Below are 55609 nucleotides of genomic sequence, written 5' to 3'. Positions count from 1 at the left end.
GGTGACGATGCGGTGCACGGTGCGCACTGAAAGTTTTCCACCCTCCTCACCCGGAAAGAGCGGCCCACACCGCTCCCCCGAAGGCGGGAGGGGCAATTCCAGAAGGGCATCCCGAGCAATGCGCCCCATGGGAACCATGCGCTCCTTGTCCCCCTTGCCGCGCACGCGAATCCACCGCTCCTCAAGCTGCACGTCCTCCCACTCGAGCGCGGCGAGTTCGGCCACGCGCAGGCCACAACCGTACAACAGTTCCAACACCGCCCGGTCGCGATGAAACTCCTCCCCGCGCGGCCCCTCTTCGACGAGACGCGCCGCGTCTTCCCGGGAGAGCGCCCGGGGAAGACGCTGAGGCAGCTTGGGACTCCGCACGGATGCCGCCGCGTTGGAAGCCACTCTTCCGTTCCGTTGGAGAAAGGCGAACCAGCTCCGCACGGCGGAGAGTTTCCTCGCCGCGCTGGTCTTCGCGTATCCGAATCCCATGATGTCCCGAAGAAAAGCACGGACATGGGAGGACGTGATCTCCTCCACGTCTTCAAGCCCCTGCTGGAGAAGAAACTCGCAGAACTGGGCGAGATCGACCGCGTAGTTGGTCACGGTATGATCCGAACGTCCCAGAGAGAAGCGCAGGTGCTCCAGATAGCGGTCCATTTCGACGGAGAGATTTTCACTCATGGCGCGTATTGTAGCACTTTTCCCTTGAAATTGGGAAATTTCTGGAGAAAGGGGTCATAAGTACTACGGAAAAAGCGCGCCCTGCTTCTCAAGAAAGAGTGCGATGGCTTCCCGTGCCCTGGTGGCTACCGCTCCGCACCGCTCGGTCCGCCCCCGGATCCGCTTCGGAAGAGGAGGGAAAATGCCGAGATTGCAGTTCATGGGTTGAAAGTTTCCGGGAAGGGCACTGCCAAGATAATGCAGCAGGGCTCCGATGGCGGTCTCCTCGGGCCAGTGCGGAAAGGGCGAACCTGCGAGGAAGGCCGCACAATTCACCGCCGCGACAAGCCCCATGGCGGTGCTCTCCACATAGCCTTCCACGCCGACGAGCTGCCCCGCCAGAAACAGTGCCTCCCGTCCACGAAGCCGGAGGGAGGAATCCAACGCCAGAGGAGCGTTGACGTAGATGTTCCGGTGCATGACGCCGAGGCGGACAAACTCCGCCTTCTCCAGTCCCGGAATGAGCCGGAAGACGCGCTCCTGCTCCCCCCAGCGCAGATTGGTCTGAAAGCCCACGAGATTGTAGAGTGTGCCTTCCCGGTTGTCCTGGCGAAGCTGCACCACCGCGTAGGGTTCTCTTCCCGTTCTCGGATCGGGAAGCCCCACAGGACGCATGGGACCGTAGCGGAGGGTGTCCGGCCCTCGCTCCGCGAGGACCTCCACGGGAAGACATCCCTCGAAATAGCGCGGATCCTGTTCGAAGTCCTTGCGAGGCGCCCGTTCCGCCGCCAGCAGGGCGGAAAGAAAACGCTCGTAGGCCTCTCGATCGAGGGGACAGTTCAGATAATCCTCCCCCTGCCCCCATCGGCTGGCCCGGTAGACCGTGTCCGCATCCACACTCTCCGCGGTCACCACGGGAGCGACCGCGTCGTAGAAGGCGAGAAAACCTCCCGCGGATTCCCTGAGACACGCCGCAAACGCCGGACTCGTGAGAGGTCCCGTGGCGATCACCGCGGGTTCTTCGGGCAACGTGGCAACCTCCTCCCGGAGGATCGTCACCAGGGGATGTGCGGCGAGACGCTCCGACACGAAACGGGCGAAGAGTTCCCGATCCACCGCCAGAGCCCGCCCCGCAGGAACGGCGCTCTCTTCGGCGGCTTCCATGACGAGGCTCTTCATGCGCCGGAGTTCTTCCTTGAGAAGTCCTCCCGGGCTTTCCGGCACGTCCGATCCGAGGGAATTGCTGCAGACCAGCTCCGCCAGCCACGCCGTTCTGTGGGCGGGAGTGCTGTTTACGGGGCGCATTTCGTGGAGACGGACCGTATGCCCCCGGCGGGCCAACTGCCACGCCGCCTCGCTCCCCGCGAGGCCACCTCCGATGACGGTGACGGATTGGGGCGGAACCGAGGCGCTACACATCCGAGGTGGTTTCCTTCGAAGAGTTGGGCGACGGAGCCGTTCCCTTCCGGGAGGCTCGCGACTTGGCGGCGTTCGGCTTTTTTTTCGGGCGCCCGGCCTTTTTCTTCGGTACGGGTTCCGTGGACTCGCTCTGGCCGGAACAGGCAGGACAGAAGGACGGCTTGTTCTTTCCCCGTACCATCAGAGGAGCGCCGCATTCGGGACATTTTTCTCCGCTTGGCTGGTTCCAGGAGACGAAGTCGCAGGCAGGATAGAGGGAACAGCCGTAGAAGAAACGCCCCTTCTTCGTACGTCGTCGCACCACCTCTCCCTTGCCGCAGGTGGGACAGGGGATACCGAGGGTCTTCAGGATGGGACGGGTGTAGGAACAGTTCGGATACCCCGAACAGGCGATGAACTCACCGAAGCGTCCCCGCTTGATCACGAGGGGTGCGCCGCACTCGGGGCAGGCTTCACCGATCTCCTTCACGGGAACGCGGACACGTTCCGCGTTTTTCTCCGCCGAGGCAAGCGTCTCGGAGAAAGGGCGCCAGAAATCGTCCACCACGTCCACCCAGGGGCGGTCCCCCTGCTCGACTTCGTCGAGTTCGCTCTCCATGCCCGCGGTAAAACCGACGTCCACGATGCCCGGGAAGTGAGCGACGAGAAAGTCGTTCACCACAAGCCCCAGGTCCGTTGGCTCCAGGCGCCGCTCGTCGTTGCGCTCCACATAGCCCCGGTCGTAGAGCGTCTGGATGATGGTGGCGTAGGTGGAGGGACGACCGATGCCCTTCTCTTCGAGAGCCTTCACGAGCCCGGATTCCGCGTACCGTGCGGGAGGTTTGGTGAAACGCTGCTCCCGGAGGACATCGTCCACAAAGAGCGTCTCTCCCTCCACGGCGGGAGCGATGAGCCCCTCCTTCAGGTCCAGGGGCCAGACCTTGCCCCATCCTTCGAAACAAAGGACCGCTCCGGCCTGGGCGAGGCCATAGACGCCACACTCGGCCTCGAGCGTGCTCCGGGCCACCACCGCAGCAGACATCTGCGATGCGGTGAACCGCTGCCAGATCATGTTGTAGAGTTTGAATTCATCCCCCGAGAGTTCCCCCTTCAGGCGTCCCGGAAGGAGTTCCGGATCAGTGGGACGAATGGCTTCATGCGCGTCCTGGGTCCGCCCTTTCGCGGCAAAGATATTGGGTTTTTCGGGAACGTACTCGGCCCCCCACTCCTTCCCGATGACCTCGCGCGCCCGGGCGACGGCGTCGGGGCTGAGACGGAGGCTGTCGGTGCGCATGTAGGTGATGAGCCCCACGGGGCCTTTCCCCGGAAGTTCCACACCCTCGTAGAGGGTCTGGGCGATCCGCATGGTCTTTCGCGGAGAAAACCCGAGGCGACGCGCCGCCTCCTGCTGGAGCGTGCTCGTCTTGAACGGAGGAAGAGGAGGCCGCTTGGTCTCCTTGACGCGAAAGGATGTCACGATGAGAGGATTTTTCCGAAGAACGGCCTCCACAGCCTCCGCTTCGGCAGCATCGGCGATGGTGACCGTCTTCTTGTTCCGTCGTTCCACTCTCAGCCGGTAGGCGCGGCCGTCCTCGGAGGAGGCCTCCACATCCACAAGCCAATACTCCTGTTCCGTGAAGTTCCGGATCTCCCGCTCCCGGTCCGCGATGAGACGGAGTGCCACGGACTGCACGCGCCCCGCGGAAAGGCGGGGCTGCACTTTTTTCCAGAGCAGAGGACTCAGGGTATAACCCATGACGCGGTCCAGAATGCGCCGCGCCTGCTGCGCCTCCACCTTGTTCATGTCGATGGGCGAAGGAGTTTTGACCGCTTCGCTCACCCCACGGGCCGTAATCTCGTACATGCGGATCCTGCACGGCGTGGCGGGATCGACCTCCAGCACATGAGCCAGGTGCCAGGCGATAGCCTCACCTTCGCGGTCGGGGTCGGAGGCAAGGAGGATCGCGTCGCTCCCTTTTGCGGCATTCTTTAGTTTCTTGATCAATTCGCCCTTGCCGCGGACGAGAATGTATTCGGGAGTAAAGCCGTTCTCCAGATCGACACCGAGCTTGCTCTTCGGAAGATCCCGAATGTGCCCCATGCTCGCCTGGATTTCGTATCCTTTTCCGAGAATTTTCTGAAGTGTTTTTGCTTTTGCGGGGGATTCAACAATGACCAGTGTTTTTTTCGCCATGAGAACGTTCCGTCCCGTCACACGAGCCAAGGGGTGTAGGGAACGTGTCGTACTGCGGCGACGGCATCGCGGTAGTCGATTTTCTCAGGAGCCGCCGCGGCGAGATCGAAGAGCATCCGGAAATCCTCCTCGTCGACGGGTCTGTTCCGGGAGCTTCCCAGGAGAACCGCGGACGTCAACGCTTCCTCGAGGACCGGATCCGATTCCCGCTGCAGTGAAAGGTAGTCCACAACGGCGCCGAGCGCCTCCTGCGTCAGATATCGTCGCTCCTGGGGATGAAAGACTCTGCATGCCATCTGGTGCAGCACCTCCAATGGAAGATCTCACCGGGGACCCGCACGCCACCGTCCCGGCCCGGACTCGTAGACGAGTCCGCGGGCGCAAAGGACGGCCAGGGCGGCGGAAATCCGAGCGGGGCTCATTGTACCCTCTGCAGCCATGTTGTCAATCGTTCGGTCCCCCCGCTCCCGAAGAAGGCGGAGCAGGCGTGTTTCATCGGCGGAGAGAGTGGAAAAAACGCCATCCTCCTCCTCGGGCATTCCGTCTCCGGCTCCGAAGAGAGAGAGTTGCCCATCCTCCGAAAAAGAGGGTCTCGGGCAAAGCAGATCGACGAATTGCTCCACCTGAACGAGCGGGAAGGCCCCGTCGGCGAGGAGGGCGTTGGAACCCCGGCACACCTTCTCGTCGATGCGCCCCGGTACGACCCAGAGTTCGCGCCCCATTTCCCCGGCGAGCCGGGCGGTGATGATTGCTCCGCTCCGCTCGGGAGCCTCGACGACGACCAGGTGAGACGACAGGGCGGCGATGATTCGATTCCGCCGTGGAAAAAGCCATCCCCGTCCCGGCGTTCCCAGGGGATATTCACTCACCAGGGCACCGTCTTTTGCGACCATGTTTCGGAAGAGGTCCTCGTGCTCACTCGGAAAGATCCGGTCCACTCCGGTTCCAAAGACTGCCACGGTGCTGCCCCCGCCATCCAGGGCGCCCCCGTGGGCGGCGCCGTCGATACCGAGAGCACCGCCGCTCACGACGACACATCCCCTGCGAGCCAACTCGCTTCCCAGAGCAAACGCCACGGCCCTTCCGTAGGAAGTGCACCGGCGTGTGCCCACCACGGCCACGAAAGACCCCGGGAGGGGAAAACGTCCCCGCACGTAGAGAAGAAGAGGACGCTCCTCCAGATCCTCAAGCCCCTTCGGGTAGTCCGGGTCGCCACACAACACGAGGCGAAGCCCCTCGTCGTCACATCGAGATTTCTCCTTCTCCGCCCACCCTCGCCGAAAGAGCTTTTTCAGCGCCTCGGAGGCTTTTTCCGAGATGCCGACCTCCCGATGGAGTGCGTCGCATCCCCGCTCCCAAAGCGCTTCCGGAGGAAGTCCACGATCGCGGAGAAGGTCCCAGACGCGCGAGGGCGCAAACACCGCGTTCAGGAGGAGAAGCGCCTTGATCCTGTCGTCCATGCGTTTCCTCCCTGTCTGTAGGCCAGCGCCTCCGCCAGATGGGCGGTCCCCACTGCATCCGCTCCCTCCAGATCCGCCACGGTGCGCGCCACCCGCAGAATGCGGGAGAGCCCCCGTCCGGAAAGCCGACATCGCCGGGCCGCGTCCTCGAGAAAACGCCGCTCCGCTCCTCCGAGCCGCAGCTCCTTCCGCAGCAGTTTCTCCGGAACTTCGGCGTTGCACCCGAAGCCGAACGGAGTCCAGCGTTCGCGCTGCCGTTCCCGGGCGGCGGTGACGCGCCGCCGGATGTCCGCGCTGGACTCGGCGCCGTGTCCCTCCACGGCAACCAGCTCCTCCGGCGTGAGCCTGGGAACACTGACGTAGAGATCGATCCTGTCGAGAATTGGACCGGAGAGACGCCTCGCGTAGCGCTCTCTCTCGGAGGCGGAACAGCGGCACGGCTCCGAAGGATCGCCGTCGTTGCCGCAGGGACAGGGATTGGCCGCCGCGACGAGAAGGACCCGGGACGGATAGGTGACGCTCCCCGAGGCACGACTCACCACGATCTCGCCATCCTCCAGGGGTTGGCGCAGCGCCTCCACGAGATCCCGAGGAAACTCCGGGAACTCGTCGAGAAAGAGCACCCCCCGATGGGCACGGCTGATCTCGCCGGGGCGCAGACCAGACCCGCCGCCACAGATGGCGGGGAGAGTCGCCGTGTGGTGAACCGCCCGGTAGGGTGGACGGCGCCCGTCCTCCACGGCCACACCCAGGGTGCTCCGGACGAGGAGCACCTCCATGAAGTCCTCCTTGGAGAGCGGCGGCAGAATTCCCCGAAGCGCCCGGGCGAGCATGGTCTTTCCGGAGCCGGGAGAGCCCACGAGAAAGATGTTGTGATGCCCCGCCGCGGCGATCTCCAGCCCCCGCTTGGCCTGAAACTGTCCCTTCACGTCCGCCATGTCGGGATCGGGCTCCGCTTCGTGCTCGGGAATCTCGCAGGAGACGACCGGGGAGAGTTCCGCCTCACCCCGGAGATGGGCGAAGAGTGCGGGCAGGTCGGGAACACCGTAGGCGATGATCCCCTCCACGAGAGCCACTTCGGGGACGTTCTCCAGAGGAACGAAGAGAGGAAGGCCCATGGTCCGGGCAAGCAGCGCCGCGGGAACCGCGCCGCGGACGCGGCGGAGCCGCCCGTCGAGTGCAAGTTCACCCATGAAGAGCGCCGGAGGAACCTCGTCTATGGCTCCCGTGCGACAGGCGAGGGCCACGGCGAGAGCAAGATCGAGCAACGCCCCCTCCTTGGGAATGTCCGCGGGAGCGAGATTGACGGTGACACGCCCGCGGAGAGGAATGTCCACGGTGCGCAGCGCCGCCCGAACTCTCTCCCGGGCCTCCCGGACGGAGGCATCGGGCAGTCCCACGATGGCGATGGCGAAAAGCCCTCCCGTGACCTCCGCCTCCACCTCGACGCAGAGCGCCCTCGTTCCGCGAAGGGTCAAGCCGAGAACCGTGCTCATTCGCAGACCATCCCCGCGGTGATGTCCCGGAGATGGCTCTCGTGCCACTCACCGTTCCGATCCACCGTGAATCCCACGAGATCGATCCGCCAGGGGCCCTTCCATCCTCTCGACACAACCCAGCTCCTCCCCGCCCGAACGAGACGGCGGAGCTTGACGGGACCGACGGTCTCCTCCGGAGGCTGGAGGACACCCACACTTCGGGTGCGGACCTCCACCACCACCACTTCGTCTCCGTGGCGACACACGAGATCCAGTTCGGCTCCTCCGATCCGCACGTTGCGCTCCAGCACGCGGTATCCCCGGGCCTCAAGACGGCGGCGGGCCTCCTCCTCGCCCTCGGCACCCAAAAGCGCCCTGGAAGCGCTCATGGGCGCCGCTCCTTGTCGAGCCTATACACGAAGGAGAGAATTTTCGCAACAGCCTCGTACAATTCCACGGGAACCTCCTCCCCCAGCTCCAGGACGAGAAGGGCGCTCACCAGCGCAGCATCCTCCACGATAGGGATCTTGGCTTCCCGGGCGATCTCCACGATGCGGTCCGCCACGAACCCCTTTCCGGAGGCGACGACCCGAGGCGCCCCGTCCTGCTTCCGGTCATACGTGAGTGCTGCCGCCTTGGAGCGCTTCTTTCCGTCCATGCCGGCACCTCAGGCCTGTACGTCCACGCCCCGGTAGGCCATGGGGTCCACCCCGTCTTTCCGGGGAAACACCCCCACGCGAGCCACCCGAAGAGGCAATGTCGCCAATTCTCCCATCAATTCAGGCAGACGCTCGCGAAACAACGCAGCGGTCTCTTCGTCGGAAGTCCCCAATCCCACGGCCAGAGCGTTTCCATCGGTGGTCACCTCACCGCCCACCAGCCCGAGAACAACTCCTTCTACTTCGAAAGCAACGCGCCAGATTTTCCGTCCTTCTCGTTCCTCCAGATGGGCCGCCACCTCGGCGAAGGCGGAGACATCCTCGTCCAGAGGCCAACGTGCCGGAGTCAAAAGCGCCGGGTCGATCCCCTGCCGGGCCGACTTGGACAGAAAACCATGGGCGCGGAGAAACCGGGAGAGTTCCTCGTCGTCCCCCGCCAGGGCCGCCGCGCCGGGAGGCTCCCCCTCTCGGGAGGAAAGCCGCTCGCCGCTTCGCAGATTCTCCCTGAGACGCTTCCACAGACTGGCAAGCTGTTTCTCCTGGAGTGCGGCATACCACGCGACGAGTTGGACGTTTGCGAAGGTCAGGGGCAGATCTCTCGCCCAGAGTTCCACCAGGGACCCGAGCATGTCCGCGCCACCACCGAGACGGAGCCAGACCGCCCGCAGTCCCTGAAGCACATCCTGCGAGGCCGGAAGCCCGCGGGAAAGAAGGGCCGCCGCCAGTTCCCTGTCCTGGAAGGGAACGCGGGCGAGCAGAGCCGAGTCCTTCTCTGAGAGGCGCAGGAGAGGAACATCGCCGCTCGCGTCCCAAAGCGCCCGAAAGCGCTGCCCCACCAACAGGGGAAGATTCGACAGCGCCCGCATCTGGCGCCCCGCCACGGAAACGAGATATTCTCCGTTCTCATCCGCCCGAAGCACGATTCCCTCCACAACCGAACCATGCGGAATGGGACGCTGCTCCCCCCGGGAAACGGGGGTCTGCTCCGTCGGAAGTCGCTCCAGCCCCTGAGAACGCGGGTCGATTCCGCCCCCGGGAAGCCCGCTCACACCCGTCATGGCAGCACTCTCCAGGAAAAACTTCGTCGGTGCGCCGGGGAGAGTCCCTTTTCCTCCAGAATCCGGCGATGTTCCGCCGTGGGATATCCCTTGTGCCTGGCAAACCCCCAGCCCGGATACACCTTGTCCAGCACGGTCAGCACGCGGTCCCGCAAAACCTTGGCCACCACCGACGCCGCCGCGACGGCGAGAACCCGCTCGTCCGCCTTCGGAAGCGTCCGCTGCGGGAGGCCGAGCCCGGGAATCCGCACAGTGCCGTCCACAACCACGAGATCAGGAGGAACGGGGAGTGCCCGCACGCTCCGTTCCATACACCAGAGGGATGCCTGGAGGATATTCATGTCGTCGATCCGCTCGGGGCTCGCCGCCTGGGCCTTCCAGAGCACGCCCAGGTCACGAAGAAGGGCGAAGAGCCGCTCCCGCTTGCGCGGGGAGAGTTTCTTGGAATCCGTAAGTCCGAACGCATGAAGAACTCGAATCTGAGAGGGCAGGAGAATTGCCGCCGCTGCGACGACCGGACCGGCGAGGGGCCCCCGGCCTGCTTCGTCCACTCCGGCGACGAGCATCAGCGGACCTCCGGAGCGCGCTCCAGAGTGACCCGGCCAAGTTTTCCCGTAGCGAAGGCTTCGCAGAGCTTTTTCCCCGCCGCCTCCCGGTTCACGCGCCCACCCTGGACCAGGCATCCCAGCCGGCGTCCCACACGGTGGAGATCATCCCGAGGGTCCGTTTCTTCGGGCGTGCCCACGTCCCCGGAATCTTCCTCGTCCGAAGAGGCGCGTTCTTCAGGCGCGCTTTCAGGAATCCCCCAGGTCCTCTCGACGAGACCCCAGAGCCCCTGCTCCCGGAGATAACGCAACAGTTCCGTTCCGAGCAGTTCATACCCGCCCGTCACATCCCCCTTGCTGCACCCGAGCCAGGCGAGCATGCGATGCACCTGGGCGCCTCCGTGGGGATCGAGGATGCCCGGGGAGTCCACCACGAGAAGCCCCTCCCGGCTCCGATACCAGGAGACACCCCGGGTCACGCCGGGGATACCTCCCACGGCGGCGCTGTGTTTGCCAATGAGCAGGTTCAACAACTGCGATTTGCCGACGTTCGGAATGCCCACCACGGCGAGACGAACTTCCCGGTGACGCGGTGACGCCGCGATCAGGGCGGACCGAAGGTCGTCAACACCGTCCCGGAGGAGATCGAAAGCCCAGGCGCGTCTCCCCTGGGCCCGCAAGGCGGTCATCCACCGCTCCGTTCCGGCGCCGTCCGCAAGATCGCGTTTGGCGAGGACGACCCAGACGGGGCGCAGCGCCGCCAGCTCTACACCTCCGGGAGACGCCGTCGCCCGCGGCGCCCGCGCGTCCCGTACCTCCACGAACAGGTCCAGTTTTTCCGCAAGTCCCTCGAGTTCCCGGCGTCCCTTGGCCATGTGGCCGGGAAACCAGACCGTGCGTCCCGCCATGGCTATTCGAGAAGGCCTATGCGAGCGATGGGCCAGTAGCGGACGAACGCCGGCCCCTTGAGATAGCTCCGGGGGACGAACTTGTGTACGTCCGGCCAGAACCGGGCGTCCTGGGAGTTGGGGCGGTTGTCACCGAGGACGAAATACTGCCCCTCGGGAACCTTCACGGGTTCCATGTCGTAGTAGTCGTGATTCCGCACATAGCTGTCGTCAATGGGATTTCCGTCGATGTAGACAACGCCGTCCTTCATGGAGACGGTCTCGCCGGGAAGCCCGACGATGCGCTTCACGAAATCCCGCTGGGGATCCACGGGGTACTTGAACACCACGATCTGCCCGCGCTTCGGCTCGGAGAAGGTGTACCAAAACTTTGCCACCAGGACTCGATCACCGATTTCGAGGGTCGGAATCATGGAACCGCTGGGAATCCAGAAGGCCTGCACCACGAAGGTACGCAGAATCAGGGCGAGCGCAAGTGCCCAAAGAATCGTCTCGATCGTTTCCCGCCACCACGGTTTCGCTGCCAAAGCAATTCCTCCCGTTTCGAATGTCGCGCCGTAACGCGCACTGCCGTTGCCTCGTCGTCTTTCTTCGGTTCCCCGGTCAAAGCGTTTCCGGGTATTCAGAATACCCTTTCCCTCTTTCCGTTTCAAGCATGTTTTCAGGGAGGCGTGTCCCGAAGGTCGGTCCTGCCGTAGAGGGAGGCCACGAAATAGCACACCGGCACCGCACGCGGGCGCTTCTCGGAACGCAATTCCAGGGTGAAAGCGGGAGAAAAGGTGAATTGCATGGGCGTGAAGGTCGAGCGGGTGGTGAGCGCTCCCTGGACGGAAAACCACGTTCCCCCTCCCGCAGTGAAACGTTCCGTCGATCCCGTGACATTCCAGGAGAGAAGAACGCTCTCGGTCAGGCCCGCGGGGAAAAAAAGCTGGAACCCCTCTCTTCTGCGATTCGCCTCGGTCATCCGGCCCTGCAGCCACACAGCGAATTTCCGGCCATCCTCCCGGACCGTCTCCGGTGACTCGTTCCCGAGAAGCCGGTGTGCGAGAGTCAGGGTCAGGCCCCCGCCAAGGATCGTCATCATGCCGAGCACGAAGAGGAGTTCCACGAGGCTGAATCCGAAGGATCGCCGCGAGGAGGCGACAAGAGAAACTTCGGAGGACCGGGAAAAGCCCTCCTCGTCATGCCCGTCGCGACGGCCGGAAGAGAACGAGGCGAAAAAGGATGCCGTCATGTCGGCGTGTGAAAAGTGCGCCGCAGGTTCGGCGGCGCACTTCTGCCTTTTTTCCGCTCGTCGTGCGTTTCTTCCCGCGCGGCAGCACGGCGGCGGAGAGCGTTCATTCGCCCTGGAGGAGGCACGTTATGCCGTAAAGTGCCTGTATCCGAGTTCGAGCACCTTGCAGTTCGCCTCCCGGAACTTTTCCGGCGACAGCTCCGCAACGGCCTGTCGCATCTGCTCCATCGGAATGTCCGAGATGCCGGCGCCGCACATGGCGCCGAGAATGAGCACGTTCAGGAAAAGAAAGCGTCCTCCCATGTGCTCCCGGAGAATGTCGTAGCCGGGAATGGCGCAGAGACGCAGATTCCTGGCATCGCAGAACCTCCGGAGATGCGCGTTGTCCAGTGCCTCCGGGGCATGTACGTTCAGGACGGCCTGTCCGCCCTTTTTCAGGAACTGCAGATTGCGAAATCCCTCGTTCTGGTCGAAGGCGAGAAGGATGTCCGCATCGCCGCTGCGCACGAGAGGACTCAGGTAGTTCCCCACCTTGAAGTGACTCACCACGGAACCGCCGCGCTGAGCCATGCCGTGCACCTCGCTGCCGAGCACGTGCATGCCCCGGCCTAGGGCGATATGCCCGAGGACTTTGCTGCTGAAGAGAATTCCCTGGCCGCCGAGTCCCACTACGACATACTGCATGGCTACTCCTCCTCCCGAATCGGAACGATGGCCCCGTGAGGGCAGACCTCACGGCAGACACCGCAGGCGACGCAGAAGCGGTCGTCCACGAAGGCCTTCTTTTTCTCCTCGTCGAAGCGCAGGGCGGGGCAGTTGAAGAAGTTGATGCAGAAACGGCAGCCCACGCACTTCTCCTGATCGACGCGGACGGGAATCCTCGCCTGTTCGCACCGAAGGAGCATGCAGGGGTGCCGGAAGAGCACCACCGCGGGTTCTTTCTCCCGTCGGGCGTGCTCCCAGGCCTCCTTCACCACGTCGATTCCCGCCGGAATGTCGTAGGCCTCGACGGTGCGCACAAAGGAGACGCCGCAGCCGCGCACCACGCCGACGATATCCACGGCTCGCCCGGAATCTCCCTTGCGGAGCTTCTCGCCCACCGCCGGGTTGGGTTGCCCACCCGTCATGGCGGTGATGCTGTTGTCCAGAATGGCCAGCACGAAGGCGTGGCGGTTGTAGACGGCGTTCACCAGACCAGGGATACCCATGTGGAAGAAGGTAGAATCGCCGATGGTGGCCACGATGGGCTGCTCCTTGCCGTCCACCCGGTAGGCCAGGTGGAATCCCGAAGGCTGCGTCACCGACGCGCCCATGCAGATCGCCGAATCCACCGTTTTCTGGTTCACCCCAAGGGTGTAACAGCCGATGTCCGAGGGATAGATTCCGTTCGGAACGGCCTTCCGGATGGCGAAAAAGCTCGCCCGATGAGGGCAGCCGGGGCAAAGCATGGGCGGACGGGGTTTCACCTGCAGTTCCTCCAGCGCCGCCTTCAGCGAAGGATCCGTCTCTTCCGGAAGCGGCTCCCCCAGCGCCCTCGCCACGATTCCGGCGATCACCTCGGGAAGCAGCTCACCCTCCCGCGGAACCGCTCCGTTCCAGCGCCCGAGCACTTTCGTCCGGTCCCGGAGCTGTTCCTCGATGACAGGATAGGTCTCCTCAAGAAGCAGCACCTTCTCGTGGCGGGCCAGAAAACTCTCCACCCGGCGCACCGGGAGCGGCACGGGCGTGCCGATCTTGAGAAGCGCCACATCCGTCCTTCCCCAGGCGGCGAGGAGGTCCGAGACGATGGCGAAGCTCACTCCCGAGGCGACGATGCCCAGCTTCGCCTTCTCCTTCGTCGGGACCTCGTAGGTGAAGGCATCGAAGGACATCTCGAATTCCTCCCGGATCGCGTCGTTCTTGGCATTGAGCTGGGGATGGTTCAGGCGGACGTGGGCGGGAAGACAGACCCACCGGCGGATGTCCTTCGTGAATTTGGCGGGGCGCTCCGGTGCGGCGATCTCCCGAAGTTCCACATCCTGCCTCGCGTGGTCCACCCGCCCCGTGGGACGGAGCATGACCGGCATGTGATACTTCTCGGAGAGGTCATAGGCAACGGCCACCATGTCCCGGGCCTCCTCCGCCGTGGCGGGATCGAAGCAGGGAATCTTGGCGAAATGGGCGAAGGCCCGGCTGTCCTGTTCGGTCTGGGAACTGTGAGGGCCGGGATCGTCCGCGACGACCACCAGAAAGCCGCCGGCCAGCTCGAAATAGGCCACGCTCATCAGCGCATCCGCCGCCACGTTGAGCCCCACCTGTTTCATGACGGCACAGCTTCTCTTTCCCGCAAAGGCCGCCGCAGCAGCCACCTCGAAAGCGACCTTCTCGTTAACCGCCCACTCCACGGCTGTCTTCGTTCCGAGTTCGTCGGCAAACCGGGCAATGGCCGGAAGAATCTCCGACGAAGGCGTTCCCGGATAGGCCGAGGCCACCTCGCACCCTGCCTCGACGACCCCCCTGGCGATGGCCTCGTTCCCCAACAAGATCTCCCGTTTGCGCACCCCTACCACCCCTCATCCATTGGATTTGGAATCCGACACGCTCTCCAGCCATTCGGAAAACGGCTGAGGGCGCCGGAGGAGCTTTCCCTGTCTGTCGCAAAAGGCATGCTTCGTCCACCCTTCGGCGAGGAGGCGCCCGTCTTCGGCGCGCTCCACCCGATACGCAAAGGTAACGCTGTGATCTCGCACATCCTCGATCCATGTGCGGAGAAGCACCTCTTCGTCGTAGCGCGCGGACTGCTTGTACCGGCAGTGGGATTCCACGCAGGGAAGAAACACCCCGCGGGCCTCCCACTCGGGATAGGGCGACCCCTGGTCCCGACAGAAGGCGGAGCGCCCCACCTCGAACCAGGTGAAATAGTTGCCGTAATAGACGACGCCCATGGCGTCCGTTTCGGCGTAACGAACCCGAAGAGAGGTCGTTCCCTCGACACGCATGACCCCAACCACCTCCGCAGGAAATCCGCAGACCACGCCGGGAAAAAGTCGCAAAAAGGCCCGAAACGGAACGTACGGAAAAGAGCCCTCTACGGTTCCCCTACCTTGACCTCGCTGTTCATTAATCATACACCTTGCGAAGGATCCTGCTGTTTTCCTTCACCTGAAAACAGCGGAAACGGAACAGAGAGGCGCGAAAAACCCCACCGGACCCTCCGGAAGAATCCGGCTGGTCCGGTGGGGTGTGAAACAATCTTTCCCGTCGCACCTCTGTCCCATCTCATGCAACGGAACTGCCACGGAAAGTTCGCCTGGGAACGGTCACTCTTCCAACGGTCACTCTTCCGTGGAAGAAAAGCGTTCCTGCCGTGGAAAAAGAGGGATTTCCCCCGAAACAGTCCGCCCCGGACGGGCAAAATATCCGAGCCTCGCCTCGGCCGCATCCCCTTCTTTCGGGTTTCCGGCGGACGAAGAAGCCAGGAGAAAGGCCACCTTACCTACAGCTAAACGCTCATGGCTCCTGTTTCAGACGGACAAAAAATCTGGATGCAAGGGACATGCCATCGCAATGCGGCTTCTTGTTCCAGACAGGAGAGAAACGGAGAAACAGGGCTGACGCAGATATCGCAGTACAGGGTGCGGCTCCTTGTTCCAAGGACAGGCAAGAGAGCAACCGCGCCCATGGGGCAACCTTACGTTTTCGGCGACGCCACTTCCGCGGCCTCGAAAGCGACCTCGTCACCGCGCCGCACCGTTCCTCCCTTGAGCACTCGACAGAAAATGCCCTTCCTGGGCATAATGCAATCCCCCGTGGTGTGGTAGATCGCACAACGGGTATGACATTCCTTGCCGATCTGCGTCACTTCGAGCAGGGCCTCTCCCACGCGAAAACGATGACCGATCTCGAGGAGCCCGAGGTCGAATCCCTCGACGGTGAGGTTCTCGGCGAAACTTCCGGGATGGAGTTCCGGAAGTTTCGCCTGCATTTCCCGGATGTCCTCCATGTTCAGAAGGCTCACCTGACGATGAGCGAAGCCCGCGTGGGCGTCCCCTTCGATGCCGATTTCGGGAACGAGAAGACCAACCCCGACGTCTTCCTTGGGAACGCCCTTCGACGCGGCGATGCAGACGGCGACGACCCGCCCGGACATCAGGCGCGCTCCGCCATGCGAGACCGGTAATCCTCCACGGCGGCCCGGATCCCCTCCTCAGCGAGGAGGGAGCAGTGGATCTTCTCCGCCGGAAGCCCTCCGAGGGCATCGAGCACATCTTTGTTCGTCACTTTGAGCGCCTCGTCGAGGGTCTTCCCCTTGATCATCTCCGTGGCGATGGAGCTGCTGGCGATGGCAGCGGCACATCCGAAGGTCTCGAAGCGCACGTCCGCGATGCGGTCATCCTCGACCTTGATAGAAATCTTCATCACATCGCCGCACTTGGCGTTCCCCACCTCGCCGATCCCGTCGGCATGGTCGAGACTCCCCACGTTGCGGGGATTCAAAAAGTAGTCGCGTACCGTTTCCGTGTACATGAAAATTCCTCCTTGCCCTTCCGGTTATTTCCTGCCGAAGGGAGACATGGCGCGCAAGGTCTCCACGACGGGAGGCAGCGCATCCAGAACATAGTCGATGTCGGCCTCGGTGGTGTCCTTGCCCAGGGAGAGGCGGAGCGATCCGTGGGCGGTCACGTGGGAGAGCCCCATGGCGAGCAGCACATGGCTCGGATCGAGACTGCCCGACGTACAGGCAGAACCGCTGCTGGCCCCGATTCCCACGGCGTCGAGCCGGAGAAGCATGGCCTCTCCTTCGATATGCTCGATGCAGACGCTGGCGTGAAAGGGCAAGCGCTTCGTCCGGTGCCCCGTGAGCAACACTGCGTCTATCCTCGCCTGAATTCCGTCGATGAGTTTGTCCCGGAGAAACCGCTCCTTCTCGTCGTCACCGTTCTCGAAACGGTCGAGGGCGAGCAGCGCCGCCTCTCCGAAACCGACGATTCCCGCGGTGTTTTCCGTTCCGGAACGAAGGCCGAACTCCTGACCTCCTCCGTGCACAAGAGGCGGAATCCGCACTCCCCTGCGCACGTACAGCGCCCCGACGCCCTTGGGGCCGTACATTTTGTGCGCCGAAAGGGTGAGCATGTCCACCGGAAGGGTACGCACATCTATGGGGACATGCCCCGCCGCCTGCACCGCGTCGGTATGAAAGAGAATTCCCCGCTCCCGACAGATCGCACCCAGTTCCGCGATGGGTTGCACTGTCCCCACCTCGTTGTTCGCGTACATGACGGTGGCAAAAATCGTGTCCTCCCGGAGGCTATTCCTGAAGGTCTCGGGAGAGACCATTCCCTGGGCATCCACGGGGAGAATCGTCACGTCGAAACCATTTTCCCCGAGCCATTTGACCGTATCGAGCACGGCATGGTGCTCGATGGCGGAGGTGATCACATGTTTTCCCCTTGCCTTGAGCGCAAAAGCCGCACCCTTGATGGCCAGGTTGTCCGCCTCGCTGCCGCCGCCGGTAAAGATGATTTCCCTCGGCTCGGCACCGAGAAGAGAGGCGACACGTTCCCTCGCCCCGTTCACATGTTCCCGAACACGCCTCCCCCAGGCGTGGATGCTGTTAGGATTGCCGAAGTCCACCTTGAAAAAGGGCATCATGGCCTCCAGAACCCGATCATCCACGGGGGTCGTGGCCGAATGATCCAGATACACCCTGCGCTGCTCCATTCCGCTCCCCCCAATTCCACAAGAAAGTTAGGAGATCCTAATTCAAGAAGTATCCTACCTCTTTTCCGCTCTGTCGTCAACGGGAAAGAGAGACGTTTCCTTTCGCTGAAACATCTGCACACATGACGAGAGCTTCGCCCGAGCGGAAGGACGGCGAAAAAGGATCCTTTCGGGAATGTCCCGGAGGAAACGCCGCGGACAAAAGACCGGCTTTCCTGGGAAAACGCTCCTAGGACATGCAACGTGCCTTGGAGACAGCCATGAGGCATTCCCCACTCACCACGTCGTAGTCTTGGGCGCGGAGATTCCGCTCCGCCTCGGCGTTTTCCGCGCCGGGCTGCATCCATACCACGGGCTTGAAAGGAAGGCGGACGAGCGCGGCGAGGACATCCTCCTGCTGCTCCGCCGAGACGAAGAGAGCCACCACGTCCACGGGTCGAGGGACATCCTCCAGAGAGCCCACACAGGGCACACCATGGATGTCGCGTCCTGCGTAGGCGGGATTCACGGGAAAGAGGGAAAAGCCTTTTCCCTTCAGGTATTCCATGACACCGTTCACGGGGCGTTCGGGCTTCGGCGACGCACCGACCACGGCGACCCGCGAGGGAGCACAGACGAAACGCCGAATGATTTCCTCTCTGGTCATGTCGCACCTCCTCAAGGGCTTTTTCGAAACGAACAGTGCCGGAACACCGTGCAGCAAACGCTGGGGACTTTTTCGCCGGGAACGGTACTCTATCGCCTCGTCGGAACGACGGGACACACCCGCCCTTTCCGTAAAGAACAACGCGGACTCCGGCGGAGCGGAACCGCAAGGAATGTCCTTGCAGGAGCTCCCGAAACACAGTGGCGAAAAGACGTACTTTGGTCTAGAATGTGGACCGTGCGCGGAGGACTGGCCGAGCGGTCGAAGGCGGCTGACTTGAAATCAGTTGAGCGCAAGCTCCGGGGGTTCGAATCCCTCGTCCTCCGCCAGAAAACAATCCCACTAGGTTTCAGGCAATCCCAAATCGCTTACAATTTCTGAAAGCTCCAAGAAAATAATTCCCGTGAAACCCCTATCAACTCACTCCAACCCGCGCCGAAATCGTATATAAAACCGTGCATACCGATTCCGGAGACCGTATAGACCCCAGGGGAGGGAAAACCATTGGCACAAGCCCCGTCGCACCTCTGAACCGCACGCGCTCGTACCGTTTTCCACACCGCCCGCCGTGTGAGAACCTCAGGCACTCCCTTCAAGAGGAGGAATCAGGATACCTACCAACGACTCCGCCATGTCGATCCACCTCTGCATCTGTTTCGCCTGGATCAGATTCACCATGGTGAATCGACTGTCCTCCATACTGCCGCAGGCATCTTCACGAAGCGCCTCTTCGAACTCCTCCGGTCCAAAACGCAACACCAGGTCCTCCTTGGGGGGGAAGGTCGGCCCCTTGACCCGGCAGGTCAACGCTCCCTGTCCGTCATTCCGGGCGTACCGGGTGACGTCGAAGACCACGTTTCCCAAGGCTCCCGTGTTTTCGTCGAAGCGCTCTCTTCTGCCGTACCCTTCCGCCTTGAGCACGTCGTGGCTGTCGAGCACGAACGACTCGGACAGACGCTGTATTCTGTGAAAATGTTTGATGAACACCCGCAGGCGCTGCACGAGGCCCTGCGCCGCCTCTTTCTTTTTGTCGGAGAGATCCTCCGCAGCATCCGAGAGCAAAGGGCGCCAAATGGAATAGCCGAGTGTTCCCTCGTCGTCACCGGACCAGTCGCTCATGCCCATGAGCGTTCCCGCCGAGGCGAGCATGATCGGACGGTACCATCGGTCCCCGTGGACCGTCATGAGCGTGGGAGCGATGCCCCGTTTCCTCAGGGAGAGAACTCCCCGTTCGCCCGGTTCCAGAGGAATTCCGATCCCCCAGGGTTCTCCGTGGTCCTTGAAGAAACGGCCGAGTGCGGCCAACTCACTCTCCCTCTGGGCGAAACAGGGGCGTAGGACACCCGGTGCATCTCCGGAGGCGAAGCAGGCCAGCCAGAGAGCCCTGCGTTTTTCCTCCGAAAGGACACGGAGTTCCGATTCCCGCATCACGTTTTTCGGCTCGTGCACGAGCGACAAAAAAAAACGGAACAGCTTCCAGAGCTGCGAACGAATCTGCCCCTGTTCCAGGACCTGCTCCATGAGCGCATGCACGGCGCCGCGAAGCACATCGGGGGGGTAGGTCTGCGTCTTGCCCTTGGCGATCTTGATCCGCAACTCCTTGGCGCTCTCCATCCACGAGAGCCTCGTGGCTTTTTTCTTTCCCGTATCGAGGTTTTCGATCATCAAATGAGGCCCCCTGGAACCGATGCTCAGGCTCAGGGCCAGATGCTCATCCACTCGTACGTAGGCAAGGAGCTGATTCGACTCGAACACGCTCACGAACGTTCCTCCATCTGTTTTCGAGATAGCGATCCGGATTTCCCGACCGGACACGCCCCTTCCTCCATGAAACCGCCCGGGGACAAAACGCCGTTTCGCCCCCTTCTCAGGACGTTCCCTGGGTGCGTTTTTTCAACTCTTGAAAGGGGCAGAGCGACTGCTGCAACATGCCCACCAGGCTGTGCGTCTGCAGCGGCTCCGCGCCCCGGTAGAAGTAAAGCCCGACGAGCAGCTCGCAGGCAATGGTCTTACCCATCCTCGACTGCGCGGCAAGGACATTCTGAAAAAGTTCGCCCAGCCTCACCGCGAGAATCTGCGCACCTCCCAAGGGCGTCTCGGGAAGCATGAGAAGAATGGACCGGTCGTCCAGAAAAAAGCCGATGTCGCACCCGCGCACGTTTTCCCGCACATTTTTCGCAAACTCCTCCATCACGAGTTTTTCCTCCATCTCGCTCACGCCGGGGGCACAGTTCACCTTGAACAGCACCGCCGAGAGCCACCGCTTGTAGCGTGCATCCCGGGAGAGTTCTTCCATGCCCCGGATGGCGAGGTATGCCTCGTTGTAGAGACCGGTTCGCTCGTCGCGGAGGGGACGTCGGCGTCGATCCTCGACGGGAGCCGGTTCCGGAGCTGTTCGAGGCGGCACGAGGAAAAAGAGGAGCACCTCCTCTTCAGGGAAAAAGACCTGCTCGATCTCCCAGGGAAGGTCATTCAGGGTGACCTCCGCTTTATCCAGCGGAAGAAGCCGCTCTACTCTCTGGGAAAGCAGGTCCTGCTCACCCAAGGAGGGGAAAAGTTCCGCGAAGGCGGGCGAGACACTCTGGACAGCACCGCTTTTATCCGTCGCCAGGACGGGAAGAGGCGTGCGTTCGACAAGGGTTTGCCAGGTCATCCCCGGGGAGGATCGGGCATGCCATCCACTCCCGCCGGTTGCGGAAGAAACCTCTCCGATCCCTTCGGGTCGAGACACCACATCGTACAGGGAAAGGAGAAGTGCGACGAGAACTGACGCGACACCCGCCCATGTCACAAGGGCCGGAACACCCCAGGCCAGGGAGAGAAACGCCACGAGAAGCCCCTGGCAAAAGAGTTGAAGCTCCTGGAGGCGCGTTCGCCTTCCGCCGAGGCGCAGACATCCGTAAGCGATACTCCCGATGAGATACGCGAGGAGAAAGAGTCCCCACAGCGGAGCGGGAAGAGACACCTTCGCCTCGGCGTTTCGGAGCACGCCGAGAAACAAGAGCAGCGGAAAGGAAACAAAAGGAGGGAGCAGCACATAATCGCCGAACCGGTTCACCACGGGACCTCTTTTCGGATTCCGCGGCCTCGCCGAAACGCCACGTGCGTCACCTCCTCAGGAATCTTCGCCGCACTCGCACGTCATCGTACACCCGATTTTCCGCGAGAGGCATCGCAACACCATACGCGGAAAAAGGGTGTCGCGGCGTGCGGCACCGCGGCACCCTTGTCCCGAACATTTTCCGCCAGCTAGAACATCAGCGGTCCTTCAATCTCTCCCCGGAGAGCATTGTACCTCACGAGAGCCTTGTCCATGTGGCTCCGCTCCATGGCCGCCAGATCCGTGAAGAGCTTTTTCGCCTCGCCTTCGGCGTGGCGCTCCATTTCCTCGTACAGCTCCGCGGCCCGCATCTCCGAGAGATACGCCGTGGAGGCGATGCGCAACAGGGAGTAGAAATCCTTGAATTCGTCCGCCTGCACCCGAAGAGCGGGGTCCACCGCGAGGGATGGGTCGATGGAAGGTTCTTCGCCGAAGAGGCGGAGATAATAGGCCGTCAGCGACTTCCGGTGCTCGTCTTCCCACTCCGTGAGTTCCTCCAGCTCGCTCCGCAAATGACCGGCCTTAGTGTTTTCCGCCCATTTTCCGTAGAACTCGCTCGCCTGAATTTCCGCGTGAATGGCATATCGAAGTGCACCTTTCATGTCGAACACTTTCTGACCCATCTTTGAGAACCTCCTTTCGGGACTGTTCTGCGTTTCCGATTATAGGCATTGCGAATCCCTCTTTGCAAGGGCAGTCTCGTTGGAACTGTCTGAAGAATTCTTTCTTCGAAATTTCCTGCCCTTCCGACGCTCCGAGACTGATGAAACGCTCTTTCCAGCCGGAACATGCCAGGAATGTGTGTCCATGTCGCCGGTCCCTCCGACACGAAACCTTTGTTTCCGCACAACGCTCTTCTGACGCTCTGGAGAAATCTCTCCCGTCGCCCGGAAATGAGCCGTCACCCCGGCATGATCCTGTCAATCGGTCACAAAAAGGGATTTTCAGAACAAACTGTCAAACGGCATCAGAAATCGACCCGTCAACGACATGAAGAAACGGCCCACTCCAGCCGCAAACGAACATGAACCGGACGAGACGTCCACGTCCTTCGTCAAACAAACTTGTCCTCCTGTGCGCCACATCCTCGTGCCTGCTTCATACGGTGTTTTTCCGCAGCGCAACGCGGACACCTCTTCGCACGGGCGGAATGCGGCACACTTCGCGTCGAGGGCGTGCTTGCACGAGCCGTCCGTGTCATTTTCATCCGCTCCCCTCCTTGCAGCGGCATTCCCAAAAAAGACCGGGACGTCTCCGCATGTGCGCTTTCAGAGGACGGTATAGGTTACAATGAAAACGGAATATCAAGAGTTCGCCATCCTTTCCACGGTTTGGAGGTGTCTCATGTCCGACCTGTCTCGGGAGAAATCCCTTTTTTCTCTCGCTTTTTTCGAAAACCCCCTGGCCATGGCGATTCTCCGGGGGGACCGAATTTTTTCCGCGAACAGCGCGTTCGCATCCCTCGCAGGTTATTCCAGGCACGAACAGTGCTCGGGCGAGTCCGCTCCGTTGCTCCTGCCCCAAATCACGCCTTTCCTCACGCCCAAAGCAACAGAAAAAAAGGGGCAAAACATCGATTTCGACACGCTCTTTTTCCCAGGCTATTTGCATCGACAGGGTGGAGAACGCCTGGCAGTGAGTTTTTCCGTGACCGCGCTTCCGCCCCGTCACTCCGACGGAGCGGGGACGACGCTTCTCCTCCTCCGCAACAACACGGCGTGCTCCGGAAGGGCGTCCTTCTCGGACCCGTCCATGGCAACACTCTTCCGGTCCATCGTCGACGAGGCGGACACATTCATCCTTCGCTGGCTGGCGGATGGAACCATCCTCTTCGCCAACGCTTCCTACTGTGCGTATCGAGGACTGTCTCCCAAGGACATCGTGGGGCAGTCCGTCTTCGAGTTCGTCCCGCCCCACGAACGAGAGAACCTTCGGTGGATCACCACGAGTCTCTCTCCGGAGCGCCCGACCTTCACCAGGGAGATCTGGGCGTACCACCAGGGGAAAAAGCGCTGGCAGGAGTGGACGCAGAAGGGGATTTTCAATGCCTCCGGACACTGCATGGAAATCCAGGAGATCGGCCTGGACATCACGGACAGGGTTCGCGCCAAGCACGAACTCGAACAGCTCTCCCGAGACCTGGAGGAAAAGATCACCGAGCGCACGGTGGAACTCGCGAATCTCAACCGGGCGCTTCTCGCCGAAATCGGCGAACGCGAGGAGATCCAGCAGCGCCTCGAGCGCGAACAGCATACACTTGCCTTCATTCTCGACAACACGCCCAACGGCGTGGCGTTCTTCGACGGCAGAATCATCTCCTACGTGAACAGGGAATTCACGGCCCTCACGGGATATTCGCTGCAGCACTTAGGCTCCGTTCGGGAGTGGTGCCGCTGTTTCCGCCCCGCGGATGAAGAGAACTCCCTGTGCGAACAATTCTGGGAGGGATACCTCAGCGACCCGGCACCCTATCCGGTGGTCCTCTCCATACGCTGCCGAAATGGGGAAATACGGGACATCGAATTCCGGGCATCGCTTTCTTCGGCGGACGCGCTCCGTGTGATCATGCTCGAGGACGTGACGGAGCGCAAGCGCAACGAACGTCATATCGCAAAAGCGCTGAAATACCAGCAGGAACTCACGGACACCCTCACCTCCGTCCTGGAGAATGCCCCCTACGGTATCGTCGTCACCGACGGCAGGGAGATCATCCTGGTGAACCCAGAGTTCACTCTCATGACAGGCTACACGAGGCAGGACCTGCCCAATAGAAACGCCTGGTTCGCCGCACTGCACCCCGTCACGGAAGAAGAGGAGGTTCCCTCCGCCGACTATGACTATTGGGAGGTCACAAACGCCGAACCCGAGAGCGTCATCGCTCCCATCCTCTGCAAGAGCGGCGAGTGGAAAATAGCCGAATTCCGGAGATCCCGCTCGCTGGAAAACGGCTCCTTCGTCATCATCGTCTCGGACATCACGGAACGACAACGTTTCGCCGAGGAGCTGGAAAAGGCGCTGCAACGGGAGAAAGAGCTGAACGAACTCAAAAACACCTTCATCTCCATGGTCTCCCACGAATTCCGCACGCCCATGAGTACGATTCTCTCCGCCGCGACGATCCTCGACCGTCACGGCGAATCGCTGAAGAAACCACAGATCGAACGCTACGTAGAGAGCATTCATCAGGGAATCTTCCAGATGGAACATCTTCTGGGAAACATTATCGAGGCGGGACGGGTCGAATCGACGAATCTCACCTGTCTGCCCAGGTCTGTGGAGCTGCGGCCGCTCCTCGCCACCGTCGTCGCCGACGTGGAGGCCGTGCTCAAACAGAAAGGGCGCATCGAGACGACCTGCGAAGAAGATCCGGAGCACTCCTTCATCGTCGATGTGGACCTTCTTCGCCCCATTCTGACGAACCTGCTCTCCAACGCCGTCAAATATTCCCCCGAGACGACGAAGGTCTTCTGCGGGATCCGCAGGCAAGGAGAGGCGCTTCGCCTGGACGTCAGGGATTCGGGCATCGGCATTCCGCAGGAGGACCTCGGAAGGCTCTTTCATGTCTTCAACCGGGGACGCAATGTAGGAACCGTCCGCGGCACGGGGCTCGGACTGGCCATCGTGAAACGCTGCGTCAGCGCCCACGGAGGAACCATTTCCATCGACAGCGTCGTGAACGAAGGGACCGTCGTGACCGTGCTTCTGCCCGCTGGCGGCTCCTCCACAAAGGGGGGAGAGGGAACGCCATGAAAAACAGGATTCTTCTCATCGAGGACGAAGGTGAGTTGCTCGCGAACGTGGGGGATCTGCTGGAACTCGAGGGATACACGGTCCTCAAGGCCGCCTCCGGGGAAGAAGGCATTCAGCTCGCCGAGGCGACTCTTCCCGACCTGATCGTCTGCGACATTCTCATGCCCGGCGTGGACGGATACGGTGTCCTGAAGACCCTTCGGAACAGCCCCGCCACGGCGGACATTCCTTTCATCTTCCTCACCGCAAGGACAAGGGCGGCGGATGTCCGCAACGGTATGGAACGAGGAGCCGACGACTACGTCACAAAACCCTTTTCGGGGGAGACCCTTCTCCGGGCCGTTTCGGCGCGGCTCGCACGACAGGCACTCCAGGAAAGCGCCACGGCAGCCCGATATGAGGAACTGCGGGGCAATCTCTCCATGGCGCTTCCCCACGAACTCTTCACGCCCCTTACCATCCTGCGCGCCAACGCGGAGCACCTCCGGAACGAGTGGGAACGCATGGACCAAGGGCAGAGAAACGAACATCTGGACGCTATCCTGCGCGCTTCGGACCGCCTCTGCCGGATCACGAAGAACAACCTTCTCTACGCGAGACTGGAGATCGCCCACAAGGACGCGACGTACCGCCGTCGATTCCTTCAGGGAGAGACGCTCTCCTTCCGGCAGAGTCTTTCCGGCGTGGCGGACCGTACCGCCGCAGAACACGAGCGTACCTCCGACCTGTCCCTCCGGATCGACGCGGACGCAACGCTTCCCATCGTGGACGAGCATTTTCGCAAAATCGCGGAGGAACTCCTCTCCAACGCCTTCAAATTCTCTTCTCCGGGAACGGCGGTGACCGTCAGGGCAACCGTCGGGGAAGGGGTGTTCCGCCTCTCCGTCCACGATGAGGGAAGCGGCATGACATCCTCCCAGGTAGAGCGCATCGGCGCCTACGTGCAATTCAACCGACAGTTTCTGGAACAGCAGGGGACCGGACTGGGGCTGGTCCTCGCCAAGCGCCTTGCGGAGCTGCACCGAGGCACCTTCAGCGTGGAGAGTGCACCCGACGAGGGAACCACGGTCACGGTGGTGCTGCCGCTGAAGCGGCGACGCCCCCGGGCCGGCACTCCTTCCTGAGAAGCACGCCCCTCCATATGCTGAAATGCCGCCCCGCCAACCAAACGGAGGGGTGTCGCCCCTCGGTCGGCCCTAAAAAAGAACGACACTCACCAAAGCCGGAAGGAAGCGAGCGCCCGGAGCCATCCGTAGAAGATGTCGATCCGCGACGGAACGAGAGCGAAGACCGCGAAGGAACCCATGGGGATCACCGAGCGAAGGACGCGGAAAATGCTGAGTCCCGGATCCTTTCTGGCGATGACGCCCAGCGCCCCCTCGCAGAGGAGGAACCCCGAGGCGTAGTAGACCCAGCGCGTCGCGCCGGGCTGCTGTGCATACTCCAAGACCTTGAGGACCGAGAAGGCGGACCAGGCGCTCTGGATGTAGATCTCCAGAACCAGGAGCAATCCGCTTCCGAGAAGCAGAGGCAGGCGTTCCACCGAAAAACCGCTCTTTCCCGCCGCCACGCTCACGCCCTCGGCAAGGGGCTTCCGCGGCTGCGTGGACGCCTCGGGGGCGAGAAAAGCCTGGCAGCGCTCCACGAGAGAGACGACGCCTCTGAGATAGAGCACCGGAAAAGCCACCGCCGCGAGGCCGAGGGTAAGAAGGAACGTGAGGAAATGCACGGTTTTCCCTCCTACTGCTGCCCGTAGGCGGCGAACTTGGCGAGGACCGGCTCCATCTCCCCGTCGGAGAGGACCTTGGGTTCGCCGACACAGCGCGTCCGGTAGTACACCTGGGCGACGAACTCGATCTCCTCCGCGGTGGCGAAGGCTCTGGACAACGTGGGACCGACGGCGAGAAGGCCGTGGTTTCCCAGGAGCACCGCGTTCCCCTCTCCAAGGGCCGATGCGGCACTCCGGGCCAGTTCGTCCGTACCAAAGAGCACGTAGGGGATACAGGGCACGCGCTTGCCGGCGAACCCCACCAGATAGTGCACTGGGGGGATCTCCCAGCCGAGGCAGGCGAGCACCGTGGCGAAGGGAGAATGGGTGTGGACCACTCCGCCCGCGTCGGACCGGACCCGATAGGCCTCGAGATGCATGGCCCATTCGGAGGAAGGTTTCCGCCTCCCCTCCACCACCTCGCCGGAAGGCGAGAGCACCGCCACATCCTCTTCCGCGATCTCCCCGTAGTCCATGCCGCTGGGCGAAATGGCCACCATACCCGTCTCCGGAGAGCGGCAACTCAAATTCCCTCCGGTTCCCGCGGTAAGCCCCGCGGCGACGAGCTTCCTTCCGTAACGGACCACGGCGGCCCGTTCCTGCGCCAGAAGCATTGCCGCACCATCCTTTCCTGCACTCCCACATTCCTGTCGCTTCGGGCCGAACCGTCTCCCGACCCCGAAAAGAACCGCCCCGGAAGAACGGAGGAAAACCGTTCCGGAGCGGTGCTGCCCTGCGCGACGCGGAAATTCCACCGGCCTTCCGTTTCCCGTTCCGTCAGGGAATGGGAACGTCCTTGCGAAGCGTGCCGAAGATGTTGCACTTGGCATCCACCGTGAGGATATCGCCGGATTTCAGCCCCGGTAGGTTCACCGTGAAGATCTCCTGTTCTGTGTCCGTCTGCCTGCTCGGTTTCCCCTGGGCCAGTTCCGCACCACCCTTGAGAATTCGAATCTCGTCGATGTAGTGTTTTTCCACGTCCTTGACGCTGTGCTCGATGGTCACGATAAGTGTGGCTGTTCCGGCATCATAGGCAACGGTGATGTTCTTGGGAGGATGGGCCTGCGCGACCGCCCCCCACAAAAAGAGCGCCGCGAGGAGCACTCCCGAGAAGAGAGAAACGACGTACCGTTTCCGTTCCTCCTGTCGCATGAATTCCGCCTCCTTTCCGGATAGAGCCTGTGCTCCGCCTGAAAACTCCGCAAGCGGGCCGACCCTCAAAGCAGATATCCCCAGAGAACCAGAAATGCGTGCATCGTCGCCACCACAAGGGCGCTGACGCCGAGTGCCCTGTGCAGCGGAAAGAGCTTCCACCTTCGCACCCGGCGCTGCAGAAGGCCCGTCGCCACCGTCAGCGCGAGCAGCACGTAGGCGGCAATGCCGAGAGGCACGATCCAGGCGAAGGGATTCACACGTCAGCCCCCGAACCCTGCGCTCCATCAAGGGCGGCGAGGACCTTTTCGGCATGCCCGAGGGCTTTCACGTTGTTCCAGACGCGCACGACCTTCCCCTCGGGATCCAGCAAAAAGGTGGTTCGCACGACGCCGAGGGAACGCTTTCCATAAAGAACCTTTTCCCGCCATACACCATAGGTTTCGAGCATGGTCCGGCCGGGATCGCTGAGCAGACGGACCCGGAGGGCATGCTTGCCGCGAAAGGCCTCGTGGCTGGCGCAGGAATCGGGGCTGATTCCCAGCACCACCGCATTCCTCCGGGCAAACTCCTCTTCGAGGGCGGAAAATTCCAGCGCCTCCAGGGTGCATCCCTTGGTGTCATCCTTGGGATAGCAATAGAGCACCACCCAGGAACCGGCAAGGGAGCCGAGGGTCACGATCTTTCCCGGCGCCTCTTCGAGGGCAAACTCCGGGGCCTGCATTCCCACCTCGATCACAATCCCCACCTCCTTCCGTCGTCCGGCACCTTCCGGCTCAGGCGTACTGTTGCCGGATGAAGGCTTCCAGATCCCTCATGTCCCGGCGGCGCCGATACAGAGGAAGACGCTGCTCCTTGTAGGGAGCCAGATGCTCCTCGAAGACGGGGCGTTCTCGCCGATAGAGAAGGCCGAGAGGCATCTTTTCCGCCTCGAAGGCCTTTCGCAGTGCCGCCTCCCGGTCCTCGGGATCGTGGGATCCGTCGAGATAATAGGTATGCTCCTTGTACCACTTGAACGTATTGATTTTGTTGAAGGAGACGCAGGGCTGAAAAATGTCCACCAGGGCATATCCCTTGTGGAGAATGGCTTGCTTCATGATCTCCTTCGTCTGTTCCACGTCGCCGGAGAAGGCCCTCGCCACGAAGGAGGCACCGAGGCAGATCGCGAGCGCCACGGGATTGATGGGTTCGCTGAAGACTCCCTCCGGCGAGGTGGGTGTTTTCATGCCCACGAAGCTCGTGGGGGACGCCTGTCCCTTGGTCAGTCCGTAGACGCCGTTGTTGTGGACGAAGTTCTTGACGTTCGGATTGCGGCGGACGGTGTGGAGGAAATGATTCCCCCCCTCGCCGTACATGTCGCCGTCGCCGCCCACGGCGAGAACCAGCATGTCCGGGTTCGCCATCTTCATGGCGGTGGCGCAGGAAAGAGCCCGCCCGTGAAGACCGTTGAAGCAGTGGCACTTCATGTAGTGCGGCAGCTTCGCCGCCTGGCCGATGCCCGAGGCGACGACCACCTGGTTGGGGGCGATGTCCAGTTCCGCCAGAGCCTTTTTAAGCGCCTCCAGAATCTGGAAATCGCCGCATCCGGGACACCAGGAGAGATCCGCGTGGTCCATGTCGAAGATCCGAGGGTCTTGCACGGAGGTCACCTCCCCACCGTCTTGTCGAGCACGTCCGCGAGGCCGCGGCGGACCTCCTCCACGGAGAACTGCAGCCCCTTCCACGTCCGCACCGACGCGTCCGCACGACGCCCCGTCTCGCACCGCAGAAGCGTGGCGAGCTGTCCCGTGGCGTTTCCCTCCACGACGAAAACGTACTTCGCCCGGGCGAGCAGTGCTTCCGTCTCGGGCGCGACGGGCCACACCTGGGCGAAATGGAGCACCGCCGTGTCCGCCCTCCCCAGGGATGCCACAGCCTCCTCCACGATGGGGCGGGTGGAGCCCCAGCAGATCACGAGGATGTCCGCATCCTCCGGGCCGATGCGCGTCGGAGGCAGAGCCTCGCGGCGGAGTCCCTCGAACTTTCGGAGTCGGCGGGCGTTCATGCGGGTACGGAGGTCGAAGTCCTCATACACGTGGGCCTCTTCGTCATGCTCGTGGCTGTCCGCACCGACCAGCCCCGTTCCGAAGCCGGGAACACTCCGGGGCGACACGCCGTCGGGAGATTCTTCGTAGCGGCGGTACTCCGGCCCCGCTTCGACGAGACACCGGTCGGGAGCGGCGTCAGGAAGGTCCGGCAGGGGAATGTCGTAGGATGTGTTGGTGAAATACTGGTCGGTGAGCACGATGGCGGGCGTCTGGTAGCGGGCGGCGAGTTCGAAGGCCCTCCGGGTGACGAAGAAGGCCTCTTCGAGGGTCCCCGGAGCGAAGAGGATCCGCGGGAACTCCCCGTGCCCGGAATAAAGGGCCAGCTCGAGGTCGGCCTGCTCCGTCCGGGTGGCCATTCCCGTGGCGGGGCCGGGGCGCTGCGCCAGGTGGACCACCACGGGGGTCTCCATGATCCCCGCCAGGCTCAATCCCTCGGACATGAGGGCAAACCCGCCTCCCGAGGTCGTGCAGAGAGGAAGAGCACCCATGTAGGACGCACCCACCGCCATGTTCATGGCGGCGATCTCGTCCTCTACCTGTTCCACCGCCACGCCGAACCGATCCGCGTTCTTCACCAGGAACGTGAGCACTCCCGTGGCGGGGGACATGGGATAGCCCGTACAGAAATCGCAGCCCCCTGCAAGCGCTCCCAGAGCAACCGCCTCGGACCCGTCGAGGACGATCCGCTCCCCCTGGGACGACGCATGCGCGAGGGAGATGCGGAGCACACCCTTGCGGAGGAGTTCCTCCCCCAGGGCGAATCCCTTCTCCGCCACGGCGAGGTTTCCCTGCACCACATCGGGGCTCTTCGCACCGAAGCGCTCCGCGAAATAGGTCTCCAGAGCGGCGAAGGGCATCCCGAAGATCGCGGCAAGACACGCCGCGGCGGCCACGTTGGCGTAGACCCTGTTTCCGCCCTCCCGGGCCGCCCGAAGAAACGGAACGGGGACAAAACGCTCGCCGAGAGAGGCAAACTCGTCGCCCAGCTCCTCGGGATCCCCGAGAACGAGGGTTTCTTCGTCGATGCGGTTCCGGACGTTTGGACGGATGCCGCCGTTCAGAGCGACGAGAACGTCGATGCGGTCCACGAGGCCGCGCACGGGAACGCTTCCGAGACGGATTTCCGTGGAATTGCTTCCGCCCCTCACACGGGACATGTACTCGCTGCTCGCGAAGACGTGATATCCCGCTGCCTTGGCGAGCCGCACCATAAGATGTTCCACCGTCTGCACACCCTGTCCCGCGGCGCCGCAGAGAACAAGGGAAATGTCGCCGGTACCCCTTCGAGGAACGTCCACGAGCCTCATCCCTCCTCGTTTCCCAAAGTCCTTCGGAATCGCTGTACGACAGCCCTCCGAAGCCCACGATTTCATTGGTTTCAGTGTAGCACATGGCGAAGTGCGAGCCTAGCGTGACCGTTCTTCCGCTCTCCGCCTTCCGGCGGATTTTTCTCTCTTCCATTGCAAAGAAAGCTCTTCTCGACTATACTTGAGACACAAAAATCGATGTACCTTTAGGGGGTATTCAAATGCGCTTGTGGCGCTTTCGGCTCAAAACCACTCTCGGCGCAGGCCTGCTTCTCTTCGGAATAATCAGTCTGCTCGCCGCAGGGATGGATGTGGCACGGGATATCCGGGCAATGAACGACGTCGTTCCCATTGAAGCGACTCCCTGCGCAGCCTCTCCCGAGCGCGGCAACCGTCTCTTCGTCTACGTGCTGCACGGCAACGCTCACTGCCCCACCTGCGAGGAAATCAAGCGTCTCGCTCTCGAGGTCGTGACCAGCGACTACGCCTCCCGCCTCGGAAAGGGAGAACTGCTCTTCCGGGACGTCAACGTGGAGGAGCGGGAAAACGGCTGCTTCATCGAGACGTTCCAGATCTTCACCACCTCCCTCGTGCTCGCCCGGTACGACGCCTCGGGAGCCCTCACGGAGTGGAAGAATCTCTCCGATGTGTGGGAACTGGCCTCCAACCCCGCCGCATTCCGGACCTATCTGCAGGACGAACTCGACACCATGCTCCGACGGGGGAACGGTTCATGACATCGACGTCCTTTCTTCTCGCCCTGGGAGGCGCTCTGTGGTTGGGCATTCTCACCTCGATCAGCCCCTGCCCGCTGGCGACGAACGTGGCCGCCGTGGCCTATCTCGTACAAGGGGACATGGGGCGCACGAGACGGGACATGTTCATCTCCGGCGCGGCCTACGTGGCGGGAAGAACTCTCGTAACGATTCTTCTCGGCGTTGTGGTCGTCACGGGTATTCTGTCCTTGCCAGGCCTTTCCGCGCTGCTCCAGCGCTCCATGAACAAACTCGCGGGACCGCTCCTGCTCATCGTCGGTGTGTTTCTTCTCGACCTCGTCCCGCTTTCGTTTCCCTGGTCCGGCAAAACAGAATCCCTCCGTTTTTCCAGAAACGCGGGAGGCGCCTTTCTGCTGGGAGTTCTCTTTGGCCTGGCCCTCTGCCCCGTGGCAGCGGCGCTTTTTTTCGGAACCCTCGTCCCTCTGGCGGTGGAACATTCCTCACCGTTTCTCCTGCCTCTCTTCTACGGCGTCGGCACGGGGCTTCCCGTCATCGCCGCAGCAGCCTTGCTCGGCAAGGGTATGCACTCCGCCGCAACACTTCTCCTCACCTTTTCCTCGGTGGAAAAACTCTCCAGGCTCGTCACAGGAGGCATTTTCCTCCTCCTCGGCACCTATCTCATCTTCCGCCACGTCTTCCTCCTTCTCTGATTCTTTCTCCGACAAAGCGGAGGGAGATTTTTTCCTTCCGGGATCTTCAGCTCTTCTCCAAAAGGGATATTCCGGGCTATACTTGTCGGCGTCGCCAGGTCTCGTTCGCAGCGCTTCCACGTGCTTCCCAGCCAGAGGAAAACCCTCCACGAGGCACTCTCCAGGGCAAGAGACGAGGGCGCGCCATCCATTCACTCCGGGGAGGATTTCTTCATGACCGCATTTCTGGAACACATTCCCGCCTTGGGAAGCTTCACGAACGCCATCGCCGTCCTTCTCGGCGGGATTCTCGGCCTTTCGGCCCATTCAAAACTTCCCGAACGCTTCAGCACCATCACTTTTCAGGCCATCGGGCTCTTCACGCTCTTTCTCGGCATCCACATGGCCACCAAAACACAGAACTTCCTCATTCTCATCTTCAGCATCGTGGGCGGCTCCCTTGTGGGCGAACTCTGTGACCTGGACGGAGCGCTCCGCCGTCTCGCCGAGAAAGTGAAGCGCCGCATCGGCTCCAAAGACGACAAGTTCGTCGAGGGATTCGTCACCACGTCGCTCCTCTTCTGCACGGGCTCCATGGCGATTCTCGGCGCCATCGAAGAAGGGCTCGGCGGATTTCCGAACCTCCTCATGGCCAAATCCCTGCTGGACGGCATCGCCTCCATCGCCCTCGCCGCCTCTCTCGGAGCGGGCGTCCTCCTGGCGAGCGTGCCCCTCTTCCTCTATCAGGGAGCGCTCACGCTCTTCGCAGGCGCACTCCAGTCAACCCTCTCGGAACCCCTCATCAACGAGGTGAGCGCCGTGGGAGGCCTGCTGTTGCTCGGACTCGGCATCTCCATTCTGGAGATCAAGGCGATCCGGGTGGTAAACATGCTCCCCTCGCTTCTCCTCGCCCTGCTTCTCGGCCTGCTTTTTCTCTGATCGCAGGCGCTTCGCAGCGCATCGAGAAACGGGGGCTTTTCTTTGCCTCCCGGGAAAGCTATAATTTTCGCGGAAAGATGATTCTGTGATGCGGGGAGGTGACGTGCGGTATGCGGACGTTCCGGTGTATTTCCTGCGGCCACCAGTTCGACGTGGAGGACAAAAAGCCGACGGGACTCAAATGTCCCAAATGCCTGAGCCGTTTTGTGGAACTCGTGTCGGGAACGCCTCTCAAGGGAAAGCAGTGGGGAAGCAAATCCTACAGTGTCAAATAGGAAGTCTTCCTCCACATACCGCCGAATCCGAACGGCAGCGCGAAAAGAGCGACACGAAGAGCAACACATCGAAGACACAGTGGCCGAAGGAGCATGAAGCAGGGGAGCCTTGAGGCTCCCCTGCTTCATGCTCCTTCGGCCACTGTCTTTCCTCCGACGCAAAACGCCGGGCTCCCGACGGAGTTCCGCCGTTACACCCCGTACAATCCCGTCTCTCCGCCAGAGTGCTTCCGGGCGCATCCCCGGAGCGGGGGACGAGGATCACAGCCCCTCGCCCTCCGCTCCGGAACATGTTCTCTTCGGAAAAACCGCTACTTTTCGGGCCCCTTCTGCAGGGCGCCGAACCCCTCCCTCGCCATCAGGAGCGCGAGAATGACCAGCAGGACCGAAATGCCCGCCAGCAGATGGTTCGCCAGGTTCGCCTTGATGAGGAGCACCAGCGCCGCCATGGTGGTGACGAACATGAAGAGCATGGGCACCATGACGAATCCGTTGGGCTTCTTCAGTCCCCGCTTCAGCCACACGCCGATGGCGAGCAGGGCGAGGGCCGCCACGAGCTGGTTGGACGCGCCGAAGACGGGCCAGATGAGCTGCCACGCCGCCTTGCCCCCGGTCTTGTAGAACACGAGGAAAAGCGCCGCACCGACACCGATGGCGGTGGCGGTGTACCTGTCGAGCTTCATGTCCGTGAACTCCTGCAACTGGTACCGGGCAAGACGCGTCGCCGTGTCAAGCGAGGTGAGGATGAAGGAGTTCAGAGCCAGAAGCCCCAGGGAGGCACCGATCCTGGGATCGATCCCCACAAGGGAGGCGAACTGGCCGAGCCCCTTCCCGTAGGTCATGTTGGGGCCGCCTTCGAGGATCTTGCCCGCCATCATGACCGTGCCGATAGCGATGACCGCCACGATGCCCTCGATGAGCATGGCGCCGTATCCCACGAGCACCGCGTCCTTCTCACGCCGGATCTGCTTCGCCGTGGTACCGCTGCCCACAAGGGAATGGAATCCCGAGATGGCGCCGCAGGCCACAGTGATGAAGAGAATGGGCCAGAGGAAGTCCCCCTTGGCCGAGGTGAACCCCGTGAACGCCGGGAAGGAGGAGACGTCGAACTGCTTCCCGAAGATCATGCCGATGGCGCCGATGGCGACGGAGAAGTAGAGCAGGTAGGACGCCAGGTAGTCCCGGGGCTGGAGCAGGAGCCACACCGGCAGGACCGAGGCGGCGAAGATGTACACAGTAAGGACCACCCGCCACAGGTTGACTAGGGATGCCTTGCCCTCGGGCGTGGAGAGATCCCTGCCGAAGGCGAAGAACTGGGGCACCCATTCGACGCTGTCCGCGTAGAAGACAGCCCCGATGACGATGGGGACCATGACGAGGGTGCTGATGAAGAGGGAGAGCCCCATTCGGTAGATGAGTACGCCGAAAATGAGGGCCATGAAGATGTAGAGCGTTCCGGAAAAGGCCACGGCGGGATCCGCGGCGAAAGTCTGGGCAGCAAGTTCCATGAAGACCGCCACAACGAGGACGAGGGCCAGCCACGTGAAGGTGAGGAAGAGCTTCTTTCCTCTGTGACCGATCCACCGTTCCACCACTTCGCCCACGGAGAGTCCCTTGTGCCGGATGGAGGCGACGAGGGCTCCCATGTCATGCACACCGCCGATGAAGGCGGAACCGACGAGGCACCAGATGTAGGCGGGGAGCCATCCGAACATGGCCGCCGCCGTGATGGGACCAACGATGGGCCCCGCTCCGGCGATGGATGCGAAGTGGTGTCCCAGAAGAACCGCCGGATGGGCGGGAACGTAGTCCACACCGTCGAAATAGACCTCTGCGGGCGTTTTGTTGTCGTCGTTCAAATTGAAGACGTTGGTCAGAAATTTGCCGTACACCACATAGGCGATGATGAAAAATACCGTAGCACCGATGAACATCATGGACAGCAAGATCTTTCACCCCCTAAAACTATGAAAACGAATCCAATGTACAGTACACACTGCGTTTTCCCCAATCCTGCCTCTTTGAATCAGTTCCACTTCAACCTCTGCGCACGCATCACCTCCAGACGATCACATCCGCACGCACACCGCTTTCGCGTCCGTCTCTCTTTCTCCTCAGGCGGAAAACGGCTTTTTCCGGGCATAGGCGAGAGCCGCCTCGGAAAGTGCCACCAGATCCTTGAACTTCTTATGTCCCCGGCCGCCGAAACGGTACCGGAACACCTCCACGAAACCGCAAAATCCCCAACGGAACGCACGAAGACGCGGTTTCACGTCCTCTTCTTCGCCGATGAGGAGAAAGCGCTGGGTCATCACATTCCGAACGGGTTCCGTGTCGCGAAGCAGCATCTCGACGTGCGCTTCTCCCGTATGCTGCCAGACGATACGGTCGCGCGCCTCGTAGGAAGCCACTTCTCCGATGAACGATCCCTTTCGGAATGTCATCGATCGGGCCACCCCCTTCATTCCGTTCCACTGCCAAGGCTCGAACCCGAATCCGCTCCAAAATTCCGAAATCTCTTCCAGCATGGAATAGGACACGCCGTTCCTCCTCCGTCAAACCGTTTTGCGAATCAAAAACGAACCCGCGAACATTCTACTCTTTTCAATCCTTTTCGACTAGGACGCAGCTACCTCTTCCCGCGAAAAAGCTCCCGCCTTCGTCTTGTTTTGGAAAGATCTACTCCTCTCAAATTTTGCGAAAGATATTGCACGTTACCCCCGCGTTTCCACCGTCGTCGCACAAGGTACTGCAAGCCTCGGCGCGAACATCGCCGAAGACGCTCTCCCCACATCTCCCCCGCCGTCGGTTTTTTCACACACGACGGCCTCCGCCGTTCGAACATGCACGAAGACGACTGGCGCTTGCAAAGAAGAAAAAAGCCCGCTATAATGACCGTCGTTCGAGGGCGACTAGCTCAGCGGAAGAGCGCTTCCTTCACACGGAAGAGGTCACAGGTTCGAGCCCTGTGTCGCCCACCATGTGCAATGACAGGGTTTCTGCAAATGTGCAGAAGCCCTTTTTTTGTATAGGGAAGCGCTACAGAAACAACATTCCCAAACCTGACAATCTCCTGTTCGTACCCTCGAAAAGAAAGGAGATTGATAATCATGCCCGCAGCCATTGCCACGCTAAACACCCCGTACCGTGACGCCCATGCCGCCCTCGATGCTCTCTGCTCCATCAGGAAAGCCGAAGGATTATCACCGAACACCATTGCCCTGTATCGAAATATCCTTCAGCCGTTCCTCAGAGAATATCCCGAATTTCTCCAGAACCCGAGAGCGGCAATACTGCCGTTCATCTCCGAACCGGAAAAGGAGTGGTCCCGGTTTACCAGGATAAAGGTTCTGAAGGTCTTCTGTCGGTTTCTCGTGGAAGAGGGAATCTTCGAGGATACGCCCATGAAAAACATCAAGTGTACTGTGCCGGGCAAGCGGAAAGATATTCCCGCCCTGGAGGACGTGAAAGCCTTCCTCGATGCCCTAGATCTCTCCAGGTATGGGGAGCGTCGCCTGTACGCCATGTTCCTCCTTGCCCTCGATACGGGTCTTCGTCGAGGCGAGTTGTGCGGTCTCAAGGTGGAAGACTTCGACGACCATGCTCTCCTCCTCACCGTTCGACCGGAGACAAGCAAGACGCGCACAGGAAGAACTGTCCCTGTGTCGCCACAGGTGGGAAGGGAGGTTAAGCGGTTTATCGGTCTCAGGCTGCCGGAGTGGCGATCTTCCTGGATGTTTCCAACCGAGACCGGAGGGCAGCTAAACCCGTCCGTCTTCGGATATCAGATCCGCAGGGTATCTGACCGCATAGGCGAGCGGATGAAGATTCACGGTCTTCGTCATTTGTGCGCAACGGAATTCCTCAGGAACACAGGGAATATTGCCCTGACCGCTGCCCTACTTGGTCATGCCTCGATTTCAACGACTGCGAAATTTTACGAACATCTCGACGTGCATGATCTCCAGGCTGCCCATGGGAAAGCGGCGGTCGTCTCCGGTGTTCTGGAGAACCGGCGGAGGAGGAAGGCGTAAAATGACCCCGCAGAACGCCTCAGGAGCGTTTATTTTACCCTAAGAGGATGAATCATACCCCTCAAAGAGAGGGAAGGCTTCTGGGGGCGTTCTGGCGTGTCCTGGAGGGTATATCGGGTTCAAGTCCCACGAGAGGGACATCACATAAAAGGAGGAATCACAGTATGAAAAGAATCATCGGAGGAAAACTGTATCGCACTGAAACATCGCAGGAAATTGGCACATGGTGGAACGGCTATTCGACGTCCGACTTCGAGTACTGCGAGGAAAAGCTGTACCTCACCTCGAAGGGAAATTTCTTCCTTGCGGGTAGTGGCGGCGCGAAATCGCACTACGCCCAAAGCCACGGCAACGCCACCGCCGGTGGCGAGGCTATCACTCCCCTTTCGAGGGAAGAGGCTTTTCAGTGGGCACAGGAACACCTTGAACCGGAGGATTATGCGGAGTACTTTTCGGACCTGATAGAGGACGCCTGAGATGATCCAGACCATTACGGATCACAACGTCAACGCGGATCATTTTTTCAATTGGATGGAACAGCACTGGAAATATTGCGTCGGCAGCGCCGCCGATAAACGCGCCATGCTCGCGATGTTCGAGGATGAAGCCCCGTCCGGGGAATTCACTCTACCGGGAAGCGCCACAAACGACGGGGAACCGCACGCCTACACCGATTTTTACCGGCAGTGGTTCGAGACTGAGGACGGCGACGATTACCAGTATATCCATGGAATGAACGTCCCGCCGAGGCTGGAATGACGCCCAAGGAAGGAGGATCACCATGGAGCCGTTGCCTATGATGGTGCAAGTGTTTCTGGTCCGCTTGGGTCGGGAATATGAACGGTGCAAGGCAGCAGGGAACACCAGGCGGCTTATTGAGATTGAACATATCCTTGGAGCCGTGGCGCGGCGCCACCCGGAACATTGGATAACGCCCATTGTCTGCCGAGGGCAGAACGTCTACAGAAAGGCTCATGGAATGGAGGCGGTCTATCCGTTGGACTGACGGCGGTGATACTGTCCCACAAGGGGAAGGAGCAAAAGTAACGAACCGTTATTTTTCGCCGCAAGGTGAAGGAGCCTCCTGCGCCGGGAGGCTCTTTTCCTTGGGGAGTTATTAAGGTTTGCTAAGGTTCAAACTGAGGGGCGGCTATCTCTTCGGCGGCGCTTTTCGGGTTTTGTCATTTATTGACAAACCCGATTTTCCTTGGGGAGCGCGGCTGTCTCTCTCTTTGACGGCTACGTGTTCGTCGGTGCGACCAACACGGGAGAAAGCCCCTCATCCCGAGGGGCTTTTTTCGTCCTCACCCCGTACCCACTTCAGCGCCGCCGATCCCGTCAGGAATTCCCCTGCCCGCCCTTCGAGGACGTCATCTATCCGGTCAATGAGCCGTTGGTATTCCTCCACCCGCCGGTCCCGCTCTCCATGGAATTCGAGCAGCATGTCTGTGAACCGTTCCGCGTGTTCCGAGGTCCTGGACCGCTGCACCCTTTCCCCAAACTGCGGGGCGGTTATGGATTCAGCATATTCACGGAAAGCCTTCTCGAATTCGGGACACAGGAACCGGTCTATTTTGCCCTGGTAGACTGCCCGGCAATGCTCAAGGAATTCAATGCCTGAAGGAGACATTATCCTCACCTTACCCCAGGATCGATCCCACGGAGGGACGGCTCTATCTTCTCCAGGATACGCCGGCGCCACCGCCAGACCGACCGATCAGCAATCCCGAGTTCCCTACCAACGATCTGTTCATGAGAGCCGTAATCACAGGTGAGGTCACGCCACCAGAACAGGTCAACAAACTCCCGCTCTTCGTCCGTCAACTCCCGGAGCGCTCTCTCCACCAGCTCACAATTCCTGTTCAGCCGGTACAACAGGGAATTACTGTCAAGGCGTTCGAGATAGCGCTCCTGCTGCGGCGCGTGCTCCCCTCCCTGGACCTTCGTCCCGGAGGAGAAACCCCCGGGAAGGGAAGCCCGCCGGAGTTCCCGCTCCACCTCCGACTTTATCTTGTTCCATGTCGGATACAGTCGGAGGCTGCGCTCCGCACAAGCCAAGAAGGGATTCCTTATGAGCGCCACCTCCGTGCAACAGAGTTGCATTGATTATACCCCAGGGGGGGAGGTCATATCTCCAGGACCTCCATTTCATAAACCGCCGCCCTGGAATCAGGAACGCGTCTCCGCGCCTTTTGGGTAAGGGGGTAAGTTTACCTCCCCGGCGTATGGTCCATGAGTTTTTTTAGGAAAAGGGAATCCTCATCCATTGCCGGCGGCGCAGGCGGCAGTTCCATCCTTCCCCGACTGTCGGGAGACAACCCGAAGTTTTTTGTCCAGGCGAGCAACAATTTTTGTGCCTGGTTCGAGATGCTTTGGCATGGATGCGCCTGTACGCAGCCGTTCGGAGTGAGTATCGTCAGCCCCTCATCGGCAAGCCGTTGCTCAGCTTCCCGCCATTTCCCATAACAAGCACAATACCCTTCAAGCGCGGATACGTCCAACCCGGTCAGCAATCCCGCCGCATGAAGCGCAGGGGCAACCCGGTTCCATTCTTCCCGGGCAATACCGGTTAACCATTCCGGGCACTCCGGGACCTCTCCTTTTTCGACCACAGGAGCAACCCGGCTTTGTCCCGGCACTCCTTCGAGTATTCGCAATGCTGCATTCTTTTTCAATCGCGCCATAAAGGACTAAACCCCCCTTAATAATCCAATCAAAAAATTCCGCCCGTCTCCCCGCCGCGTGGACGTCGGACACGCTCTCCAGGGATTGAACCGCCCCCCCCTACCACCCTCCCCCGAGGAAGGGAAGGGACGCGCCCGGCTCTTTGTCAATCCTCCTCGCCGGGCACAAGCCCGCATCTTCCGAAACCGTCCAGGTCCTCGCTTGGATACCAACACATGCAGTTCATCCCCAGGCACTCCGAATTCCTCCAGGGACAGATATATCCGTCAGCTAGCCTTTCCTCTATCTGAAGGTAGCGCATCACTTTCCTCCCCCTGCTGTGGACACAGGGGATGTTTTTGTCCTTCCCATCTTCCAAGCCCTCCAGTTAAAAAAGATTTAATATGACGGAATGACGATTTTCTTCATTTTTAGGAAAGTGCTCCTTACGTGCGTTTTTTTCCGTTTTACTAAAATTGAAGATTTCCGTCATTCCGTCATATGCCCCTATTCCTCTTCCGTGTTCAGAATCCCGATATTTTCAGCCAGGACGCCGATTACCCCTCTCTTCGTGGTAACGCCGTTTTGCTCCAGTTCCTTCTTTAGAGCCCTGTTCGACAGGTTCCGCTCCCCGTTCCTTTTCGCCCATTCCAGAAAGGTTTCGTGCAGCTTTTGGAGCGGGACACAATGACCGGGAATCTTTGTGGTCATGTCGTCGAGAAAAGCCCGGATCACCGATTGATCGTCCCTGTATTCCTTTGTTGCTTGTGAGACGATGCCGGGCTCCTTCAGACCGCCGGAAAGCCATTCACTCAGTCCAGACAGACACCAGTTCAGTATTCCGCTCGCTTCGGCGTTGAGTTTTTCCTGTAGGTGGGGATCTCGCTTTTCACCGGAGAACGAGACGTTGAAAGGGACGTGTTTGCAGCGCCGCCAAAAGCCATAGCTTGTATCCCGTACCTTCGGTTGCCCGTTTGCCGAGTAGGTTAATTTGAAGGTGGGCTTCAGGGAGAAATATTCCCTGTAAAGATGCCTCACTCTCAGCGTATCCTCTCCCGTAAGTGTTTTGATTAATGCCGAGTCCAGGACCTTTCCGGGCTCGATTTCTCCGCAGTAGGCATACCGGATTCCCCGCAGCCCCGCCCATTCATTGGTGGTTGAGTCTCCGTATTTCACGGTGAGCGCCGCAGGTGAGAGAGGCGCGGAGTAGTCGCCCAGGATATGGGCGAGTGTTTCAACGAAACGCCCTTTCCCGTTCGCGCCGATGCCGCTGAAGAAAAGGAATGCCTGTTCCTTCGTCGAAGCGGTCAATGTGTACCCGGAGAACCGCCGAAGATACCCGGCGAGGTCTTCGTCCCCGTCCATCACCTCCAGGATGAACCGCTCCCACCGGGGGCATTGCGCGTCGGGATCGAAGGATGCCCCCGCCATTTTTGTTATCAGATCACCGGGGTTATGGGAGAGCAGCTTTCCGGTCTTCAGGTCCAGGGTTCCGTTCCTAACGTTCAACAGCCATGGGTTCCTGTCCAGGGCGTCGGCTTCAACCCTGATGCCCGGTTCAGATTTCAGCAGGTTCACCATTGCCCGAATGGAAGAATTCTTCTCTGATTCAATCGCCCATTCACACAAAAGGGACCGGAGCCCCGGCTCGTCGGATTCCGCAGCCTGTTCGAGAATCTGACGCGGCACGTCGCGAGCGTATCCCGCTACCATCACGTCATCCGAGGTCTCCCAATATTTGCCGTTATAGCGCAACCATCCCAGGGATGGACTCCATCGCAGCTTGTCTCCGTGAAGGAAGGCGAGCCTGGAGGCGTTCCCCACGTCGGTTCTGTGGACGTCGCCGAGCAGGTCTGCAATGGTGGGTTCACGGATGATTTCTTCTTCGAGTAGTGCTTCCGTCATGGGTTCCGCGCCGCCTTTCCCGCCATCCGCTGCAAGTAGTCTGCCCTCTGTCCCTTCGCTCTCTCAGCCCGAGCCGAGGTCAGGAAAAGGGAAATCATCCGGTCCGTGTTCCCGCCGCACCAATACGCCAGGTACCCCATTAAAGCCATGTCGCTCTCCGATGGCGTCTTGTGGCAGCATTCCCCGTCCCACAGGCGGCGGATCTTCCCGCCCACCCTGGAGGCAAACATCTTTTCCAGAAGTTCGGAATCGCTCTCCGGGATCTCCTTCAGAGGGACGCGGGGCAATAAGGGCTTCCGTGGTCGGAGTGCCGTCAGGATTCGTTCCGCTCCAACGTCAGCCGTCCGCAGCCGGTCCCGTCCCTCGAAGACATCACCTGTGACACTCAGGAAGTGCGCCTGAAAATAGAGTTCGACGGCATGGGTTTTTCTATTCTCATGCTCCCGGTCACACAGGAAAAAACTATGCAGTCCCGTCCCGCTTGGTGAGAATTCGGTGTAGCTACCCAGGTGGTTCAAAAACAGCGTCATCAGCGGCGAGACGGTCCCGCCTGTAACTACGTCGTCAAGATCCATGCCGGCGAGACCGTCGCCCATTGCCAGATTGAAGCCCCGGCAGACATTGGCGTTTTTGAGGAACACCTCCTCCGCCTGGTCGAAGGTTCCCCAAGTTTTGGGGTCTGTGCAGCTCGCATATCCGCCCCAGGGTGACAAAGGAATCTTCCTGTCTCCGCCAATCTTCCACAGGCACCATTGCCGCCGGTCCTGCAATTCCTCCGGGACGTTTGACCTGATCCGATCCACAAGATCATGGGGGGCGATGTTTTGTATTGCCCTCATGACTCATGCACCATCCTGGTCCGCCAGTACGACTTTTCCTCATCGGAAAAAAGCATCCCCTGGACGGCGCGGATTTCCTGCACCTCATCCCGGCGGGTCTCCGCCTGTAACATCTCATTGCGGGCGGTCAGCCGCCACTCCTCTTCCGGTCCTCTGACCAGTTCGCAGCATGGGAGCGGAACAGTCCAACGGGATATCCCGGCGAGCGTCAGCCGCTTTCCGTAGCGTCGGACATCTTCGAGCGGGATTCTGAATATCCGCGTCTCGCCGGAGATTCCCTTCTCTGTGATTTCGAGGAGCCTCCCTCCTGACCGGAGGACTTCATCCAACAGACTCTCGTCAATGGCGTGGCTTCGTCCGCCGGTGACCCTCAACCTGTCCCGTTGCCGCTCGCTTTTGCGGAGAACGCCGTCATCGTCCAGGCGAGCGAAGACGATACCCTTTGCGTTATAAAAGCAGCGCATCAAGCACAACCCCCACAACTACGGCGATGATCACGAACAGGCTGTTCATCAAGACTTCAGAGCGTGATATAATCTTCATGTCAATTCTTCCTTTCTCCCCGTCCAACGGGGCAGAAAACGCCGTCTCCCGGTTGCAGCCGGAAGGCGGCATTACTTTCTCGCCATGCCGTTCTCGTCGAAAAGTTCGTCTACCGGCAGCCCGAAGACTAAAGCTATCCGCTCGCGCATTGGCTGCGTTGCCCGGCAAAAGCCAGAAACCACCTGGTAGCAATAAGCCCTATTCCCGCCGACTTCCCTGTGCATCTGATGAACCGTCATCCTTTTTTCCCTGAGAACGGCTTTAATCTTCGTCTCCATGTCCTCACATCCTTCATGCTTTCTAGTCCCCCGGTTGTCACACGAAGGCGGTTTTCCGCTCTTGTCTGGTTCCCGGCTTGCCGCTCTTGCGTCCGGTACGGCTTCGGCACGTATTCTGTTATTTCCCACTTGCAATTCTACAGACGTATATATATAATTCGAGTAGGAAACATGGTCATCTTTTTTGGGAGGGAATAGGGTGGAAGAACTGTCCACCGAATATCTTGACCCACCGACAGAGGGAGTTTTTTTCAATGCCAAGCCCGAGAGGGGATACCGGCTGGTCGAGAGCGGCGAAGTCGTTGACGGGGATTTTCTTCCTGTAAAGGGGGTTCCAAATACGAAGGTCCTTCCTCGTGAAGGAGAAGCGCCCGGTCTGCTCCTCCTTCCAATAGGGCGACGGATTACAGCTCGAAATGCTTATTTTGTTGAGGAGGAAGAAAAGGGTAAGGGGAGAGGGAGAAAAAAGGATTTTCCGAAAGCCTTTTTCCAGAGGTTCGCTGAACTTGAGAGCGACGAGGAAATTTTGACATTCGCTTCGGAGTTTGGTCCGCTGCGTCCAGGGATTCCACTTGACTTCGGGAAAAATGGACAGATCGAAGCGGCGCGGCTTGAATCGGTCTCCGAATGGAAACTAGAGGCTTCTTTTGTGCGCGCAGCTCTCCGATTAATCGGAGACCACGACGACAGCAAAGACCTCTCCGGTTATATCTCGCGTTTCAAGGATAGTGTTATCCTAAAAATCCACGCCGAATCAAAGGGGGAAAACATCAAAATCCCAATAGTTGTTGGAGAGACCCTTAAAAGGACGGTATATCGGGGGCTTGTGGTTTTTTTCAATCGGATGACCAAGCGATACCCCTCTACTCCACAACGGATACTCTATGGCGATTCCGCCCGATCTGTCTTTGTGCCTGAAAACCTTTTAGCCGCTGTTTGGCTCCAGGCAAGTCAGGCTTTTTTTCATGACGGACCTTCCAAGACCCAACCACGCAGGTGTTTCGTATCGGGATTCTATTTCAAGGAAGAGGACCTTGCTGTTCGGGAGGCTGGTCCTCATAAAGGAAGGCTTTATCATCCCGGAATGAAACATCGGTTTTATCAGCAGAAAAATGCTCAGAAAAAAGCGGAAGCTAGGGGACGGGAGATAAAACCCGGTCGAAAGGGAAAGACTGAATTTCTCGTGGACGAATTCTGACCACAAAAAAAGACGCCCCTGATAGGTCAGGCGTCGTTAAAAGTTAGGCTACATGGTTGACATTTCCGCACGAACCTTGAAAATCACGCGCTAGGTTTTTTCCGATAGGGAAGAGCTACAGCGGGAGATTGTGGAACCCTCCACTACTTCGGATACTGATGGATACTGGTTCCGTCACGGGCGACTAGCTCAGCGGAAGAGCGCTTCCTTCACACGGAAGAGGTCACAGGTTCGAGCCCTGTGTCGCCCACCATGTGATTTTTACCGGCTTCGGCGTTTTCGTCGGAGCCGTTTTTTTGCATAGGGAAGCGGTTCAGAAACGCCACTCTTCATCCTCACAATCTCCCGTTCGCACCCGCGAAAAGAAAGGAGATTGATATTTCTGTCCGCAACAGTCGCCACACTGAATACCCCGTACCGAAACGCCGTTTCATCGCTTGAAGCCATGTGCGCCATGAGGTACGTTGAAAATATCGGACACCAAAGTTACTATCCAACCAAAACGGAGGTTTTATCCGCGGCCGAGGAGTCCTTGATGACGGCGCGAAGTTTGGTCTGGTATCCTTCCATTTGAGTGGCAGCGTTGATGAAGGAAGTACCCAGGGCACGAATCGCTTGTACGCTCGCCGCAACCCCAACGAGCCCCTTTATCGTTTTCGAGAGCCCCTGCATGCGCGAGCGGAGAACCAGGGAGTAGAGGCCAGATTCGTTGATGATAGTCATTCGGAAGCTCTGAATAAAGGTCTTTCGCTTTCCCTTGACTCGGGTCGCATCAAGCTCTGCGAGGCACTTTCGGGGCTGACGCGGCCTTATTCAGAGGCTCCATTCCTCCAAGGATGTCGGTAATGGCGACGCCCTTTTCATCGTCGTCGAGCGTTCCCATGGCATCCCGATTGTTACTGATCTCCAACACCACGCACACATCCGCCGCCACAAATCACGGATCCCCGTTCCGCAGAACCGTTCGGACCTCTTCCCCCTCGTACCCGAACACCTAAAGCGCGCTCTCCCGTGCCATGCCTTTTTCCCCGACTTCGCCGTTTTTCCCGAGAAAACAAGGATTTTGAAAAAAGGGATGCAGTGTTCATGGGGGTTCAGAAGATCGGGAAGCCGGAAATCAAAATGTAGTGCCTAGCATATTTGCCCTATTGGCATATTGTCTTTCTCCGGATATACTTCCTTTATGTATATCCGGGTGAAATCCTCAAAGCTCAGTCCGCGAAAATCAGTCCAGATCGTCAAATCCGTCCGCACCGGGAAACGGGTCTCCCAGGTCATTCTCCAGCACGTGGGAATAGCCCACGACGAGAAGCAGCTCTCCGAGCTCCGGGAACTGGGGCGGAAGCTCATTCTGGAGATGGAGGAGAGAGAGCAGCCCTCTCTTCCGGGGTTCTCCCTCCTCGAGAACGAAGAGGCGTGGGAGCGGCCGGTCGGGGACGGGGAGCGGGTCAGCCTCCGGGGGATGAAGAACCTGGAACAGGTGACGGAAGGGCCGGGGGAAGTCGTGGAGAGCCTGTTCTCCTCCCTGGGCTTCGAGGCGATCTTCGGGGTATCCAGCCGTGGGAAGGGGAACACGGAAGTCCTGAAGAAATGCCTCGCCTGCGCCCTCGCCAATCCTTCGAGCAAGCGGGGGATGTCCCGTTGGCTGGAGGACGAGGGCGGGACGGACATGTCGCTGAACAGGATCTACCGAATGATGGACGCCCTGGCGAAGAAGACGGACCGGGTGAGGGAGATCGTGGCGCGGGAGACCGCGTCCCTCTTCGAGACGAAGGCGTCGCTGCTGCTCTTCGATGTGACCACCCTCTATTTCGAAAGCTTTGAGGCGGATGCCCTGAGGGTGTCGGGGTACAGCAAGGACAACAGGATACAGGAGACCCAGGTGGTGCTCGCCCTGGCGGTGACGCCGGAAGGATTTCCCCTCTGGTACGACCTTTTCCCGGGAAACACCTTTGAAGGGCATACTCTTGTGCCTGTGCTCAGGAGATGCATGGAGACCTTCTCCCCCCGGCAGGCGGTGGTGGTGGCGGACCGGGCCATGTTCACGGAAGAGAACCTGCACGAAGTGGAGAAGGCGGGATGCTCCTTCGTCGTGGGAGCGAAACTCCGGGGTCTCAGCCGGACCATGAGGGAGAAAATCCTGGACGCCGGGAACTACTCCCCCCTGCCCGGAGGTTCGCCTGTCTTCCCGGAGGGTGAGAGAGAAACGTGCAGCCCTTCCCGTTGGTACTCCGTCCCCCTCGGAAACGGGAGAAATTTGCTCGTCACCTGGAGTGAACGGCGAGCCCGGAAGGACGCCTCCGACCGGGAACGGCTTCTGGCCCGACTGCGGAAAAAACTGCAGGGGAAGAAGACTCTTCCGGGAAAAAGCCTTGTCACCAACCGGGGAACGAACAAATACCTCTCCCTTGAAAATTCAAACGGACAGGACCGCTACATCCTGGACGAAGAGAAGATCCTCCGGGACAGCCGGTGGGACGGCCTTCACGGAGTCATCACCAACCTGCCCGCGGAAAGTGCCGCGGAAGCGCAGGACATCCTCGCCCATTACGGGAGCCTGTGGCGCATCGAAGAATCCTTCCGGGTGAACAAGCACGACCTCTCCATCCGCCCTGTCTATCACTGGGTACCCCGCAGGATCGAGGCCCACATAGCCCTCACCTACCTCGCCTTCGCCCTCCTCCGGCATCTCCAGCACCGAGTGGCGGTCCGGCAGAACGCGGTGATGAGCGCCCGGGCCATCCGGACCGCCCTGCTGGATGTCCAGTCCACCCTCATGAAGGACGAAGAGACGGGGAAACTCTACCGGTTCCCGAAGGCCATGAGCGAGAGCGCCCGGAAGATCTACCGTTCCCTGGGCCTCGTCCGGGGACTGGGGAACACGGAGATCCTGTCGGTGAGGAAATACAGGAACCGGAAAGGGATCCGGAGCGCCGGGACGGACGGAGACGGAACAGCGGGGGAAGGGACGGGCAGGAACTGAACGAGCCGGGAGCAGATCTCCTGTTTCCCTTTCGAAATACCTTTCGGAGCCCCGAGACACGGTGAGACCGAAAAATCCGCCTCAAACGACAGCCCCTCTTTTCACAGAATTGAAAAGAGGGGCTGTGTAGTGCCCACCCAAGATGCACTTTCCGGTGTTTGCAAGGCTTCCCGTTTCAAACCCGGCGAAGTCGGGTGATCTCCAACACCACGCACACATCCGCCGCCACAAATCACGGATCCCCGTTCCGCAGAACCGTTCGGACCTCTTCCCCCTCGTACCCGAACACCTAAAGCGCGCTCTCCCGTGCCATGCCTTTTTCCTCTCCCCGAGCCAGTGCTCTCTGTGCGGCGCGATACGTTTCCTCTCAGCTGCATATGGCGCGGGACGCCCTCGGAGCGTGGATCGTGGCCACCGAGGACCTCGGCGAGCCGGTACCGCCACCGTCCAGGATTTTCGATCTTCGACCCAACCCGAACGAAGCGGTTTGCCTGGTGGACGCCTGGCTCCCGATCTTCCGCGAGGAGCGGCGCGCCGGCTCGGTGAAAAAAACGTCACGGTGCCGCTGTGGCTGAACGTCCTCGCCGAAAAAGCGGGACTGAACTTCTCGCAGATCCTTCAGGCGGGACTGAAGTCCTCGTTGGGAATTCAGGACCGTTGATCGTACGGCCGCCCACCCCGAAGGACACGCGAAAGGCCCCTTGCGGGGCCTTTTGCACTTGTTATTTCACCGGTTCAGAAGGCTTCTTGCTGGAGGGCACCTAACGTCCGACCTTCGCATCCATCAAGCCGACGGCATTGTTGCAGATATTGCCCGACGGCCTCGAAGGAATCCCTGAGTCCCGACGCACTTTGCATGCTGTCGATGATATCTCTGAGAATTTCCGGCCCGGAAAACGGATAGATCCCACAGGCGAATCCCCGCAGACGGCCGCCAAACACCATGAAAACCCTTTTGCACAACTTGACGCACACAACTTCTTGGAGAGGGCCTCACCCTCGGACCAGACACCGGCCAGATCCTCCGCGCTCACCCGCACCCGCAGGGAGCCGAGACCGTTCAGCATCCACGATCCAAGAGGGCGAGACGCCGCGCCAGGGGGCCGCAGGCGTAGCGGAGAAGTTCGCTCCAGAATCCGGAAGTTCTACTTGTCCTTCGCCGCAAGCGACGCAACACCCCAGACCAGCAGTCCCAGAACAAATCCTGTCGCAAGGTGCAGAATCGTCTCGGGCTCCCATTCCAGGGATGTCAGTACGACGGCGCACCCCAAAAACCCCACGCCCAACAAGAGATATTTTTTTCGCACGGAACGCGATGGACAAAGGCGTGTCCCTCCCGGGAGAACTCCATTCCCGGGGGTTCCTTGCCCGTTCCCGCCTACGAAAACGTTGCCGGCTCCGACGCAAGAAAACTCGTATGTCGCCGTTTCCGGCGGGAGAGGATGTCTCCGGACCAGAAACGGCCGACCGCGCTCTCCCCGGTCGCGTCGTGATTCCGTCCGGAACGGCTCACGCTCTCCCTCGCCGAAGCGGTACGTTTCGGACCGCAGGGGAACGAGGACAGTCCCTTCGCCCACCGGTTCACCTCCTTTCCTCACTGGATATCGAAACGAAATTTCGTCTCTCCGCTTCGTTTTTTCAACAGAAAGAGGACCGCGCCCGTTTGCTCCTTCGCCCGGCGAGCATGAACTGCTGCTTCTTCCGGGTTCCTGCAGCTGTCCGGGCAGCCGCCGCGCGAAGAGGCGGGGGAAACGCGGACCGCAAGGAAGTCACGACCGCCTTGTGCTCACGGAAGAGAAGCATCTTCCTCGTCCGAGAACACGAGGGGAAGGGCCGCTTCGAGAACGAGGGCATCCTCGCCGGATTCGGCGTAATACCCTTTCTGCCGATCCGTGGCGAAAAACCCCCAGAGTCGGTAGAAGGCGCGGGCGCCGTCGTTCGACTCCCGGACCTCCAGGCGGACTCTCCGACACTTCGCTTCCTCTCCGAGAACGCACATGGCGAGGAGAAGCTGCGAGGCGAAACCGCAGCGCCTTGCTTCGGGCAGAACGGCGAGGCGCATGACGGAGAGAACCTGTTTTTCCCAACGGCAGGCACCGTACCCCCACAGCGTCTCCCGAGAGAAGACGCCCACATAGACCGCCCCCTTGGGTTCTCCGAGGAGGCGGCGCGAGGGAGAGTTTCCCAGATCCATGACGAAAATGGAACGAGGCCACGGAGAGGGAAAACATGCCGTCTCCACTCTCACGATGGCCTCGATGTCTTTCTCTCCGAGAAATGTCACGTTCCCCAGATACATGGGAGCCTCTCCACCGCACCGTCCGCGATCCCCTTCGGGCCGCTCGGAAGGGCGTGCGCGGCCATTGTCCTTTCCTGGGCTAAAGTCCCTGGAGGATGGTCTCCTCCCGGGCGGGTCCGACACCGATGAGCAGCGCCTTCACGCCGGAAAAGTCCTCCAGGAAGCGCACATAGTTCCTGGCGTTCTCGGGAAGGTCCTCCACCTTCCGGCATCCGCCGATCTCCTCTTTCCATCCCGGCAGGGAACGGTAGACGGGAACAACCCTGTCGAGGCGATGACCGCCCCCGGGGAAGTGTTCCGTGACCTCGCCGTCCAGCTCATATCCGACGGCAACCTGGATTTCATCGAGCCCGGTGAGAACGTCGAGTTTGGTGAGCGCCATGCCCGTGAGACCGTTCACGCGGGCCGCATAGCGCAGGGCCACGAGATCGAGCCATCCGCAACGGCGCGGACGTCCCGTGGTGGCACCGTACTCGCTCCCCTTTTCCCGGAGGCGTTCTCCGATCTCTCCCTTGTTCTCCGTGGGAAAAGGTCCCTCGCCAACGCGTGTACAGTAGGCCTTGACGACGCCGAGAACCCTGTCGATCCGGGTGGGGCTGACGCCGCTTCCCGTGCAGGCACCGGCGGATACGGGGGTGGAGGCGGTCACATAGGGATAGGTCCCGTGGTCCATGTCGAGGAGGGTTCCCTGGGCTCCCTCGAAGAGCACACCCTTTCCCGCGTCCAACGCCTCGTTGACGACCCTGGAGGCATCGCCCACGTAGGGGGCGATGGATTTCCCCCAATCGAAAGCGGTGCGAAAGAGGTCGTCGAAGGGGAGCGGATCGACACCGCAGACTCTGGACAGGTAGAGGTTCTTCAGTTCGAGGTTCTGGCGCAGTTTCATCCGGAGCACCTCCGCGTCGAGGAGATCCTCCACGCGGATGCCGATGCGGTTGACTTTGTCGGCGTAACAGGGGCCGATGCCCCGGTGGGTGGTGCCGATCTTGCGCCCTTTTCCACGGAGACGCTCCTCCGCCTCGTCGAGCACCTTGTGATAGGGCATGACCACGTGGGCGGCACCGCTCACCACGAGACGAGCCCGGTCTTTCCCCTTGTCCTGCAGGTCCTTGAGTTCCGTCAGAAGCTGCCCAGGATCGACCACAACGCCGTTGCCGATCACGCAGGTCTTGCCCGTGTAGAGCATGCCCGACGGAAGAAGGTGGAAGATGTATTTATCCTTCCCGACGATGACCGTATGGCCCGCATTGGCTCCTCCCTGATAACGGACTACCAGGTCCACCCGATCCGCCAGGGCGTCCACCACGCGCCCCTTTCCCTCGTCGCCCCACTGGGCACCAATGATGACCTCCGCTTTTCCAGGCATGTTCCATTCCTCCTCGGATTTCCTCGCGGACCGCCAAACGGCCCACAGGGGGGAAGCGCATCTCCGTCATGCGGAGGCATTCCTCCATATCGTTCCGGAAACGATATCTGATTGTACCCTCTGGCCTCGGGAAACACAACGATACGGCGCCCCTGCGCTATTCCACAGCGCCGGCCTTCCCCAGGGGTTTCACTGCCCCGAAGAGCTTCGGAATCGTGACGAACTCCACGGTATCGAATTTCTCGGAAGCCAGACTCTTCAGATAGGTCAGAGTGTGGGGGCGAATATGGCAGATGACGACCACCCATCCTCTTCTCTCGGCGATGGAAATTGCCCTGTTCATCTGCTTCCGCATGAATTTGTCGTCCACCTCGTGATCGAGAAAAATGCTGTTGTAGAGGACGGGAAGACCACGGGCGCGAGCTGTGGCGAAGGCAACGGAATTGCCGATGGTACGACTGTCCACGAAGGGAATCCCCTTCTCCTGCAACACATCCATGAGCGGTCCCATAAGTTCCGCGGAGGCGGTGGAGAGAGACCCGCGGTGATTGTTGAGGGCCACCGCGTCGGGAAGCTCCTCCAGAGAACGCAGCACGGCACTCCGGATCTCCTCGGGGGTCATTCCCTCCTGGATCCAGCTCTCCTTGTAGAGCCGGGACCCCTTGACGTCCGTCACGGCCTGCATGGGCAGGTGGATCATGTAGGGAATGTTCTTTTCGTCCGCGATCTTCCGCGCTTTTTCCGTTCCGCCCGCCCCGGGAATGATGGACCAGGTGAGCGGAATCTCCAGTTCGGCAAACTCCCGAGCCATGGCGCCGTTGTAGCCGAAGTCGTCCACGACGATGCCCACCATGGGTTTCTTGCCGGGAACGACGAGCACGCCGTCGGGCATGTCCTCCACAACGGGCGCGTAGCGGCTGTCCTCGGGTTCGGAGGTGAGGGATCCGTGGGTCTGCGCCTGGGGCGTCGGCACGGGCACCGCCGGTGAAACGCTGTCCTTTCCGTCCCCGGACACGACGGCAAAAGGAACCGGCGACACGCGAGCCTGCTCCGCAAGAGGCAGCCCCTGCTCCGGGAACCGCTCCTCCCGGGGGAAACGTCCCGAGAGCCAGGCCGCACCGAGAAATCCCAGTCCGAGCGCAAATATGAAGAGCACTCCGAGCCACGCGAGCTGCATATTGCCTGCCCGTCCATCCGGAAGAGCTCCGAAATGCCGTCGTCTTCTCATCGTTTCGCTTCTTTCGTCATCCGCAAGAACTGCGGAATTCCACTGCCCGCGAAAGGCACTCCGGAGGGAGGCGCCTTCACCTTCGGTGGAATTCCGTCCGTTTCGTCTTTCGGTCAGCGTGCGGAAAGGAGTGCCTTCAGTTCCTCCACGGCGCGCTTGAGCTGTTCGTCCTTATCGTGGTCCCGATCCATTTCGCCTTCCACCAGGATGTCCGGTTCGAGCCCCACGTGGTCAATGACGCGCCCCGAGGGATTGTAGTAGCGGGCGATGGTGACATACACACCGGAACCATCGGGAAGAGGGAAGAGCGTCTGCACCGATCCCTTTCCAAAGCTCTTCTGTCCCACGACTTTGGCCCGCCCCCGGTCCTTGAGGGCTCCCGCCACGATCTCCGAGGCGCTGGCGCTCCCTTCGTTGATGAGCACTACCAGAGGCAGGTGGGTGCGCACGCCTGGACGGGCGAAAAGTTCGTCGTTGGCGCGCGCGACACGCCCCTTCATGCCCACCACAAGACCGCCGTCGAGGAACATGTCCGCCACCTCCACCGCCGTATTGAGAAGTCCTCCCGGGTTGTTACGGAGGTCCAGGATGATTCCGCGCGCTTTGCTCTGCCGGGTCTGTTCGAGAGCGTTTCGCAGCTCCTCCGTGGTCTTCTGGTTGAAATGCACCAGACGTATGTAGGCAAGGTCGTCCGAGAGAATCTCCGAACGGACGGACTTGATCTTGATGATCTCCCTCACGATGTCGAACCGGAGAAGCTGATCCTCTCCCTCCCGGCGGACCCATACCGTCACGGAAGTGTTCGGCGCACCCCGGAGGTTTTTCACCACCTGGTCCTGGTCCCACCCCATGATGACCTCGTCGCCGATCTTGACGATCTCGTCCTTGGGCTTCAAGCCCACCCGGTCCGCGGGCGTTCCCTCGATGGGGCTGATGACGAGGGTCCGGCCATCCCGCTGGCCGATGTAGATGCCGAGGCCACCATACTCCCCCTCCATCTCGATTTCCTCTTCCTTGAGCTGCTTGGGGTCAACGTACCGGGTGTAGGGATCGCCCCAGGCGGCGACCATGCCCTTGATGGCGCCCTGGACGAGGACATCCTCCGACACGGGCGTCTCTCCGTCCACCTGATAGGTCTCGAGAATCGCCCGGGCCTGCTTCATCAACCACAGGGACTGCGCCCTGAAGGGAACTATCTGGGCTAGATCCATATTCTGGGCGGAGGCCCCCACGAGGACTCCCACCAACACTCCGCCGAGCACGAAGCCTCCGAGCAGATCCCGCATCCGCTTCCACATGTTCGCCACTCTCACCTTCGCGAAATTTTTCCTGACGCAGCCGCAGCCGGAACGTTACACACTTTCCGCATCGGCAGCATTTCTTCTCCCTGAATGTGCGTTCTTCTTCCACCGTTTCTCTTTTCTGCAGGTCCTCTCTTCGAAGGAAACCCCGAGCAAGACGGGGCCGCGTCACCGCCCCAGATAGCGCATGGGATTCTTCGCTTCGCCGTTCACGCGAACCTCGAAGTGGAGGTGACTCCCCGTGGCGACGCCCGTGCTGCCAACGCGGCCGATCACCTGTCCCTTGGTCACCCGCGCTCCCTCCTCCACGTGCATCCGGGAAAGATGGGCATACACCGTGGAGAGATCGCCGCCATGATCCAGGATGATCACCTGGCCATACCCCTTGAGCCACCCCGCGTAGAGGACTTCTCCCGCGGCGGCGGCCTGCACGGGATCTCCGTCCCGTCCGTCGATGTCGATGCCGGTGTGCATGATGCGCGTCCGGAAGATAGGGTGCTGCCGGATACCGAAGGAACTGGTAATCTGTCCCCGATGCGGCCAGGAAAGGGGCCCCGACGGACGTACGAGGAGCGTATCCGTCCGCCCCGTCCTCTCCGCCTCTTCCCGTCGCTTCTTTTCCGCCAGGCGCTGGCGCTCCACGAGAAGTCTCCGGATGACCTGTTCGATCTCCTGCTGTTCCCGGGCCAGATCTTTCGCCGCGGCTTCGAGTGACCCCTTGGAGGCGCGAACATCCTGAAGGAATTCGTTTCGTTTCTTCACCGCCGCGGCGAGACGTTTCCGCTCCTGTTCCGCCGCGGCCCGCTGAGCGGCGAGAATCTCCTTCTGGCGAAGCACTTCCTCCCGGGACGTATCGAGAAGTTTCTTGCGGGCCGCCGCCTCCTCGAAGAGGCGCTTGTCCTCCTCGGTCATCCGGTTCAAGAGATAGGCGGTGGTCATGGCCTCGTGGGTGGAGGACGCGGCGAAGAGAAGGTCCAGTTCCACCATGCCTCCGTACTTGTAGAGCGCCACAACGCGCTCCCGAAGAAGTTTCCGGATTGTTTCGAGACGGGTGACGGTCGCCTCGATCTGCGTGTTCAGCTGGTTGAGTCGTTCCTGAACCCGGCTCTGCTTGAGTTGCAGGACGGAGATCTTCTGCTGGGCCACCCCGATGTCCTCGGTGAGCTTGCCGAGTTCCGCCAGAAGATCCCGTTCTTTTCCCGCGGTCTCCTTGATCTTGCGCTGGTGGAAATCGAGCTGCCTCTGGATGATTTCGAG

Annotated in this window: 60 protein-coding genes and 3 tRNA genes (2 of these 63 only partly in view); 15 read left to right on the top strand and 48 right to left on the bottom strand. The window is 60.7% G+C overall.

Annotated features, from left to right (window positions below; all coding sequences use genetic code 11):
- The 20 genes from K349_RS0111165 to K349_RS0111060 form a co-directional block, all read right to left on the bottom strand.
- Nucleotides 1–672, bottom strand: partial view of a tyrosine recombinase XerC gene (locus K349_RS0111165; protein WP_029165867.1) — the 5' portion only. The gene continues 228 nt to the left of window position 1, outside the view; only the first 672 of its 900 coding nucleotides appear in the window; it begins with the start codon at nt 670–672; its stop codon lies beyond the left edge, outside the window.
- Between the two features lie 63 nt (nt 673–735).
- A complete protein-coding gene (trmFO, locus tag K349_RS0111160; protein ID WP_029165866.1) occupies nt 736–2070 on the bottom strand; it encodes a methylenetetrahydrofolate--tRNA-(uracil(54)-C(5))-methyltransferase (FADH(2)-oxidizing) TrmFO in 1335 nt (444 codons plus the stop codon).
- A complete protein-coding gene (topA, locus tag K349_RS0111155; RefSeq protein WP_029165865.1) occupies nt 2063–4243 on the bottom strand; it encodes a type I DNA topoisomerase in 2181 nt (726 codons plus the stop codon). Before topA ends, trmFO begins: the two co-directional genes overlap by 8 nt.
- Nucleotides 4244–4260: 17 nt before the next feature.
- Nucleotides 4261–4539 (bottom strand): hypothetical protein, encoded by a 279-nt coding sequence (locus K349_RS0111150; RefSeq protein ID WP_029165864.1) that lies wholly within the window; start codon nt 4537–4539, stop codon nt 4261–4263.
- 27 nt (nt 4540–4566) lie between these two features.
- Nucleotides 4567–5703 carry a DNA-processing protein DprA gene (gene dprA, locus K349_RS0111145; protein WP_029165863.1) on the bottom strand — a complete coding sequence of 379 codons (1137 nt, stop codon included), beginning with the start codon at nt 5701–5703 and terminating at the stop codon, nt 4567–4569.
- Nucleotides 5670–7199, bottom strand: coding sequence for a YifB family Mg chelatase-like AAA ATPase (locus K349_RS0111140; RefSeq protein ID WP_029165862.1), 1530 nt, complete (start codon nt 7197–7199; stop codon nt 5670–5672). Before K349_RS0111140 ends, dprA begins: the two co-directional genes overlap by 34 nt.
- Nucleotides 7196–7570: a YraN family protein gene (locus K349_RS0111135; RefSeq protein WP_029165861.1), complete on the bottom strand. Its 375-nt coding sequence runs from the start codon at nt 7568–7570 to the stop codon at nt 7196–7198. The genes K349_RS0111140 and K349_RS0111135 overlap by 4 nt, the downstream gene beginning before the upstream one ends.
- Complete coding sequence (locus tag K349_RS0111130) at nt 7567–7839, bottom strand: EscU/YscU/HrcU family type III secretion system export apparatus switch protein (protein ID WP_029165860.1); 273 nt, start codon at nt 7837–7839, stop codon at nt 7567–7569. The genes K349_RS0111135 and K349_RS0111130 overlap by 4 nt, the downstream gene beginning before the upstream one ends.
- Before the next feature lie 9 nt (nt 7840–7848).
- A complete protein-coding gene (locus K349_RS0111125; protein ID WP_029165859.1) occupies nt 7849–8898 on the bottom strand; it encodes a hypothetical protein in 1050 nt (349 codons plus the stop codon).
- Nucleotides 8895–9464, bottom strand: coding sequence for a ribonuclease HII (locus K349_RS0111120; protein WP_029165858.1), 570 nt, complete (start codon nt 9462–9464; stop codon nt 8895–8897). Before K349_RS0111120 ends, K349_RS0111125 begins: the two co-directional genes overlap by 4 nt.
- Complete coding sequence (locus K349_RS0111115; RefSeq protein ID WP_029165857.1) at nt 9464–10351, bottom strand: YlqF/YawG family GTPase; 888 nt, start codon at nt 10349–10351, stop codon at nt 9464–9466. Before K349_RS0111115 ends, K349_RS0111120 begins: the two co-directional genes overlap by 1 nt.
- A gap of 2 nt (nt 10352–10353) precedes the next feature.
- Entirely contained in the window at nt 10354–10878 is a 525-nt protein-coding gene (gene lepB, locus K349_RS0111110) for a signal peptidase I (RefSeq protein WP_029165856.1), read from the bottom strand.
- Nucleotides 10879–11012: 134 nt separating this feature from the next.
- Nucleotides 11013–11459, bottom strand: a complete 447-nt coding sequence (locus tag K349_RS0111105; protein ID WP_157367382.1) for a hypothetical protein — start codon at nt 11457–11459, stop codon at nt 11013–11015.
- A 252-nt stretch (nt 11460–11711) separates the two neighbouring features.
- A complete protein-coding gene (locus K349_RS0111100; RefSeq protein ID WP_029165854.1) occupies nt 11712–12269 on the bottom strand; it encodes a 2-oxoacid:acceptor oxidoreductase family protein in 558 nt (185 codons plus the stop codon).
- 2 nt (nt 12270–12271) lie between these two features.
- Complete coding sequence (iorA, locus tag K349_RS0111095) at nt 12272–14125, bottom strand: indolepyruvate ferredoxin oxidoreductase subunit alpha (protein ID WP_029165853.1); 1854 nt, start codon at nt 14123–14125, stop codon at nt 12272–12274.
- 12 nt (nt 14126–14137) lie between these two features.
- Nucleotides 14138–14563 carry an acyl-CoA thioesterase gene (locus tag K349_RS0111090; RefSeq protein WP_029165852.1) on the bottom strand — a complete coding sequence of 142 codons (426 nt, stop codon included), beginning with the start codon at nt 14561–14563 and terminating at the stop codon, nt 14138–14140.
- A gap of 692 nt (nt 14564–15255) precedes the next feature.
- Nucleotides 15256–15714 (bottom strand): MOSC domain-containing protein, encoded by a 459-nt coding sequence (locus K349_RS0111080; RefSeq protein WP_034265687.1) that lies wholly within the window; start codon nt 15712–15714, stop codon nt 15256–15258.
- Nucleotides 15714–16091, bottom strand: a complete 378-nt coding sequence (gene nifU / locus K349_RS0111075) for a Fe-S cluster assembly scaffold protein NifU (protein WP_029165850.1) — start codon at nt 16089–16091, stop codon at nt 15714–15716. The genes K349_RS0111080 and nifU overlap by 1 nt, the downstream gene beginning before the upstream one ends.
- 24 nt (nt 16092–16115) lie before the next feature.
- On the bottom strand, nt 16116–17285 hold the full coding sequence (gene nifS, locus K349_RS0111070; RefSeq protein ID WP_029165849.1) for a cysteine desulfurase NifS: 1170 nt from the start codon (nt 17283–17285) through the stop codon (nt 16116–16118).
- Nucleotides 17286–17514: 229 nt separating this feature from the next.
- Nucleotides 17515–17931 (bottom strand): CoA-binding protein, encoded by a 417-nt coding sequence (locus K349_RS0111060; protein WP_029165848.1) that lies wholly within the window; start codon nt 17929–17931, stop codon nt 17515–17517.
- Nucleotides 17932–18174: 243 nt separating this feature from the next.
- Between K349_RS0111060 and K349_RS0111055 the strand changes: the two genes are divergently transcribed.
- Nucleotides 18175–18260 (top strand) — tRNA-Ser (locus K349_RS0111055).
- Between the two features lie 250 nt (nt 18261–18510).
- On the opposite strand, the gene K349_RS0111050 is transcribed toward K349_RS0111055, so the two are convergent.
- The 3 genes from K349_RS0111050 to K349_RS0111040 form a co-directional block, all read right to left on the bottom strand.
- The gene (locus K349_RS0111050) at nt 18511–19692 is read right to left on the bottom strand and encodes a hypothetical protein (protein ID WP_157367381.1); all 1182 of its coding nucleotides are present in this window, start codon (nt 19690–19692) and stop codon (nt 18511–18513) included.
- 106 nt (nt 19693–19798) lie between these two features.
- Nucleotides 19799–20989: a nucleotidyl cyclase domain-containing protein gene (locus tag K349_RS0111045; protein WP_029165846.1), complete on the bottom strand. Its 1191-nt coding sequence runs from the start codon at nt 20987–20989 to the stop codon at nt 19799–19801.
- A gap of 191 nt (nt 20990–21180) precedes the next feature.
- Nucleotides 21181–21654: a ferritin-like domain-containing protein gene (locus K349_RS0111040; RefSeq protein WP_029165845.1), complete on the bottom strand. Its 474-nt coding sequence runs from the start codon at nt 21652–21654 to the stop codon at nt 21181–21183.
- 721 nt (nt 21655–22375) lie between these two features.
- Here K349_RS0111040 and K349_RS0111035 point away from each other — a divergent pair.
- Both K349_RS0111035 and K349_RS0111030 read left to right on the top strand, forming a co-directional pair.
- The gene (locus K349_RS0111035) at nt 22376–24781 is read left to right on the top strand and encodes a sensor histidine kinase (RefSeq protein WP_169731348.1); all 2406 of its coding nucleotides are present in this window, start codon (nt 22376–22378) and stop codon (nt 24779–24781) included.
- Nucleotides 24778–25905, top strand: coding sequence for a hybrid sensor histidine kinase/response regulator (locus K349_RS0111030; protein ID WP_029165843.1), 1128 nt, complete (start codon nt 24778–24780; stop codon nt 25903–25905). The genes K349_RS0111035 and K349_RS0111030 overlap by 4 nt, the downstream gene beginning before the upstream one ends.
- Before the next feature lie 89 nt (nt 25906–25994).
- Here K349_RS0111030 and K349_RS18140 read toward each other — a convergent pair whose 3' ends face one another.
- The 7 genes from K349_RS18140 to K349_RS0110995 form a co-directional block, all read right to left on the bottom strand.
- Nucleotides 25995–26510, bottom strand: coding sequence for a hypothetical protein (locus tag K349_RS18140; protein ID WP_029165842.1), 516 nt, complete (start codon nt 26508–26510; stop codon nt 25995–25997).
- Between the two features lie 11 nt (nt 26511–26521).
- Nucleotides 26522–27163, bottom strand: a complete 642-nt coding sequence (locus K349_RS0111020; RefSeq protein WP_029165841.1) for an L-fuculose-phosphate aldolase — start codon at nt 27161–27163, stop codon at nt 26522–26524.
- A 163-nt stretch (nt 27164–27326) separates the two neighbouring features.
- On the bottom strand, nt 27327–27701 hold the full coding sequence (locus K349_RS0111015) for a TMEM14 family protein (RefSeq protein ID WP_029165840.1): 375 nt from the start codon (nt 27699–27701) through the stop codon (nt 27327–27329).
- 65 nt (nt 27702–27766) lie between these two features.
- On the bottom strand, nt 27767–27961 hold the full coding sequence (locus K349_RS0111010) for a hypothetical protein (protein ID WP_029165839.1): 195 nt from the start codon (nt 27959–27961) through the stop codon (nt 27767–27769).
- Nucleotides 27958–28440, bottom strand: a complete 483-nt coding sequence (locus K349_RS0111005) for a peroxiredoxin (RefSeq protein WP_245588045.1) — start codon at nt 28438–28440, stop codon at nt 27958–27960. Before K349_RS0111005 ends, K349_RS0111010 begins: the two co-directional genes overlap by 4 nt.
- A 37-nt stretch (nt 28441–28477) precedes the next feature.
- Nucleotides 28478–29341: a thiamine pyrophosphate-dependent enzyme gene (locus K349_RS0111000; RefSeq protein ID WP_029165837.1), complete on the bottom strand. Its 864-nt coding sequence runs from the start codon at nt 29339–29341 to the stop codon at nt 28478–28480.
- A gap of 5 nt (nt 29342–29346) precedes the next feature.
- Nucleotides 29347–31095, bottom strand: a complete 1749-nt coding sequence (locus K349_RS0110995) for a 2-oxoacid:acceptor oxidoreductase subunit alpha (RefSeq protein ID WP_029165836.1) — start codon at nt 31093–31095, stop codon at nt 29347–29349.
- Nucleotides 31096–31316: 221 nt separating this feature from the next.
- On the opposite strand from K349_RS0110995, the gene K349_RS0110985 reads away from it, so the two are divergent.
- The 4 genes from K349_RS0110985 to K349_RS0110970 all read left to right on the top strand — a co-directional run bounded on the left by K349_RS0110985 (nt 31317) and on the right by K349_RS0110970 (nt 33714).
- Entirely contained in the window at nt 31317–31832 is a 516-nt protein-coding gene (locus K349_RS0110985) for a nitrophenyl compound nitroreductase subunit ArsF family protein (RefSeq protein ID WP_029165835.1), read from the top strand.
- Nucleotides 31829–32521: an aromatic aminobenezylarsenical efflux permease ArsG family transporter gene (locus tag K349_RS0110980; protein WP_029165834.1), complete on the top strand. Its 693-nt coding sequence runs from the start codon at nt 31829–31831 to the stop codon at nt 32519–32521. Before K349_RS0110985 ends, K349_RS0110980 begins: the two co-directional genes overlap by 4 nt.
- A 213-nt stretch (nt 32522–32734) precedes the next feature.
- On the top strand, nt 32735–33439 hold the full coding sequence (locus K349_RS0110975) for a DUF554 domain-containing protein (protein WP_034265685.1): 705 nt from the start codon (nt 32735–32737) through the stop codon (nt 33437–33439).
- Nucleotides 33440–33549: 110 nt separating this feature from the next.
- Nucleotides 33550–33714, top strand: coding sequence for a TFIIB-type zinc ribbon-containing protein (locus K349_RS0110970; RefSeq protein ID WP_029165832.1), 165 nt, complete (start codon nt 33550–33552; stop codon nt 33712–33714).
- 311 nt (nt 33715–34025) lie between these two features.
- Here the strand turns inward: K349_RS0110970 and K349_RS0110965 are convergent, their stop codons facing one another.
- Both K349_RS0110965 and K349_RS0110960 read right to left on the bottom strand, forming a co-directional pair.
- Nucleotides 34026–35651, bottom strand: coding sequence for a carbon starvation CstA family protein (locus K349_RS0110965; RefSeq protein ID WP_211240373.1), 1626 nt, complete (start codon nt 35649–35651; stop codon nt 34026–34028).
- A gap of 177 nt (nt 35652–35828) precedes the next feature.
- Nucleotides 35829–36254: a hypothetical protein gene (locus K349_RS0110960; protein ID WP_029165830.1), complete on the bottom strand. Its 426-nt coding sequence runs from the start codon at nt 36252–36254 to the stop codon at nt 35829–35831.
- 366 nt (nt 36255–36620) lie between these two features.
- Between K349_RS0110960 and K349_RS0110955 the strand changes: the two genes are divergently transcribed.
- From K349_RS0110955 to K349_RS0110935, 5 genes are all read left to right on the top strand, one after another.
- Nucleotides 36621–36695, top strand: a tRNA-Val gene (locus K349_RS0110955).
- A 129-nt stretch (nt 36696–36824) separates the two neighbouring features.
- Entirely contained in the window at nt 36825–37748 is a 924-nt protein-coding gene (locus K349_RS0110950) for a tyrosine-type recombinase/integrase (RefSeq protein ID WP_029165829.1), read from the top strand.
- A 164-nt stretch (nt 37749–37912) separates the two neighbouring features.
- Nucleotides 37913–38224 (top strand): hypothetical protein, encoded by a 312-nt coding sequence (locus tag K349_RS0110945; protein ID WP_029165828.1) that lies wholly within the window; start codon nt 37913–37915, stop codon nt 38222–38224.
- Nucleotide 38225: 1 nt separating this feature from the next.
- Nucleotides 38226–38507, top strand: coding sequence for a hypothetical protein (locus K349_RS0110940; RefSeq protein WP_029165827.1), 282 nt, complete (start codon nt 38226–38228; stop codon nt 38505–38507).
- Between the two features lie 22 nt (nt 38508–38529).
- Nucleotides 38530–38754, top strand: a complete 225-nt coding sequence (locus tag K349_RS0110935) for a hypothetical protein (RefSeq protein WP_029165826.1) — start codon at nt 38530–38532, stop codon at nt 38752–38754.
- Nucleotides 38755–39027: 273 nt separating this feature from the next.
- On the opposite strand, the gene K349_RS19225 is transcribed toward K349_RS0110935, so the two are convergent.
- The 8 genes from K349_RS19225 to K349_RS0110890 form a co-directional block, all read right to left on the bottom strand.
- Entirely contained in the window at nt 39028–39192 is a 165-nt protein-coding gene (locus tag K349_RS19225; protein ID WP_157367380.1) for a hypothetical protein, read from the bottom strand.
- Between the two features lie 191 nt (nt 39193–39383).
- The gene (locus tag K349_RS0110925; protein WP_157367379.1) at nt 39384–39806 is read right to left on the bottom strand and encodes a hypothetical protein; all 423 of its coding nucleotides are present in this window, start codon (nt 39804–39806) and stop codon (nt 39384–39386) included.
- Nucleotides 39807–39958: 152 nt separating this feature from the next.
- A complete protein-coding gene (locus K349_RS0110920; RefSeq protein ID WP_029165823.1) occupies nt 39959–40432 on the bottom strand; it encodes a phage terminase small subunit P27 family in 474 nt (157 codons plus the stop codon).
- A gap of 146 nt (nt 40433–40578) precedes the next feature.
- On the bottom strand, nt 40579–40734 hold the full coding sequence (locus K349_RS19220; RefSeq protein WP_157367378.1) for a hypothetical protein: 156 nt from the start codon (nt 40732–40734) through the stop codon (nt 40579–40581).
- A 185-nt stretch (nt 40735–40919) separates the two neighbouring features.
- Nucleotides 40920–42317 carry a DNA primase family protein gene (locus K349_RS18135; protein WP_029165822.1) on the bottom strand — a complete coding sequence of 466 codons (1398 nt, stop codon included), beginning with the start codon at nt 42315–42317 and terminating at the stop codon, nt 40920–40922.
- On the bottom strand, nt 42314–42958 hold the full coding sequence (locus K349_RS0110905; protein ID WP_157367377.1) for a phage NrS-1 polymerase family protein: 645 nt from the start codon (nt 42956–42958) through the stop codon (nt 42314–42316). The genes K349_RS18135 and K349_RS0110905 overlap by 4 nt, the downstream gene beginning before the upstream one ends.
- Nucleotides 42959–43152: 194 nt before the next feature.
- Nucleotides 43153–43620 (bottom strand): hypothetical protein, encoded by a 468-nt coding sequence (locus K349_RS0110900; RefSeq protein WP_029165820.1) that lies wholly within the window; start codon nt 43618–43620, stop codon nt 43153–43155.
- A gap of 150 nt (nt 43621–43770) precedes the next feature.
- Nucleotides 43771–43977 (bottom strand): helix-turn-helix domain-containing protein, encoded by a 207-nt coding sequence (locus K349_RS0110890; protein ID WP_029165819.1) that lies wholly within the window; start codon nt 43975–43977, stop codon nt 43771–43773.
- Between the two features lie 199 nt (nt 43978–44176).
- Between K349_RS0110890 and K349_RS0110885 the strand changes: the two genes are divergently transcribed.
- Both K349_RS0110885 and K349_RS0110880 read left to right on the top strand, forming a co-directional pair.
- A complete protein-coding gene (locus K349_RS0110885; RefSeq protein WP_029165818.1) occupies nt 44177–45175 on the top strand; it encodes a hypothetical protein in 999 nt (332 codons plus the stop codon).
- Nucleotides 45176–45353: 178 nt separating this feature from the next.
- Nucleotides 45354–45428 (top strand) — tRNA-Val (locus K349_RS0110880).
- A 236-nt stretch (nt 45429–45664) separates the two neighbouring features.
- On the opposite strand, the gene K349_RS0110875 is transcribed toward K349_RS0110880, so the two are convergent.
- Entirely contained in the window at nt 45665–45898 is a 234-nt protein-coding gene (locus tag K349_RS0110875; protein ID WP_029165817.1) for a hypothetical protein, read from the bottom strand.
- 49 nt (nt 45899–45947) lie between these two features.
- Nucleotides 45948–46088, bottom strand: coding sequence for a BRO-N domain-containing protein (locus K349_RS19215; RefSeq protein WP_169731347.1), 141 nt, complete (start codon nt 46086–46088; stop codon nt 45948–45950).
- A gap of 270 nt (nt 46089–46358) precedes the next feature.
- Between K349_RS19215 and K349_RS0110865 the strand changes: the two genes are divergently transcribed.
- Nucleotides 46359–48158 carry an IS1634 family transposase gene (locus tag K349_RS0110865; protein ID WP_029165816.1) on the top strand — a complete coding sequence of 600 codons (1800 nt, stop codon included), beginning with the start codon at nt 46359–46361 and terminating at the stop codon, nt 48156–48158.
- Nucleotides 48159–49303: 1145 nt separating this feature from the next.
- Here the strand turns inward: K349_RS0110865 and K349_RS19910 are convergent.
- From K349_RS19910 to K349_RS0110820, 6 genes are all read right to left on the bottom strand, one after another.
- The gene (locus K349_RS19910; protein WP_274703391.1) at nt 49304–49429 is read right to left on the bottom strand and encodes a hypothetical protein; all 126 of its coding nucleotides are present in this window, start codon (nt 49427–49429) and stop codon (nt 49304–49306) included.
- Between the two features lie 515 nt (nt 49430–49944).
- The gene (locus tag K349_RS17090) at nt 49945–50457 is read right to left on the bottom strand and encodes a GNAT family N-acetyltransferase (protein ID WP_029165814.1); all 513 of its coding nucleotides are present in this window, start codon (nt 50455–50457) and stop codon (nt 49945–49947) included.
- A 79-nt stretch (nt 50458–50536) separates the two neighbouring features.
- The gene (locus tag K349_RS0110840) at nt 50537–51823 is read right to left on the bottom strand and encodes an adenylosuccinate synthase (RefSeq protein WP_029165813.1); all 1287 of its coding nucleotides are present in this window, start codon (nt 51821–51823) and stop codon (nt 50537–50539) included.
- A gap of 157 nt (nt 51824–51980) precedes the next feature.
- The gene (locus K349_RS18130) at nt 51981–53051 is read right to left on the bottom strand and encodes a divergent polysaccharide deacetylase family protein (RefSeq protein WP_029165812.1); all 1071 of its coding nucleotides are present in this window, start codon (nt 53049–53051) and stop codon (nt 51981–51983) included.
- Between the two features lie 113 nt (nt 53052–53164).
- The gene (locus tag K349_RS0110830) at nt 53165–54349 is read right to left on the bottom strand and encodes a S41 family peptidase (protein WP_029165811.1); all 1185 of its coding nucleotides are present in this window, start codon (nt 54347–54349) and stop codon (nt 53165–53167) included.
- Between the two features lie 171 nt (nt 54350–54520).
- On the bottom strand, nt 54521–55609 hold the 3' portion of the coding sequence (locus K349_RS0110820; RefSeq protein WP_029165809.1) for a murein hydrolase activator EnvC family protein. 222 nt of this gene lie beyond the right edge of the window; the window shows 1089 of its 1311 coding nt (coding positions 223–1311); the start codon falls outside the window, past its right edge; it ends in the stop codon at nt 54521–54523.

This window comes from Aminiphilus circumscriptus DSM 16581, from assembly GCF_000526375.1.
Classification (GTDB): Bacteria; Synergistota; Synergistia; order Synergistales; family Aminiphilaceae; genus Aminiphilus; species Aminiphilus circumscriptus.
Note: the sequence above shows the minus strand (reverse complement) of the source record. Positions and strands in the feature narration are given on the sequence as shown.

Bases quoted from the DNA above. Each gene is read 5' to 3' on its own strand.
- K349_RS0110965 (WP_211240373.1), bottom strand. From the start codon at position 35,651: ATGATGTTCATCGGTGCTACGGTATTTTTCATCATCGCCTATGTGGTG.
- topA (WP_029165865.1), bottom strand. From the start codon at position 4,243: ATGGCGAAAAAAACACTGGTCATTGTTGAATCCCCCGCAAAAGCAAAA.
- K349_RS0110975 (WP_034265685.1), top strand. From the start codon at position 32,735: ATGACCGCATTTCTGGAACACATTCCCGCCTTGGGAAGCTTCACGAAC.
- K349_RS0110890 (WP_029165819.1), bottom strand. From the start codon at position 43,977: ATGGAGACGAAGATTAAAGCCGTTCTCAGGGAAAAAAGGATGACGGTT.
- K349_RS0110830 (WP_029165811.1), bottom strand. From the start codon at position 54,349: ATGTGGAAGCGGATGCGGGATCTGCTCGGAGGCTTCGTGCTCGGCGGA.
- nifU (WP_029165850.1), bottom strand. From the start codon at position 16,091: ATGTACACGGAAACGGTACGCGACTACTTTTTGAATCCCCGCAACGTG.
- K349_RS0111015 (WP_029165840.1), bottom strand. From the start codon at position 27,701: ATGCGACAGGAGGAACGGAAACGGTACGTCGTTTCTCTCTTCTCGGGA.
- K349_RS17090 (WP_029165814.1), bottom strand. From the start codon at position 50,457: ATGTATCTGGGGAACGTGACATTTCTCGGAGAGAAAGACATCGAGGCC.
- K349_RS0111040 (WP_029165845.1), bottom strand. From the start codon at position 21,654: ATGGGTCAGAAAGTGTTCGACATGAAAGGTGCACTTCGATATGCCATT.
- K349_RS0110980 (WP_029165834.1), top strand. From the start codon at position 31,829: ATGACATCGACGTCCTTTCTTCTCGCCCTGGGAGGCGCTCTGTGGTTG.
- K349_RS0110950 (WP_029165829.1), top strand. From the start codon at position 36,825: ATGCCCGCAGCCATTGCCACGCTAAACACCCCGTACCGTGACGCCCAT.
- K349_RS0110865 (WP_029165816.1), top strand. From the start codon at position 46,359: ATGTATATCCGGGTGAAATCCTCAAAGCTCAGTCCGCGAAAATCAGTC.
- K349_RS0111030 (WP_029165843.1), top strand. From the start codon at position 24,778: ATGAAAAACAGGATTCTTCTCATCGAGGACGAAGGTGAGTTGCTCGCG.
- K349_RS0111130 (WP_029165860.1), bottom strand. From the start codon at position 7,839: ATGGACGGAAAGAAGCGCTCCAAGGCGGCAGCACTCACGTATGACCGG.
- nifS (WP_029165849.1), bottom strand. From the start codon at position 17,285: ATGGAGCAGCGCAGGGTGTATCTGGATCATTCGGCCACGACCCCCGTG.
- K349_RS19225 (WP_157367380.1), bottom strand. From the start codon at position 39,192: ATGCTGCTCGAATTCCATGGAGAGCGGGACCGGCGGGTGGAGGAATAC.
- K349_RS19220 (WP_157367378.1), bottom strand. From the start codon at position 40,734: ATGCGCTACCTTCAGATAGAGGAAAGGCTAGCTGACGGATATATCTGT.
- K349_RS0111100 (WP_029165854.1), bottom strand. From the start codon at position 12,269: ATGCAGTATGTCGTAGTGGGACTCGGCGGCCAGGGAATTCTCTTCAGC.
- K349_RS0111125 (WP_029165859.1), bottom strand. From the start codon at position 8,898: ATGACGGGTGTGAGCGGGCTTCCCGGGGGCGGAATCGACCCGCGTTCT.
- K349_RS0110935 (WP_029165826.1), top strand. From the start codon at position 38,530: ATGGAGCCGTTGCCTATGATGGTGCAAGTGTTTCTGGTCCGCTTGGGT.
- K349_RS0111035 (WP_169731348.1), top strand. From the start codon at position 22,376: ATGTCCGACCTGTCTCGGGAGAAATCCCTTTTTTCTCTCGCTTTTTTC.
- K349_RS0111060 (WP_029165848.1), bottom strand. From the start codon at position 17,931: ATGACCAGAGAGGAAATCATTCGGCGTTTCGTCTGTGCTCCCTCGCGG.
- K349_RS0110945 (WP_029165828.1), top strand. From the start codon at position 37,913: ATGAAAAGAATCATCGGAGGAAAACTGTATCGCACTGAAACATCGCAG.
- K349_RS0110875 (WP_029165817.1), bottom strand. From the start codon at position 45,898: ATGACTATCATCAACGAATCTGGCCTCTACTCCCTGGTTCTCCGCTCG.
- K349_RS18135 (WP_029165822.1), bottom strand. From the start codon at position 42,317: ATGACGGAAGCACTACTCGAAGAAGAAATCATCCGTGAACCCACCATT.
- K349_RS0110900 (WP_029165820.1), bottom strand. From the start codon at position 43,620: ATGCGCTGCTTTTATAACGCAAAGGGTATCGTCTTCGCTCGCCTGGAC.
- K349_RS0110920 (WP_029165823.1), bottom strand. From the start codon at position 40,432: ATGGCGCGATTGAAAAAGAATGCAGCATTGCGAATACTCGAAGGAGTG.
- K349_RS0111020 (WP_029165841.1), bottom strand. From the start codon at position 27,163: ATGCTTCTGGCGCAGGAACGGGCCGCCGTGGTCCGTTACGGAAGGAAG.
- K349_RS0111150 (WP_029165864.1), bottom strand. From the start codon at position 4,539: ATGGCATGCAGAGTCTTTCATCCCCAGGAGCGACGATATCTGACGCAG.
- K349_RS0110940 (WP_029165827.1), top strand. From the start codon at position 38,226: ATGATCCAGACCATTACGGATCACAACGTCAACGCGGATCATTTTTTC.
- K349_RS0110985 (WP_029165835.1), top strand. From the start codon at position 31,317: ATGCGCTTGTGGCGCTTTCGGCTCAAAACCACTCTCGGCGCAGGCCTG.
- K349_RS0111140 (WP_029165862.1), bottom strand. From the start codon at position 7,199: ATGAGCACGGTTCTCGGCTTGACCCTTCGCGGAACGAGGGCGCTCTGC.
- trmFO (WP_029165866.1), bottom strand. From the start codon at position 2,070: ATGTGTAGCGCCTCGGTTCCGCCCCAATCCGTCACCGTCATCGGAGGT.
- K349_RS0111115 (WP_029165857.1), bottom strand. From the start codon at position 10,351: ATGGCGGGACGCACGGTCTGGTTTCCCGGCCACATGGCCAAGGGACGC.
- K349_RS0110840 (WP_029165813.1), bottom strand. From the start codon at position 51,823: ATGCCTGGAAAAGCGGAGGTCATCATTGGTGCCCAGTGGGGCGACGAG.
- K349_RS0111135 (WP_029165861.1), bottom strand. From the start codon at position 7,570: ATGAGCGCTTCCAGGGCGCTTTTGGGTGCCGAGGGCGAGGAGGAGGCC.
- K349_RS0111090 (WP_029165852.1), bottom strand. From the start codon at position 14,563: ATGCGTGTCGAGGGAACGACCTCTCTTCGGGTTCGTTACGCCGAAACG.
- K349_RS0111120 (WP_029165858.1), bottom strand. From the start codon at position 9,464: ATGCTCGTCGCCGGAGTGGACGAAGCAGGCCGGGGGCCCCTCGCCGGT.
- K349_RS0111080 (WP_034265687.1), bottom strand. From the start codon at position 15,714: ATGTCCGGGCGGGTCGTCGCCGTCTGCATCGCCGCGTCGAAGGGCGTT.
- K349_RS18130 (WP_029165812.1), bottom strand. From the start codon at position 53,051: ATGAGAAGACGACGGCATTTCGGAGCTCTTCCGGATGGACGGGCAGGC.
- dprA (WP_029165863.1), bottom strand. From the start codon at position 5,703: ATGGACGACAGGATCAAGGCGCTTCTCCTCCTGAACGCGGTGTTTGCG.
- K349_RS0110970 (WP_029165832.1), top strand. From the start codon at position 33,550: ATGCGGACGTTCCGGTGTATTTCCTGCGGCCACCAGTTCGACGTGGAG.
- K349_RS0110995 (WP_029165836.1), bottom strand. From the start codon at position 31,095: ATGAGGCTCGTGGACGTTCCTCGAAGGGGTACCGGCGACATTTCCCTT.